Annotated in this window: 56 protein-coding genes and 1 rRNA gene (1 of these 57 running past the window's edge); 25 read left to right on the top strand and 32 right to left on the bottom strand. The window is 67.6% G+C overall.

What is annotated here, in order from left to right:
* Positions 1–786 carry the 5' portion of a sugar ABC transporter ATP-binding protein gene (locus RS85_RS07995; protein WP_046013053.1) on the bottom strand. It extends 714 nt beyond the left edge of the window, so only the first 786 of its 1,500 coding nucleotides appear in the window; it begins with the start codon at positions 784–786; its stop codon lies beyond the left edge, outside the window.
* On the bottom strand, positions 783–1,892 hold the full coding sequence (locus RS85_RS07990; RefSeq protein ID WP_046012912.1) for a Gfo/Idh/MocA family protein: 1,110 nt from the start codon (positions 1,890–1,892) through the stop codon (positions 783–785). The genes RS85_RS07995 and RS85_RS07990 overlap by 4 nt, the downstream gene beginning before the upstream one ends.
* A gap of 114 nt (positions 1,893–2,006) precedes the next feature.
* Between RS85_RS07990 and RS85_RS07985 the strand changes: the two genes are divergently transcribed.
* Positions 2,007–3,203, top strand: coding sequence for an ROK family protein (locus tag RS85_RS07985; protein WP_046012911.1), 1,197 nt, complete (start codon positions 2,007–2,009; stop codon positions 3,201–3,203).
* Between the two features lie 3 nt (positions 3,204–3,206).
* Here RS85_RS07985 and RS85_RS07980 read toward each other — a convergent pair whose 3' ends face one another.
* Both RS85_RS07980 and RS85_RS07975 read right to left on the bottom strand, forming a co-directional pair.
* Complete coding sequence (locus RS85_RS07980) at positions 3,207–4,331, bottom strand: Gfo/Idh/MocA family protein (protein WP_046012910.1); 1,125 nt, start codon at positions 4,329–4,331, stop codon at positions 3,207–3,209.
* Entirely contained in the window at positions 4,331–5,137 is an 807-nt protein-coding gene (locus RS85_RS07975) for a sugar phosphate isomerase/epimerase family protein (protein ID WP_046012909.1), read from the bottom strand. The genes RS85_RS07980 and RS85_RS07975 overlap by 1 nt, the downstream gene beginning before the upstream one ends.
* Before the next feature lie 59 nt (positions 5,138–5,196).
* Here RS85_RS07975 and RS85_RS07970 point away from each other — a divergent pair, with 59 nt between their 5' ends.
* The 3 genes from RS85_RS07970 to RS85_RS07960 are packed head-to-tail and all read left to right on the top strand — an operon-like array spanning position 5,197 to position 7,427.
* Complete coding sequence (locus RS85_RS07970; protein WP_046012908.1) at positions 5,197–5,802, top strand: TetR/AcrR family transcriptional regulator; 606 nt, start codon at positions 5,197–5,199, stop codon at positions 5,800–5,802.
* 9 nt (positions 5,803–5,811) lie between these two features.
* A complete protein-coding gene (locus RS85_RS07965; RefSeq protein ID WP_046012907.1) occupies positions 5,812–6,447 on the top strand; it encodes a DUF4166 domain-containing protein in 636 nt (211 codons plus the stop codon).
* Positions 6,444–7,427 carry an epimerase gene (locus RS85_RS07960; RefSeq protein ID WP_046012906.1) on the top strand — a complete coding sequence of 328 codons (984 nt, stop codon included), beginning with the start codon at positions 6,444–6,446 and terminating at the stop codon, positions 7,425–7,427. Before RS85_RS07965 ends, RS85_RS07960 begins: the two co-directional genes overlap by 4 nt.
* On the opposite strand, the gene RS85_RS07955 is transcribed toward RS85_RS07960, so the two are convergent.
* The 3 genes from RS85_RS07955 to RS85_RS07945 are packed head-to-tail and all read right to left on the bottom strand — an operon-like array spanning position 7,424 to position 9,020.
* Complete coding sequence (locus tag RS85_RS07955; protein ID WP_046012905.1) at positions 7,424–7,804, bottom strand: PLDc N-terminal domain-containing protein; 381 nt, start codon at positions 7,802–7,804, stop codon at positions 7,424–7,426. The genes RS85_RS07960 and RS85_RS07955 overlap by 4 nt on opposite strands.
* Before the next feature lie 35 nt (positions 7,805–7,839).
* Positions 7,840–8,769, bottom strand: a complete 930-nt coding sequence (locus tag RS85_RS07950) for an aldo/keto reductase (RefSeq protein ID WP_046013052.1) — start codon at positions 8,767–8,769, stop codon at positions 7,840–7,842.
* 20 nt (positions 8,770–8,789) lie between these two features.
* Positions 8,790–9,020: an XRE family transcriptional regulator gene (locus RS85_RS07945; RefSeq protein WP_152642365.1), complete on the bottom strand. Its 231-nt coding sequence runs from the start codon at positions 9,018–9,020 to the stop codon at positions 8,790–8,792.
* A gap of 94 nt (positions 9,021–9,114) precedes the next feature.
* On the opposite strand from RS85_RS07945, the gene RS85_RS07940 reads away from it, so the two are divergent.
* From RS85_RS07940 to RS85_RS07930, 3 genes are read left to right on the top strand one after another with little or no spacing between them, the layout of a single operon-like run.
* Positions 9,115–9,489 (top strand): helix-turn-helix domain-containing protein, encoded by a 375-nt coding sequence (locus tag RS85_RS07940; protein ID WP_235282379.1) that lies wholly within the window; start codon positions 9,115–9,117, stop codon positions 9,487–9,489.
* Positions 9,490–9,496: 7 nt separating this feature from the next.
* Positions 9,497–9,880 (top strand): ImmA/IrrE family metallo-endopeptidase, encoded by a 384-nt coding sequence (locus RS85_RS07935; RefSeq protein ID WP_046012902.1) that lies wholly within the window; start codon positions 9,497–9,499, stop codon positions 9,878–9,880.
* Between the two features lie 8 nt (positions 9,881–9,888).
* Positions 9,889–10,491, top strand: a complete 603-nt coding sequence (locus tag RS85_RS07930) for a GNAT family N-acetyltransferase (protein ID WP_046012901.1) — start codon at positions 9,889–9,891, stop codon at positions 10,489–10,491.
* A gap of 12 nt (positions 10,492–10,503) precedes the next feature.
* Here the strand turns inward: RS85_RS07930 and RS85_RS07925 are convergent, their stop codons facing one another.
* Positions 10,504–10,734, bottom strand: coding sequence for a hypothetical protein (locus RS85_RS07925; RefSeq protein WP_235282377.1), 231 nt, complete (start codon positions 10,732–10,734; stop codon positions 10,504–10,506).
* 90 nt (positions 10,735–10,824) lie between these two features.
* Between RS85_RS07925 and RS85_RS07920 the strand changes: the two genes are divergently transcribed.
* Complete coding sequence (locus tag RS85_RS07920; RefSeq protein ID WP_046012899.1) at positions 10,825–11,436, top strand: flavodoxin family protein; 612 nt, start codon at positions 10,825–10,827, stop codon at positions 11,434–11,436.
* 263 nt (positions 11,437–11,699) lie between these two features.
* Positions 11,700–13,550, top strand: a complete 1,851-nt coding sequence (locus RS85_RS07915) for a S8 family peptidase (protein ID WP_152642364.1) — start codon at positions 11,700–11,702, stop codon at positions 13,548–13,550.
* A gap of 102 nt (positions 13,551–13,652) precedes the next feature.
* On the opposite strand, the gene RS85_RS07910 is transcribed toward RS85_RS07915, so the two are convergent.
* The 5 genes from RS85_RS07910 to RS85_RS07890 are packed head-to-tail and all read right to left on the bottom strand — an operon-like array spanning position 13,653 to position 18,480.
* Entirely contained in the window at positions 13,653–14,390 is a 738-nt protein-coding gene (locus RS85_RS07910) for an SDR family NAD(P)-dependent oxidoreductase (RefSeq protein ID WP_046012898.1), read from the bottom strand.
* Positions 14,387–15,157 carry an SDR family NAD(P)-dependent oxidoreductase gene (locus tag RS85_RS07905; RefSeq protein ID WP_046012897.1) on the bottom strand — a complete coding sequence of 257 codons (771 nt, stop codon included), beginning with the start codon at positions 15,155–15,157 and terminating at the stop codon, positions 14,387–14,389. Before RS85_RS07905 ends, RS85_RS07910 begins: the two co-directional genes overlap by 4 nt.
* Positions 15,154–15,945, bottom strand: a complete 792-nt coding sequence (locus RS85_RS07900; protein WP_052703480.1) for a polysaccharide deacetylase family protein — start codon at positions 15,943–15,945, stop codon at positions 15,154–15,156. The genes RS85_RS07905 and RS85_RS07900 overlap by 4 nt, the downstream gene beginning before the upstream one ends.
* A gap of 48 nt (positions 15,946–15,993) precedes the next feature.
* Complete coding sequence (locus tag RS85_RS07895) at positions 15,994–17,355, bottom strand: MFS transporter (RefSeq protein WP_046012895.1); 1,362 nt, start codon at positions 17,353–17,355, stop codon at positions 15,994–15,996.
* A 9-nt stretch (positions 17,356–17,364) separates the two neighbouring features.
* The gene (locus tag RS85_RS07890) at positions 17,365–18,480 is read right to left on the bottom strand and encodes a C45 family autoproteolytic acyltransferase/hydolase (protein WP_046012894.1); all 1,116 of its coding nucleotides are present in this window, start codon (positions 18,478–18,480) and stop codon (positions 17,365–17,367) included.
* A gap of 138 nt (positions 18,481–18,618) precedes the next feature.
* Here RS85_RS07890 and RS85_RS07885 point away from each other — a divergent pair, with 138 nt between their 5' ends.
* Entirely contained in the window at positions 18,619–19,644 is a 1,026-nt protein-coding gene (locus RS85_RS07885; RefSeq protein ID WP_046012893.1) for a LacI family DNA-binding transcriptional regulator, read from the top strand.
* 4 nt (positions 19,645–19,648) lie between these two features.
* On the opposite strand, the gene tyrS is transcribed toward RS85_RS07885, so the two are convergent.
* Both tyrS and RS85_RS07875 read right to left on the bottom strand, forming a co-directional pair.
* Positions 19,649–20,854: a tyrosine--tRNA ligase gene (tyrS, locus tag RS85_RS07880; RefSeq protein ID WP_046012892.1), complete on the bottom strand. Its 1,206-nt coding sequence runs from the start codon at positions 20,852–20,854 to the stop codon at positions 19,649–19,651.
* A gap of 220 nt (positions 20,855–21,074) precedes the next feature.
* Positions 21,075–21,785, bottom strand: coding sequence for an acyltransferase domain-containing protein (locus RS85_RS07875; RefSeq protein WP_052703479.1), 711 nt, complete (start codon positions 21,783–21,785; stop codon positions 21,075–21,077).
* Positions 21,786–21,905: 120 nt separating this feature from the next.
* Between RS85_RS07875 and RS85_RS07870 the strand changes: the two genes are divergently transcribed.
* The gene (locus RS85_RS07870; RefSeq protein ID WP_046012891.1) at positions 21,906–23,102 is read left to right on the top strand and encodes a Gfo/Idh/MocA family protein; all 1,197 of its coding nucleotides are present in this window, start codon (positions 21,906–21,908) and stop codon (positions 23,100–23,102) included.
* Here RS85_RS07870 and RS85_RS07865 read toward each other — a convergent pair.
* The gene (locus tag RS85_RS07865) at positions 23,099–24,307 is read right to left on the bottom strand and encodes a DUF4832 domain-containing protein (protein ID WP_052703478.1); all 1,209 of its coding nucleotides are present in this window, start codon (positions 24,305–24,307) and stop codon (positions 23,099–23,101) included. The genes RS85_RS07870 and RS85_RS07865 overlap by 4 nt on opposite strands.
* 5 nt (positions 24,308–24,312) lie before the next feature.
* A complete protein-coding gene (locus tag RS85_RS19685) occupies positions 24,313–24,453 on the bottom strand; it encodes a hypothetical protein (protein WP_160298615.1) in 141 nt (46 codons plus the stop codon).
* 224 nt (positions 24,454–24,677) lie between these two features.
* Between RS85_RS19685 and RS85_RS07860 the strand changes: the two genes are divergently transcribed.
* The 4 genes from RS85_RS07860 (at position 24,678) to RS85_RS07845 (ending at position 29,556) form a co-directional block, all read left to right on the top strand.
* Positions 24,678–25,625 carry a carbohydrate ABC transporter permease gene (locus RS85_RS07860; RefSeq protein WP_200894806.1) on the top strand — a complete coding sequence of 316 codons (948 nt, stop codon included), beginning with the start codon at positions 24,678–24,680 and terminating at the stop codon, positions 25,623–25,625.
* A complete protein-coding gene (locus tag RS85_RS07855; protein WP_200894805.1) occupies positions 25,622–26,545 on the top strand; it encodes a carbohydrate ABC transporter permease in 924 nt (307 codons plus the stop codon). The genes RS85_RS07860 and RS85_RS07855 overlap by 4 nt, the downstream gene beginning before the upstream one ends.
* A 62-nt stretch (positions 26,546–26,607) precedes the next feature.
* Positions 26,608–27,954 carry an ABC transporter substrate-binding protein gene (locus RS85_RS07850; RefSeq protein WP_046012888.1) on the top strand — a complete coding sequence of 449 codons (1,347 nt, stop codon included), beginning with the start codon at positions 26,608–26,610 and terminating at the stop codon, positions 27,952–27,954.
* 93 nt (positions 27,955–28,047) lie between these two features.
* The gene (locus RS85_RS07845; protein WP_046012887.1) at positions 28,048–29,556 is read left to right on the top strand and encodes a glycoside hydrolase family 36 protein; all 1,509 of its coding nucleotides are present in this window, start codon (positions 28,048–28,050) and stop codon (positions 29,554–29,556) included.
* Positions 29,557–29,561: 5 nt separating this feature from the next.
* Here the strand turns inward: RS85_RS07845 and RS85_RS07840 are convergent, their stop codons facing one another.
* From RS85_RS07840 to nrdH, 5 genes are all read right to left on the bottom strand, one after another.
* The gene (locus RS85_RS07840) at positions 29,562–30,719 is read right to left on the bottom strand and encodes an ROK family transcriptional regulator (RefSeq protein ID WP_046012886.1); all 1,158 of its coding nucleotides are present in this window, start codon (positions 30,717–30,719) and stop codon (positions 29,562–29,564) included.
* Between the two features lie 122 nt (positions 30,720–30,841).
* Entirely contained in the window at positions 30,842–31,819 is a 978-nt protein-coding gene (gene nrdF / locus RS85_RS07835; protein WP_046012885.1) for a class 1b ribonucleoside-diphosphate reductase subunit beta, read from the bottom strand.
* A 48-nt stretch (positions 31,820–31,867) separates the two neighbouring features.
* A complete protein-coding gene (nrdE, locus tag RS85_RS07830) occupies positions 31,868–34,012 on the bottom strand; it encodes a class 1b ribonucleoside-diphosphate reductase subunit alpha (RefSeq protein ID WP_046012884.1) in 2,145 nt (714 codons plus the stop codon).
* Positions 34,009–34,461: a class Ib ribonucleoside-diphosphate reductase assembly flavoprotein NrdI gene (gene nrdI / locus RS85_RS07825; RefSeq protein ID WP_046012883.1), complete on the bottom strand. Its 453-nt coding sequence runs from the start codon at positions 34,459–34,461 to the stop codon at positions 34,009–34,011. The genes nrdE and nrdI overlap by 4 nt, the downstream gene beginning before the upstream one ends.
* Before the next feature lie 42 nt (positions 34,462–34,503).
* Positions 34,504–34,737, bottom strand: coding sequence for a glutaredoxin-like protein NrdH (nrdH, locus tag RS85_RS07820; protein ID WP_046012882.1), 234 nt, complete (start codon positions 34,735–34,737; stop codon positions 34,504–34,506).
* Between the two features lie 369 nt (positions 34,738–35,106).
* On the opposite strand from nrdH, the gene RS85_RS07815 reads away from it, so the two are divergent.
* The 7 genes from RS85_RS07815 (at position 35,107) to RS85_RS07785 (ending at position 41,791) form a co-directional block, all read left to right on the top strand.
* The gene (locus RS85_RS07815; RefSeq protein ID WP_162836766.1) at positions 35,107–36,315 is read left to right on the top strand and encodes an MFS transporter; all 1,209 of its coding nucleotides are present in this window, start codon (positions 35,107–35,109) and stop codon (positions 36,313–36,315) included.
* Complete coding sequence (locus RS85_RS07810) at positions 36,312–37,226, top strand: sugar kinase (RefSeq protein ID WP_046012880.1); 915 nt, start codon at positions 36,312–36,314, stop codon at positions 37,224–37,226. Before RS85_RS07815 ends, RS85_RS07810 begins: the two co-directional genes overlap by 4 nt.
* 42 nt (positions 37,227–37,268) lie before the next feature.
* Positions 37,269–38,060, top strand: a complete 792-nt coding sequence (locus tag RS85_RS07805) for an alpha/beta fold hydrolase (RefSeq protein WP_046012879.1) — start codon at positions 37,269–37,271, stop codon at positions 38,058–38,060.
* A complete protein-coding gene (locus RS85_RS07800; RefSeq protein ID WP_046012878.1) occupies positions 38,057–39,217 on the top strand; it encodes an acyl-CoA dehydrogenase family protein in 1,161 nt (386 codons plus the stop codon). Before RS85_RS07805 ends, RS85_RS07800 begins: the two co-directional genes overlap by 4 nt.
* A gap of 88 nt (positions 39,218–39,305) precedes the next feature.
* A complete protein-coding gene (locus RS85_RS07795; RefSeq protein WP_046012877.1) occupies positions 39,306–39,773 on the top strand; it encodes an Lrp/AsnC family transcriptional regulator in 468 nt (155 codons plus the stop codon).
* Positions 39,774–39,957: 184 nt separating this feature from the next.
* Positions 39,958–40,866: a helix-turn-helix domain-containing protein gene (locus tag RS85_RS07790; RefSeq protein ID WP_046012876.1), complete on the top strand. Its 909-nt coding sequence runs from the start codon at positions 39,958–39,960 to the stop codon at positions 40,864–40,866.
* Between the two features lie 28 nt (positions 40,867–40,894).
* Entirely contained in the window at positions 40,895–41,791 is an 897-nt protein-coding gene (locus RS85_RS07785; protein WP_046012875.1) for a hypothetical protein, read from the top strand.
* A gap of 24 nt (positions 41,792–41,815) precedes the next feature.
* Here the strand turns inward: RS85_RS07785 and RS85_RS07780 are convergent, their stop codons facing one another.
* The 5 genes from RS85_RS07780 to RS85_RS07760 are packed head-to-tail and all read right to left on the bottom strand — an operon-like array spanning position 41,816 to position 46,815.
* Positions 41,816–42,553 carry a FadR/GntR family transcriptional regulator gene (locus RS85_RS07780; protein ID WP_082087538.1) on the bottom strand — a complete coding sequence of 246 codons (738 nt, stop codon included), beginning with the start codon at positions 42,551–42,553 and terminating at the stop codon, positions 41,816–41,818.
* Positions 42,550–43,329, bottom strand: coding sequence for a 3-oxoacyl-ACP reductase (locus RS85_RS07775; RefSeq protein WP_046012874.1), 780 nt, complete (start codon positions 43,327–43,329; stop codon positions 42,550–42,552). Before RS85_RS07775 ends, RS85_RS07780 begins: the two co-directional genes overlap by 4 nt.
* Before the next feature lie 39 nt (positions 43,330–43,368).
* A complete protein-coding gene (locus RS85_RS07770) occupies positions 43,369–44,730 on the bottom strand; it encodes an aldehyde dehydrogenase family protein (RefSeq protein ID WP_046012873.1) in 1,362 nt (453 codons plus the stop codon).
* On the bottom strand, positions 44,727–45,479 hold the full coding sequence (locus RS85_RS07765; RefSeq protein WP_235282375.1) for a gamma-glutamyl-gamma-aminobutyrate hydrolase family protein: 753 nt from the start codon (positions 45,477–45,479) through the stop codon (positions 44,727–44,729). The genes RS85_RS07770 and RS85_RS07765 overlap by 4 nt, the downstream gene beginning before the upstream one ends.
* Entirely contained in the window at positions 45,460–46,815 is a 1,356-nt protein-coding gene (locus RS85_RS07760) for a glutamine synthetase family protein (protein ID WP_046012871.1), read from the bottom strand. Before RS85_RS07760 ends, RS85_RS07765 begins: the two co-directional genes overlap by 20 nt.
* 156 nt (positions 46,816–46,971) lie before the next feature.
* Here RS85_RS07760 and RS85_RS07755 point away from each other — a divergent pair, with 156 nt between their 5' ends.
* A complete protein-coding gene (locus RS85_RS07755; protein WP_046012870.1) occupies positions 46,972–48,519 on the top strand; it encodes an amino acid permease in 1,548 nt (515 codons plus the stop codon).
* Between the two features lie 64 nt (positions 48,520–48,583).
* Here RS85_RS07755 and RS85_RS07750 read toward each other — a convergent pair whose 3' ends face one another.
* Positions 48,584–48,856: a metal-sensitive transcriptional regulator gene (locus RS85_RS07750; RefSeq protein ID WP_046012869.1), complete on the bottom strand. Its 273-nt coding sequence runs from the start codon at positions 48,854–48,856 to the stop codon at positions 48,584–48,586.
* Positions 48,857–48,892: 36 nt separating this feature from the next.
* Between RS85_RS07750 and RS85_RS07745 the strand changes: the two genes are divergently transcribed.
* Entirely contained in the window at positions 48,893–50,170 is a 1,278-nt protein-coding gene (locus RS85_RS07745) for a DUF445 domain-containing protein (protein ID WP_046012868.1), read from the top strand.
* Positions 50,171–50,212: 42 nt separating this feature from the next.
* Here RS85_RS07745 and hutI read toward each other — a convergent pair whose 3' ends face one another.
* The 3 genes from hutI to hutH are packed head-to-tail and all read right to left on the bottom strand — an operon-like array spanning position 50,213 to position 54,779.
* Positions 50,213–51,484 carry an imidazolonepropionase gene (hutI, locus tag RS85_RS07740; protein WP_046012867.1) on the bottom strand — a complete coding sequence of 424 codons (1,272 nt, stop codon included), beginning with the start codon at positions 51,482–51,484 and terminating at the stop codon, positions 50,213–50,215.
* A 12-nt stretch (positions 51,485–51,496) separates the two neighbouring features.
* The gene (gene hutU / locus RS85_RS07735) at positions 51,497–53,185 is read right to left on the bottom strand and encodes a urocanate hydratase (protein ID WP_200894804.1); all 1,689 of its coding nucleotides are present in this window, start codon (positions 53,183–53,185) and stop codon (positions 51,497–51,499) included.
* Positions 53,178–54,779, bottom strand: a complete 1,602-nt coding sequence (gene hutH, locus RS85_RS07730) for a histidine ammonia-lyase (protein ID WP_046012866.1) — start codon at positions 54,777–54,779, stop codon at positions 53,178–53,180. Before hutH ends, hutU begins: the two co-directional genes overlap by 8 nt.
* A gap of 57 nt (positions 54,780–54,836) precedes the next feature.
* On the opposite strand from hutH, the gene RS85_RS07725 reads away from it, so the two are divergent.
* Positions 54,837–55,619 carry an IclR family transcriptional regulator gene (locus RS85_RS07725; protein WP_046013046.1) on the top strand — a complete coding sequence of 261 codons (783 nt, stop codon included), beginning with the start codon at positions 54,837–54,839 and terminating at the stop codon, positions 55,617–55,619.
* A 79-nt stretch (positions 55,620–55,698) separates the two neighbouring features.
* On the opposite strand, the gene rrf is transcribed toward RS85_RS07725, so the two are convergent.
* Positions 55,699–55,815 (bottom strand): 5S ribosomal RNA (gene rrf, locus RS85_RS07720).
* Positions 55,816–55,880 lie beyond the last annotated feature (65 nt).

Genomic DNA, 55,880 nt, shown 5'->3' with positions numbered 1-55,880 from the left:
CTCGCCGACCGTCGTGCCCTCCACCGCGTCGGGGAAGTACGACTGGATCGAGCGGCCGACCATGCGGCGGACGAGCTCGTCGGTCGTCAGGTCGGCGGTCTCGTCAGTGGAGACCAGCGCGCCGTCCTTGAGGATCGTGATGCGGTCGCAGAGGTCGAAGATCTCCTTCAACCGGTGCGAGACGTAGATGACGGCGACGCCGCGGGAGGTGAGCCGGCGGATGATCGCGTAGAGCAGCTCGACCTCGCGGTCGCTGAGCGCCGCGGTCGGCTCGTCCATCGAGATGACCTGCGCGTCGAACGACAGCGCCTTCACGATCTCGACGATCTGCTGCTCGGCCACGGTCAGCGAGCCCACGCGCGCCTGCGGATCGATGAACGAGACGCCGAGGTCGGAGAGCAGGTCGGCGGTCCGGCCGATCATCGCCTTCCGGTCGACGAAGCCGGCGCGGCGCGGTTCGCGACCGAGGTAGACGTTCTGCGCGACGGTCCGCTCGGGCAGCAGGGTGAACTCCTGGAACACCGTGACGATGCCGGCATCCATCGCCTGCCGCGGGTGAGCGTGTCGCACCTCTTCGCCGCGGTAGGCGACCGTGCCCTCGTCGGCCGGCTGCACGCCGGCGATGATCTTCATCAGCGTGGACTTGCCCGCGCCGTTCTCACCGACGAGGCCGTGCACTTCGCCGGGACGCACGTCGAAGTCGATGCCCTTCAGGACCTCGACGCCGAAGAACGACTTGCGGATGCCGCTCACGGCGAGCACCGGCTGCGTCGTGGTCGCGTTCATGCCGTCACCTCCACCCATCGTCCGTCTCCGGCCGCCGAGGCGAGGACCGCCTCGGTCAGCACGGCGGAGCGGTACCCATCCGCGAAGGTCGGAAGTCCCTCGGGCTGCGCGCCCGCCATCGCCGCGTAGACGTCGGCGACGAAACCGTTGAACGCGTCCTGATACCCCATCGCGTGACCGGCGGGGATACGCTGCAGCCGGGACGAATCCGGATCTGCCGCGGACGGGTCCCGCAGCAGCAGCCGGGACTCCTCGCGCATACCGATCCAGAGCTCTTCCGGCCGCTCCTGCTCGAAGCGGATGCTCTGCCGCGAGCCGTGCAGCTCGAGGGTGAGCGCGTTCTTGCGGCCTGCGGCCATCTGCGAGATGAGCAGGGTGCCGAGTGCGCCCGAGGTGGTCTCGACGAGCACCGCGACGATGTCCTCGGTGTCGACCTCGTGCCCGGCACGCTCGGGGAACACCCGGCGGGTGCGAGCGCTCAGCGCCCGGATCCGCTCGCCGATGACGAACTCGATGAGGTCGCACAGGTGCGAGCCGATGTCGGCGAACGCGCGCGAGGCGCCGCCGGAGGCGGACCGCACGCGCCAGTCGTCATCGCTCGGCAGCAGCATCCAGTCCTGCAGGTACGAACAGTCAAGGGTGAGGAGTTCGCCGATGTCTCCGCGGGCGACGCGGGCCCGTGCCTCGCGCACCATGGGGTGGTAGCGGTAGACGAACGGCACGGCTGCCACGCGACCGGATGCCGCGGCGGCGTCGGCGAGGGTCTTCGCATCGGCGGCGGACGTCGCCAGCGGCTTCTCGCAGACCACGTGCTTGCCGGCGTTCAGCGCCCGGAGGGCGAGAGCGGCGTGCGTGGTGTTCGGTGTGCAGATGTGCACCACATCGATGTCGGCCGCGTCGACGAGGGCATCGGCGTCGACCTCCGCGCGCTCGGCGCCGAGTGCCTCAGCGGCGTGACGGCTGCCCGCGGCGGACCTGGTGGCGACGGCTCGAAGCTCGCCGCCGGCGTCGCGCGCCGCTGTGCGATGCACGCGGGCCATGAATCCCCCGCCGAGGATGCCGGCTCGGATCGTTCCGAGACCGGTGTCTGTGACATCCGTTGTCATGTCGGCGATTCTGACACAGGGCATCCTACTTTTGCTAGCACTTCGTCAAAAGTTCTTCGTAACGAATCCGAAGTCGAATTCCGAGACTCCGAAGTGCTGTGGTTTACTGACGCAATGGTTGACGTTCTGCGGCCCGTCGTCGCGACGAATCCCGGCGCCGGCGAGATCTTCCAGATCCTCCGCGACGGCCACGCGCGCACCAAGGCAGAGCTCGCTGCCCTGACGGGCCTCGCCCGGTCGACCGTGGCGCTGCGCGTGGACGCGCTCCTCGCCGCCGACCTGCTGCGCCCGGCGGGCGAGGCAGCATCCACCGGGGGCAGACCGCCCGCGCGCGTCGCCTTCAACCCGCGGGCGGGACTCGTGCTGGCCGTAGATCTCGGCGCCACCCACGCCACGGTGGCCGTCGCCGAGCTCTCCGGCGTCATCCTCGACGCGCGCACGCGCACGATCGACATCGGCGAAGGACCGGAGACGCTGCTCGACACGATCCTCGCCGACGGGACGGAGCTGCTCGGGCAGCCGTCCGCGGCCGATCTCCCCCTGCTGGGCGTCGGCATCGGCGTGCCCGGTCCGGTCGAGCACTCCACCGGGCGTCCCACCAACCCGCCGATCATGCCGGGGTGGGACCGGTTCGATGTTCCCGGCTACGTTCAGCGCACGTTCGACGTTCCGGTGCTCGTCGACAACGACGTCAACATCCTCGCGCTCGGCGAGCAGGCGACGAGCTGGCCCGCCGTGGACGACCTGATCTTCGTCAAGGTGTCGACCGGTATCGGCGCCGGCATCATCGCCGGCGGTCAGCTGCAGCGCGGCGCGCAGGGATCCGCGGGCGACATGGGCCACGTCCAGGTGCCGACCGGCGCCGGCTCGGCGCGCGAACCGGGCGATGAGCGCGACCTGGAGGCTCTCGCCAGCGGATCCGCCCTCGCCATCGCGCTGCAGGGCGGTGGCCACGAGGTGCAGAGCGCGTCCGACGTGGTCGACCTCGTCCGCGCGGGGAACGCCGCAGCGATCGAGGCCACGCGTCAGGCCGGTCGCGACGTCGGCGAAGTCCTGGCCACCGTCGTGAACCTCCTGAACCCGTCCATCATCGTGCTGGGCGGCAGCATCGCCCGCGCCGGCGAGCACCTGCTCGCGGGCGTGCGCGAGGTCGTCTACCGGCGGTCGATCCCGCTCGCGACGCAGCACCTCGCGATCGTCCAGTCCCAGGCGGGCGACCGTGCCGCCGTGCTGGGCGCCGCGATCATGGTCGCCCGCGAGGTGCTGTCACCCGCGAACGTCGACGGCTACGTGGCGGCGAAGGCGCGCTGACGCTCAGAGCGTGGCGGCGAAGGGGTCGAAGTCAGCATCGAGCGATGCGACCTCGTCGAGCGTGCTCTCGACGGCGACGAAGCCGCGGGACTCCGCCGCCTCCTCGATCGACAGCAGCGTGTCGAGCACATGGTAGCCGAACTCCCCCGTCGCGACATGCGCCCGTCCGGCGGCGATCGACCGCGCCATGTCGAGCAGCCCGAGACCGCGGCCGGTCAGCACACCCTCCTGCGCGACCTCGACGACCTCCTGCGCGACCGGCTCCTGACCGAGCCGGAGCGGACGGGTGATGGTGATGTCGCCCCCGAACGTGTTCGGGTCGGGGATCACGAGCGTGCCCTCGGTGCCGGTGATCTCGACGATCCCCGATCGGATGACGGGCGAGTCGGTGCTGTAGATGCTCTGCGCCTGTGCGCCCTGCTCGAATTCCATCAGCACGCTGAGCGTCGACGGGATCTCGACGGGGAACTCCTGGCCGGCCAGCTCGCCGACCTGCACGCGGCGGGTCGGGGTGCCCTGAAGCCCGAGCGCGGCCACCGAGGCGACCGGACCGAACACGTGCACGAGCGTGGACACGTAGTACGGCCCCATGTCGAGCAGCGGGCCGCCACCCTTCGCGTACAAAAAGGCGGGGTTCGGGTGGAAGATCTCCGGGCCCTGCCACTGGAACGTCGTCTGCGCGAACAGCGGACGGCCGATGTCGCCGCGCGCGATCGCACGCTTGGCGGTCTGCACGCCGGGGCCGAGGACGGTGTCCGGCGCGACGCCGACACGAAGGCCCGCGGCATCCGCCTTCTCCAGCAGTCGGCGCGATTCCTCACGGCTCACGCCGATCGGCTTCTCGGTCCAGACGTGCTTGCCCGCCGCGATGATCGCCTCGGAGACCTCGACGTGCACCGCAGGGATCGTGAGGTTCACGACGATATCGATCTCGGGATCGTTCAGGACCAGATCGACCCCGCCTGCGCGCGGCACGCCGTACTTCTCCGCCTGCGCCTTCGCGCGCTCCTCGATCACGTCTGCGATGGCGAGGACCCGCACATCGGGGAAGGTGGTGAGGTTCGAGAGGTACTGGTCACTGATGTTCCCCGCGCCGATGATGCCGACGCCGACGGTGCCGGCCGCCATCAGCCCGCCACCTTCTCGTCGAGGTACACCCGACTGCGTTCGATCGCCTCGAAAAGGTCGCCCTCGTAGTGATCGAACTCGACGATCGCCAGCTCCAGAGCGGATGCCGCGGCGATCGCCTCGACCAGCGGCACGGACCCGTCACCGGCGGCCACCTGATCAGCCGGCGGGTACGTGTTCGCGTGAGCGGGATCGAGGGTGCCATCCTTGGCGTGCACGGCGATGACCCGGCTGCCGAGACGCTCGAGCAGCGCGACGGGGTCGACTCCTCCGCGCGCGACCCAGTAGAGGTCGATCTCCAGCACGACCCTCTCGTCGAGGAGTCCGGCCAGCACCTCGAGGCCGGTGACGCCGTCGAACACGGCTTCCAGCTCGTGGGCGTGGTTGTGGTATCCGACCCGCACGTCGACGGCGGCGCCGATCGCGGCCGCCTCGTTGAGCAGACGCGCGGTCTCCTCGATCTGCTCGACCGATTCCCAGCGCGCCGGCTCCGTGTACGGGTCGATGACCGTGGTCATGCCCAGCACCTTGGCGGCCGCGAACACCTCGGCGGGCGAGGGCACGGGCAGGGTGGTCCCGCTGCCGTCGGGATTGACGAACGACTCCGAGGCGAGGAACGCGTGGCCGGAGGGGGCGGAGAGGCCGGCGGCGGCGAGCGCCTCGGCGAGCGGTGCGGCGCGACGGACGAAGTCATACGGCTCGACGGCCGTGAACCCGCGCGCGGCGACGGCCGCGAGGGATCCTTCGAGGTCGGCGTCCAGCTGCTCCTTGATCGTGAACAGCTGCAGGGAGGTCGTGATTGTCATGCCAGCACGCTATCACCTAATACCTCCATGTGGAAGTTTTCGTTCGCTAGACTCCGGACATGTCCGACGACGATGAGCGACCACGCCAGCGCGGCGCCTACGCCAAGGGGATCGCGCGACGGCAGGAGATCCTCGACCGCGCGATCGAGGTCTTCGCAGAGCGCGGTGCGGATCGCACCAGCCTGCGGGCGATCGCCCGAGAGGTCGGGGTGACCCATGCCGCGCTGACGCACTACTTCGGGTCACTCGAAGAGCTCCTCGTCGCCGTGTACGAGGAGAGCAACCAGCCCGCGCACCGCCAGGAGGCCGTGCTCGACGACGCGACGCCGGTCGAGAAGATGATCGAGTCGGCGCGCACGAACCGGCAGGTTCCGGGTCTCGTCCAGCTCTACTCGACTCTCGTCGCGACCGCACTCGAGGACGGACACCCCGTGGCTCACGAGTTCGCTACGACCCGGTTCGCCCGCATACGGTCCTACATCGCCGACGGCGTGCGGGAGCAGCAGGCCCGGGGTCGCCTGCGCGAGGATGCCGACCCGGATGCGGTGGCAGCACTCGTCGTGGCGGCATCCGACGGTCTGCAGACGCAGTGGCTCCTCGACGAGTCCGCCCCGCAGCACGAGGCTCTGGCGCTCCTCGATCGGCTGCTGCGACCGCCCGGCTAGGCTCGGAGCGTGACGACCGAGCCGCAATCCCCCTACGAACGGGCACTGGGCGAGCGGCTCCTCGACCTGCATCCTCGCCTGCAGAACTATTTCCGGGCGATCCCCGACGGCTCTGTCGGCGTGGGCGACGGCGTCTTCGACCGCGTCGGCACTCCGCGGCGCTGGCTGTGGCCGATCCTCCGCGTGCTGGAGCGGCGGGGAGTGGTCCCCGCCTGCTGGGAGCACGGCGTGCCGTTCCGCGTCGAGAACCGCACGATCGCCTCGCGCGCGATCGGCGAGCGCACCTTCCAGCTGCGGCGCGGACCGTGGATCATGCGTGACGCCGTCGCCCTCACGCGCCACGGCCGCGTCGTCGACGAGCTCGGCGAGCCCGGACTGGTCGCCGCCTGCTTCGATGTCGAGACCCGCGACGGTGCGTTGGAGCTCACCAGCCGCTCGGTCGGCCTCCGACTCGGCCGTCTGCGACTGCGGATGCCGCGCGCACTGTCGCCGGTCGTTCGCCTCATCGAGCGCTTCGACGACGCCGTCGGCCGCCAGATCGTCGATCTGACGATCGACGCGCCGCTCGTCGGCCGCGTGTACGAGTACCGCGGGCACTTTTGCTACCGCATCGAGAGCATCGAGGAACAGGAGAGCGGCGCATGAGCGCAGGCAAGGTCGTCATCGGCGGTTCCACCGGATTCATGGGCACCTACCTCGTGCCGCGGATGCTCGCCGCGGGCCGTGAGGTCGTGCGCATCTCCCGGTCGGGCGCCGACATCCACTGGGGCGACCAGGAGGCGATCGATCGCGCGGTGGACGGCGCCTCCCTGGTGATCGGCCTCGCCGGGAAGAGCGTGAACTGCCGCTACACGCCCGAGAACCGCGCCGAGATCTTCCGATCCCGGCTCGAGACCACGGCATCCCTGAGCACCGCCGTCGCGCGGGCCGAGCGTCCCCCGGCTCTCTGGGTGAACTCGTCTACCGCGACGATCTACCGGCATGCCGAAGACCGGCCGATGACCGAATCCGACGGCGAGCTCGGCACCGGCTTCTCGGTCGAGGTCGCGAAGGCCTGGGAGCAGGCGCTGTTCGCCGACGATCTGCCGGCGACGCGACGCGTCGCGCTCCGCAGCACGATCGTGCTCGGCCACGGCGGTGTCCTCGAGCCGGTGCGGAACCTCGCCCGTCTCGGACTCGGCGGCGCCCAGTACGACGGCCGCTGGCCCGTCAGCAAGGCGAGGCGCGCGGCCGGCACGGCGCACCTCCCCGGGGCGCGTCGCGGACGCCAGCGGTTCAGCTGGGTGCACATCGAGGACGTCGCGCGCATCATCGACTTCCTCGAGCGCACGCGGGAACTCGAGGGCCCCGTCAACGCCGCCGCCCCGCATCCGGTCGACAACGCCGAGTTCATGGCGACCGTGCGGCGCGTGCTCGGCGCGCGGATCGGGACACCGATGCCGCGGTGGATGCTGGAACTCGGCGCGATCGGCATGCGCACCGAGACCGAACTCATTCTCAAGAGCCGATGGGTGCTGCCCGAGAAGCTCACCGCAGCCGGGTTCGAGTTCCGCTACCCGACGCTGGAACCGGCCGTGCGCGAGTCGTTCGATCGCGGATCGTCCGATTCGGCGATGGCCGCCTAGGAAGCAGACCCCGAGGCCGCGCCGCCCTCGTCGCGGCGGCGCTTCTCGAGCTCCTCGCGAAGCCGCCATTCCTCGATCTCCCGGTCGAGATCGGCCATCTGCTGCTCGGTCGTCCGCACATCCACCGGAGGCGCCGGCCGCACGTCGACCGGTCCCGAGGGGCGCGCCGCGCGTCGCATCCGCGGCATCGAGATCCCGGATCCGCCGTACTCACGGCCGAGCCCGAACCAGAGACCGCTGCCGATCAGCGGCAGCAGGATCACGATGATGATCCACACCATCTTCGGCAGGTGCTTCACCTGTGAATCGTCGCGCGTGATGATGTCGACGAGCGCGACGATCATCAGGACCACGATCAGGATCGAGAGGAACGGCATGAGATCAGGGTAGACGACGCCGGAATCGATCGGCGTTACGGAAGCATGTGGCCGGCGGCGCGGAACAGCTCGTACCATTCGGCGCGGGTGAGTTCGACGTCGGCGCCTGCTGCGGCGTCGCGCACTCGCTGCGGCGTGGTGGTGCCGAGCACGACCTGCATGTGAGCAGGATGCCGGGTGATCCATGCCGTCGCGATCGCGATCGGCGTGACGTCGTGAGCGGTGGCCAGCCGGTCGATCACGGCGTTGAGCTCGGCGTACTCAGGATTCCCGAGGAACACACCGGTGAAGAAGCCACCCTGGAAGGGAGACCATGCCTGGATCGTGATGCCGTTGATGCGGCAGTACTCGACGATGCCGCCGCCGTCGCGGACCACGCTCTGCTCGCTGCCGGCCATGTTCATGGCCACGGGCTGCGCGATGATCGGCGAGTGCGTGATCGACAGCTGCAGCTGATTGGCGATCAGTGGCTGGCGAACGGCCGTGCGCAGCAGGTCGATCTGTCGCGGCGTGTGGTTCGACACCCCGAACGCCCGCACCTTTCCTGCGGCCTCGAGCTCGTCGAAGGCACGGGCGACCTCCTCGGGCTCGACGAGAGCGTCAGGGCGATGCAGCAGCAGCACGTCGATGCGGTCGGTGCGCAGTGCCGCCAGAGATCCTTCGACCTGGGCCATGATGTGCTCGTACGAGAAGTCGAACATCCCCTGGGTCGGCACGATGCCGCACTTCGTCTGCAACACGATCTCGTCCCGCTCGGAGGTGCTGAGCTGCAGGGCGTCTGCGAAGCGCGACTCGCAGTGGTGCATGCTGCCGCCGTAGATGTCGGCGTGGTCGAAGAAGTCGATGCCCGAGTCGCGCGCCGCGGCATAGAGCTCGCGGATGTGCGCGTCGTCCTTGTCATCGATGCGCATCATTCCGGCGACGACGGCGGGGGCTGTGGCGGATCCGAACGGCACTGTCTTCATGCCGACCACGCTACCGCGCGTCAGGGAGCGGTGACCCGGTCATCCGGCATGAGAGACGACACCGGGACGTCGAGCGCGGGGGCGATGTTCGCGAGATCGGCGATCGTGAAGTCCTCGTCCTCACGGAGCTTCGCGGCGAGGAGCGGCACCTCGATTCCCGACTGCTCGGACAGCCATCCCACGGTCCGTCGCGAGCGCCGCAGTTCGGACGCCACCGCCGAAGCCACCAAATGACGCGCTTTCGACCTCATCCGTCGACAGTAGCCCCTTGTGCGCAGACGATCAAGTGTCGGATGAGCCAATATGACGGCATACTGGACCCATCCCGATGCTATGGTGAGCCAGATGGAGACACCTGCCGACCACTTCAACGCCGCCGTCGGCCGACAGCTTCGCGCCGAGATCGCCGCGTCGAGGAGCAGCATCGCCGCGATGGCACGCACCATCGGCATCGCCCGCAGTGCGCTCGACAACTACGTCACCGGCAAGCGGGCGATCCCGGTCCCGGTCGTGTACTCGGTGTGCGCGGCGCTCGATCTGCAGCCTCATGTGCTGCTCTCACGTGCGGAGGAGCGACTCCTCGCCGACGACAGCTCCCCCGGCGCCCGGATCAGCGTGCTCCGGCGCTCGCCCGATGTCGCCGGCCCCCGCCAGAATGTCCCCGAGGTCGCATTCGACTCGCACCTCCGGCACGACGCCGACACGGACGACCTGTACTGAGGGAATCATGCATATGCTCCTCCGCCTCGCTGAGGAGCATGGCGTGCGCATCGTCGAGCGTCCTGGCGCGACCCGAGGCGGCTTCGATCCGGCGTCTCGGACGATCCGACTCGATCCCGGCATGAGCGCCCGCACGACCCGTAGCGTTCTCGCGCACGAACTGGGACACGCTGTTCTCGGGCACACCCTGTCGGCCATTCCGTCCGTGCGCCGCCAGCAGGAGCGCCAGGCCGACGAATGGGCGGCCCGCCTGCTGATCACGGCAGACGCCTACGCGCAGGCAGAAGATGCGCGCGGTCCTCACCTGGCGAGTCTCGCCTTCGAGCTCGACGTCACGATCGAACTGGTGCTGGCCTACCAGCGCCGATTGCGCCACGCCTTGGCTGGTTGAATGGCGGAATGGCTTTCCTCGTCTCCCCCGCACCCCTCACGCTGACCGGCGAACTGGTCGAGCTCCGTCCTCTCGACCGCTCGCACGTCGACGGGCTCATTGAGGCAGTGCAGGAGGGTGACCTGTGGAAGACGGCGTGGTACACCTCGGTTCCCGCGCCGGACGGCGTGGCCGCCGAGGTCGATCGGCGACTCGCGCTCATCGAGAAGGGCGAGATGGTGCCGTTCACCGCCTTCGACACCGCCGGACGCATTCTAGGGCTGACCTCGTACTACGACATCGTCCCCGACGTCCCGCGACTGCACATCGGGTACACGTGGAACCGCCCGTCAGCGCACGGCACGGGAACGAATGCGGAGTCCAAGCTGCTGCTCCTGCGGCACGCCTTCGAGACTCTCGGCGTGTTCCGCGTCGGCCTGACGACCCAGTGGGTGAACTTCCAATCGCGGGCGGCGATCGAGCGGCTCGGAGCGAAGCAGGACGGCGTGATGCGGGCCATCAGCCGCTACCGCAACGGCGCGCTGCGCGACAGCGTCGAGTTCTCGATCATCGAGCCGGAATGGCCGGCGGTGAGAGCGAACCTGGAAACACGGCTCGCCCGGCGGCGCTGAGGCCGCCGACGGTCACTCGGTCGGGCTGCCCGTCCAGTTCTTGTGGCGACGAGTGGCAGAGCCGCTCTGGCGCATCACCCAGGCGAGGGCGAGCATCGTGAGCAGGAGTCCCGCCACGAAGACGATGGCCTGGAAGTCCTCGAGCGACTGGGCGAGCGCCATGACCCAGATGCCTCCGAGGAAGAGGACCAGGAAGAAGATGAAGCTGAGGATCACGAGAACTCCTGTCGTAGCGGCCGTCATCCAGCGTACCGTTCGCGGCTTCCGCTAGCGCACACGTCGCCGAGACGAAACCCCCTGGGCCGTGCTCGGAGGCAGTGATTGCATCTCTGTATGAACGCCCCACTGACAGCTGTCGCGATCTCCTGCACCCTGAAGCCCTCCCCCACGGAGTCGAGCTCCGATCTGCTCGCGTCGCAGCTGCTCGACGCGCTCGCGGATCACGGCGTCACCGGTGGGGTGATCCGCGCGGTCGACCACCTCCTGAGTCCCGGCGTCGAGAAGGACATGGGCGGTGACGACGCATGGCCGAGTGTGCGCCGACGGATCCTGGATGCCGACATCCTCGTCTTCGTCACGCCGACCTGGATGGGACAGCATTCGAGTGTGGCGCAACGCGTGCTGGAGCGTCTCGATGCGGAGCTCAGCGAGACCGACGCACGAGGACGCCTGACTCTGCTCGACAAGGTCGCCGTCGTCGGCATCCTCGGCAATGAAGACGGCGCGCACCACATCGCGGCGATCCTGTTCCAGGCGCTGAATGACGTCGGATACACGATCCCGTCGCAGTCCTCGGTGTACTGGAACGGCGAGGCGATGCAGACCGTCGACTACAAGGACCTCGAGCAGACACCGGAGAAGGTGGCCTCAGCGACGGCCACCGCCGCCCGCAACGCTGCGCACCTGGCCCGGGTGCTGCGCGAGCGCGAGTATCCCGCGAAGTGACGCTCCCGCGCATCTCAGGACGTTCGTCGGGCGAATGTTGACTTCCGTCTAAGTATCGGGAAAGCGGTTGACGCCCCTTCATCGCCATCAATAGGTTCGGTGGCGAACCGCTCCGGCGGATCGATCTCGACAGTGAGTGTTGTCTCCGCGCTCCCCACGCGGCTTCGCTCCTGCTCGAGTCCGCCCCAGCGCGGAGATCGCCGCCCGCACGGGCGGCATCGGGCGTCCCCACGGCGCCTTCCCACCCCAGGAAAGGACACTCCTTGTTCACTGACAACCCGAGGCGCAGAGTGGCGCCGCGAGGGCTCGCCGCCGCAGCGGCCGCCCTCACCTGCGCGTCGCTCATCATGCTGCCGTCGTTCGCGAGCGCGAACACCGACTCCACCGACAGCCCCGATGCGCCGACGATCATCGGCGCGGAATCGGAAGCCGCCGTCGACGGCGAATACCTCGTCGTCCTCAAACCCCAGTCCGACCTCGGCGCCGCGGACGACATCGCCTCAGCCCTCACCGAAGCGGTGGGAGGCGAGGTCGTCGAGGTCTTCAACACCGTCATCGACGGCTATTCCGCGAAGCTCTCCGAAGACGAGGCACTCGCGATCGCGTCCGACGACCGGGTCGATCACGTCGAGCAGGCGCAGATGGTCTACGCGCTGGGCGAGCAGACAGACCCGCCCAGCTGGGGTACGGATCGCGTCGACCAGCGCGGGCAGCCGCTGAACCAGCGTTTCGCGTATCCCGACTCCGCGGGCGCCGGAGTGAACGTCTACGTCGTCGACTCCGGCATCCGTCTGACCCATTCCGAGTTCGCGGGGCGCCTCCGACCGGGGTTCGACGCGATCACGCCGGGCGGCAACGCGAGCGACTGTAACGGTCATGGCACGCATGTCGCCGGCACCGCCGTCGGCTCGACCTACGGCATCGCGAAGAAGGCGACGGTCTATCCGGTGCGCGTGCTCGACTGCAAGGGCGAGTCGTTGAGCACGACGATCCTCACCGGTATCGAGTGGGTCGCCGAGAACGCCGTGCGGCCCGCCACGATCAACTACAGCGTGGGATGCCGCCAGGCATGCTCGATCCCGTCGATCGACGCCGCGGTGAAGAGCATCGTCGCCTCGGGTATCACCTGGGTGTCGGCGGCCGGCAACAGCAATGACGATGCCTGCCGGTACAGCCCGCAGCTCGTGCCGGAGACGATCACGGTCGGCAACTCGACCCGCACGGATTCGAAGGCGCCCTCGAGCAGCTGGGGCCGTTGCCTCGACGTGTGGGCGCCGGGCTCGGAGATCATCTCGTCGTGGTTCACCGGAGACACGGAGGCCCGGTCTGCGACCGGGACGTCGATGGCCGCTCCCCATGTGACCGGCGCGACCGCACTGTACCTCAGCGCCAACCCGTCGGCCACGCCGGCGCAGGTGCACGCCGCGGTCGTCGACAACGCCACCCCTGGCACGCTGACCGGGCTCGACACCGCGTCGCCGAACCGGCTGCTCTACACGGGCTTCCTCAACCGCACCACGAACCCCGCCCCGACCGCGGTCGATCTCGCGGCGATCGCGAACAAGACCGGCACCGTCGGCCAGCCTCTCAGCGTGTCAGTCAGCGCGACCGGAGGCACCGCGCCGTACTCGTTCTCGGCGACCGGGCTTCCGGCGGGTCTCGCGATCGATGCCAAGACGGGCACGATCTCGGGCACACCCACCGCGGCCGCCGTCTCGGCGATCACGGTGACCGTCCGCGACTCCGCGAGCCCCGCCTCGAGCGACACCGCCACGTTCACGTTGACCGTGACGGGGGGCGCCACGACGCCCGCCCCGAGCACCTGCACCGGCACCTCGGTCGGTGCGGGCACGCTGACCGCAGGCCGGCAGGCGGCCTCGCCGTCGTTCACGCGTGCCGCCGGGGCGATCGAGGTATGCCTCGATGGTCCGAGCGGTGCGGACTTCGATGTCTACCTGCAGCGGAACTACTCGTTCTTCGGGTGGATCACTGTGGCTCAGGGCACGTCGGTCAATCCTGATGAGAAGTTCGCGTACAGCGCGAGCGCCGGGACCTACCGAGTGGTCGTCAAGGCCGACTCGGGCTCTGGCGCGTACACCGCGACCGTGAGGTAAGCGCGAGACCAGGACAGCGGATGCCGCGGGGCTGTCAGCCCCGCGGCATCCGCTGTCCTGTCTGCGGCATCCCGATTCTCCGTGAGAGGCGATCGTCCGGTGCTATTGCGCCCGCTCGCCACCATCAACGGGGATGACCGCGCCGGACACATACCTGGCGGCATCGGAAGCGAGGAAGATACAGACTTCCGCAACCTCCTCGGGTTCGCCGATGCGACCAAGCGGTACGGCGGCACGAAAGAATTCGTCAGCTGCCTGTTCGTCTGCAGTGATCGTCGGCATACCCGTGTTGATCACACCCGGCGCGACGGCGTTCACTCGAACGCCCACCCGCCCCCACTCGACGGCCATCTGTCGTACGACCGCTTCTATAGCGCCCTTCGAGGCGGCGTACGCGGGACTCGGTTCGTCCAGGTACCCACGCTGCGCGGCGATGCTCGACAGCAACGTGATGCTCCGGTCGCCTCCTGTCCTGAGGTGCCGAGCGGCCTCTCGCGCCACGAGGGCACTTCCCCGAGCGTTCACCCACATGACGTGGTCCCACTCGTCTGGGACCAGATCAATGCTCCGGCCGACCCGGTAGATCCCCGCACAATGAATCAGTGCGTCAAAGCCATCGGGCCACATTTCCTGGACCGCAACGAAAGCCGACTCGATGGAAGACGGGTCCGCGACATCACAAGAAACGCTGAGCGCGATCGACGAGGTGAACGGGACCACGTCCATCCCGGCAACGGTCCACCCCCGGGTGCTGGCCATCTCAGCGACTGCCCGACCAATGCCGGATGCGGCACCGGTGACCACCAGCCTCTGGTCGTCGGACCTACGTGATGCACTCATGAAAGAATCGCCCCTCCATTGACATTGAGGGTCTGACCTGTGATGTAGTCGGCGTCACTGGACAACAGAAACGCGATTGCGGCAGCGACGTCTTCACCGCTCCCGTGGCGCCCCAGCGGGATTCGACCGCGAACCAGTTCGGCTTGTTCTTCCCAAGATGTCCCTGAGCGCTCGCTTCTGGCGACGAGCTCCTCCTTGTGCATCTCCGTCATCACATAGCCGGGAGAGACCGCGTTGACGGTGATCTCTGGCGCCAGTTCGAGCGCGAGCGTATGTGTCAGGCCGATCACCGCATCCTTCGAGATGATGTACGCCGCCGCACCCGGCACTGGCTGCTGGGCGAAAAGTGATCCGATCAACACCGCGCGCCCCGTCGTCTGTGATTGACGGATAAGGGGAACGAATGCGCGGATGACGGCGAGACTGCCGAACAGATTCACCTCCATCACCTGCCTGACAGCGTCTTCCGGGGTTTCCAGGATCTCGGTCGAGGGACCGCCGACCGCGACGTTGGCTACGACGGCATCTACTCGCCCGAATTTCTCCCTCGTCGCTGCAACGGCAGCGTCGATATCCGCCTGCGCGGTGACATCTGCCCGCACGCCGATGGCGCGCGATCCACTATCGTCCAGGCGGGCCGCCACTTCGTCGATGTTTGCGGCAACGTCGATGAGGACCACGTTCCAGCCGTCCCGCAGCAGACGGCTGGAAGTTGCTTCTCCGATACCTCGCGCCGCCCCCGTCACGACCACAACCTTCCGGTTCATTTTCCTGCTCCGTTGACGGTGCGCGCAGCTGCTTCGCGGGCGGTGAGAGTCGGGACTCCGCGGTCGTTCACGAGCTGCAGGAACTGCCGCAGCATGCGGACTCGCGACGGGCGTCCGATGATCTGCGGGTGGATGGTGAGAGTTACTGTCCCTCCGAGGTCCCAGATGGCTTCGGCTTCCTCCGCCCAGATGTTCAACACCTCCGACGTGCTGCGGATCGTCTTGTCCCACGAAGTCGAATCGAACCAGAAGTGGGGAGCGTCATCGAGGAGCCAGTGCACGGGGAGCTCGTTCAGCGCATGCGAGTCGTGGCGGAACGGGTGAACGGCACTCATCAGGTTGGACGAGTATTCGAACTGATGGGACTCGAGCAGGTCGAGCGTATGAGGGCTGAAGTCCCACGACGGCGAGCGGTAGCCGACGACATCGTCGCTGAAGCGCCGGAGGATGGAGAGCGCCTCCGTCAACTCCCGTTCTTCTTCGTCCCGGCTCAGAGTGTCCGGAGACCTGTGAGTGAGCCCGTGGTGGCCGATCTCGCTCCCGGAAGCCGAGATCGCTTCGACGGCTTCCGGGTGACGAAGCGCGTCACGGCCGCAGATGAAGAAAGTGGTCGGGATGCCCATGTCGGCGGTCAGTTCCAGGAGCGCCGGGACCCCGAACTGCACGCCATACGTGGCTTGCGAGAGAACGCCGGGACGAGCAGCGTTCGCGTCGGACTCGGCGAGCCAGAGCTCTTCCGCGTCGAAGTCGATCGTCAGGGCGAATGCAGGTTGGTGATGATCGTTCACAGGAGGCTCTTTCGAGGTCAGGGGGTAGAGGGGTGGCATGAGACCTTGTCACTGTGCAAGCTTGGTGAGCTCCTTGCCCGTGGTGCGGATTCCCCCGATGAGGATGACAAGCCCGGCGATGAGCACCGTTGCGGCGAGGACCCAAAGGCTGGCAGTCCCTCCGACGGTGGCCAGGAGAGCGACGATGACGAACGGCATGATGAGGCTTCCGATGTTTCCACCGCCCTCGACGATGGAGAACGCGGTGGCGCGCAGTCCCGTGGGAAAGATCTCAGCCATGTAGACGTATGCCGCGGAGTTCGCCGCGATCATTGCTGAGCTCAGGAAAGTCCCGAGGATGACGGTCGGTTGCGAGCCACCGATCGCGATCAAGCTCAGACCCACGGCGAAGACGACGCAGACTGTGAAGATGAGCAGCTTGCGCTGCGCTCGATCGATGAAAATGAACGCCAGTATGGCACCGATCGGAGTGCCCAGGTAACCGAGCGCAGTCACCAGCATGCTCGATCCCACGTCGCCGCCGGCCTCGGCGATGATGGTCGGGCCATAGCTCAGGTAAGCGTTGGTCGCAAGCAACCACGTGGTCCAGAACAGAAGAGTCACCAGCAACCGGCTGAGATACGGCTTCTTGAGCAGCCGGCGGGTGTCGCCCTCGCCGTGGACGTGTTCGCTGGGAACGGGCTGCGGGGCAGGAAGCTCACGACCATATTTGGCGCGCGCAATGGCTTCCATCTTCGCGACTTCCCGGTCGGCGAGATCAAAGCGCCCGTGCACCGCCAGCCATCGCCCTGATTCGGGCAGAAAGCGACCGCGCATGAAGATGAGCATGAGCGCGACGACCCCGCCGAGTCCCAGGAGAATCCTCCAGCCCATCTCCGAGTCGATCAGCGCAAGCGAGACGAAAGGAGCGATCGTGAGTCCTGCCGCACCCCAGAAGTACATCAGTTGCAGATACTTTCCGCGCTTGTGCGGTGGGGATGTCTCGGTGACGATCGTCGTCGCCAGCGCTATCTCCGCCCCGGTTCCGGCACCTGTGATGAAGCGAAAGATCAGCAGAGACGTGAAGTCCCACGATAGGGCGGAAAGGATGCTGCCGAGAGCGAGAACGACGACCGTCACGAGCATGGCGGTTCTGCGTCCGCGCCGGTCACCGAAGTTGGAGATGAAGTAATCCCCGACCATGTAGCCGGCGAGGTAGGTGGCGATAAGGACAGCTGCTTGCTCGCCGGTGAGTTGAAAGACCTCGCTGATCTTCGGAAGGGTGAAACCGACAACGCTCAGGTCGTAGTAGACGAAGAAGTATGCGAGCCCGATGACGACGAAGGCGGGTTTCGACAGTCCCGAGTACGGAAGTCGGTCTATGCGTGCATTGATGGTCGCGACAGTGTCGGTAACGGATTTGATGGTCACGATTGCTCCTTACAGCGTTGGAAGGGAGTTATTGGCTTGGCTGAGGGCTCTCAGTCGAGTTCTGCGGGCCGTGCGCGCGTCGATCGGGCTGCCCTCGAACACGTCGATAGTGCGCTCCGCGGCATCAACCGTGATCGTGGCGAGTGTTCTCCAGCGGTCGCCGAAAACGGCATCCGGCGCGGGCACGCAGCAGAGTGCGGGCTGACCCGGGTCTGAGTAGAGCAAAGGGAGGAGCTCTTCGGTGGTTGCCGGCGCTGGGCACCGGCTGAGGCGCGAGTGAACGAGGGCAAGGCGATCTTGCGAGTCCGGCTCGTACAACCATCGCTTCTCTCCTGTCGCCAGGACGTCATCCAGGAAATGATTGCTGTGCGCGATCCAGCCGCCGACCGGCGCGAAGAGTGCGATGCCTGCGGGACTCACCTCGGCCGTCACCGCTGAGAGGGCATCAACGACCGTGATAGCGCTGGACGCGCTCACGGGTGCCCTCCGGAGGATATCGAGCGCGTGTTCGACCGACTCCGCAGTCGAGAGAACTGCGAAGGTCAGGAGGTGGATCGGTAGACCGCCGACCCCGTCGTCCTCGTGGCCGAGAATGTTCAGCAGCACCGCCACGCCGGCATCGTTGACGCCGATCTTGCTGAGGATGCCATGTTCCGTCAGCCCCGCGAACGTACGTGAGGTTCCGGAAATCTGCTGCGTGTGCCACAGTGCGGACATTTCTTCATGCCAGTCCCAGGTCTGGATGGCAAGGCGCCGCGTTGCTGTCCGGACGATCGTGGTGCACTCACCAGGTCGCGCTCCGGGTGCGCTGGAGAGGATTTCTGTGCGAGCGTTGACGGCAGCGATGTGCCATACATCTGTGCCCGCTCCGTTGGCGACGCCCTCCAGCTCTGCAACGAGATCCGAATTCCACAGATCAGTGGCATCCACCGACCTCATCGCCTTCTCCGCAACTGCTGCGTCCGTCATCCCGTATTCGGCGAAAAGCCGAAGGTAAAGATCAACTCCTTGTACGATCTCGGTGCGAAGAGCCGCGCCGCGAGCCTCACCTCGGGTTCGAGGTGCCCTGTCAGACAAGTGCAGGGTGGGTCGATTGGGTGAGGCTGAGGGAAGCAACGAATCCATGAGCCATCCTTTCGTTCACGTTCGACGCTGGCGTGGTACGGCGCGACTACGACGTCGCTAAAATGAGACCGTACGGAACCAAAACGGTTTGGGCAACAGGAACACCGACCAGATCATGGCAGCGCAGGGAGGAAAGGGATGGAAGCCCGTCGCCGAACGAACATCCGCGATGTAGCCCGGGCGGCCGGGGTGTCCGTGACCACGGTCTCCCACGCTCTCAACGGCAAGGGGATCGTCGCCGCGCAGACACGTCAACGTGTCAGTGACGTCGCTCGAAATCTGGGGTATCAGCCGAACGCCGTCGCGCGAAGCCTGAGGAGCAACAGTCTGGGCATGCTTTCTCTCGTCATGCGACCGCTTGATTCACTCGGCTCTTTTCTTCCCGATGGCGTCGACTACTTCCTTCGCTTCGCCGGCGCCGCTTCGCTTCAGGCCTTGGATCACGGATTCGGCCTCATGCTCACAAGAGACCCCACCCTTCCCGGCGCGCCGCGCGTCGCTCTCGCAGGGGACGCATTCATCATCACCGATCCGGTTGCCCACGACCCGGTTATCGAGTTGCTCCTCCGTGAGGGGATTCCCTTCGTAACCGTCGGTCGCGATCCATCGCGGCAAGACTATGAGTCTTGGATCGATATCGACGCACCGAGGCTGACGACCGAGGCTCTCACGCACCTGGTTGCGCAGGGTGCCACCCGCGTGGCGATAGCAACCGGTACTGATGACAACGCGTGGAACCGCGAAAGCACCTCGACCTACCTGTCCTGGTGCCGCACAAGGGGACAGCCGCCACAGGTGTTCTCGCGCCCTGAGGCAAGCGGCGAACAGGGCGGCTCAGAGCTTGCCTCCGAGATGCTGTCCGAACATGATCGGCCTGACGCGTTGTACTGTCTGACCGGTCGACACGCGTACGGCGCCATGCAACAGTTTCTCGCTCGGGGTGTCGGAGTTCCGGAGGACATACTTATCCTTGCGGGTTCCGATTGCGAGCAAACTCGTGCGGCGACGCCGGACATCAGCGCCATCGAACTCGAACCGGAAGTCCTTGCTTCCCGTGCCGTCGAAGCACTCGCAGTGCGTCTTGGAGTGGCGCCGCCGCCTCGCACGATGCATCGGCGGATCGGTCATCTGATTCCCCGAGGGTCGACTCGTAGAGCCCTGTAGGGGATCACCCGTCGTGCAGATGCACACGGAACCAGCGCCGACGTCCCGCTTGAAGCACGTCCTGGCCGCTGACGCACGCTGGTTCATCCCCGTCCGTCCGCTTGACCTCGTTGATGCGAACACCGCCTTCGGCGATGAGTCTTCGCGCTGCCGAACGCGAGAGATCGGGACGCGCAGCGGCCACGAGTTGCAGAACAGTCGCATGCGACGGCACATCGAGTCGCGGCATCCCTGCGGGAAATCCGCCTTCTGAGAACACGTCGAGGAACGCCCGCCTCGCCTGCCGGGCTTCCGACAGGCCGTGGTGTCGCGCGACGATCGCCTCGGCCAGATCCAGCTTGGCGTTGCGGGAGTCCATGCCACCGAGGCTGGCTCGTCGCTCGAGGTCACCGACCGCGGCGATCGGCAGCTCTGTGTACACCTTCGCCCATACTCCGATGAGATCGTCGTTCAGCGTCATCAATCGTCCGAACTTGTCGTCCGCACGCAGCGCGAGTCCGACATAATTGCCCAGGGACTTCGACTGCTTCGGTCCCCCGTCGAGCCCCGGAGTGATGGTGCTCGTGATGACGGTCTGCGGCCGCTGACCGTGCTTCGCCTGCAGTTCTCGCCCCATGTTCTCGTTGAACAGCTGATCAGAGCCGACGATCGTGAGGTCCGACTGCAGGGCGACGCTGTCAAAGCCTTGAAGCACCGGGTAGAGCACCTCATGCATCGCGATGTCGCGATGCTCCTGCACCCGCTTCTGGAACATGTCTCGCGCCATCAAACGGCTGTGGGTCACGAGGCTCAACTCTCCGAGGAGATCGGTGATCGGCATGGCGTCGAACCACTCCGAGTTGCGACGGATCTCCAGCACCTCCGGCTCATTCCTCAGCACCAGGCTCACCTGTTCGAGGAACGCTTGCGCGTTCCGCTCGATCTGCGCAGCCGACAGCACCGGGCGTGTACTGCTCCGTCCGCTCGGGTCGCCGACTCGGGTCGTCGTGTCGCCGAGGAGGAAGACGACGACATGGCCGAGGTCCTGCAGGTACCGCATCATCCAGAGGTTGACGGCGTGACCGAGGTGAAGATCAGGCGCGGTGCAGTCGACACCGAACTTGATCCGCAGAGGTTTCCCCGACGCGAGCCGGTCGTAGAGGTCGTCGCGGCCGAAGATCTGCTCGGTCGTGCGGCTGAGGTGGTCGATCACCTGGTCAGGCGTGGTCATGGAGTTCTCCCTCGATGGCGAGCGAGAACTCCCCGCAGACCCCGCTCGCGATGAACGCAAGAAAGGTGAGGACGGATCGTCCTCACCTTGGGCTCTGGGGTGTGCCGAGTATCTGGATCAGCGATGCGCGCGCCGACGGCTCACTCCAGAGCCGTCGAGATACACCACACCGATCACCATGCGGACAACCATAGAGCACCGAGCCCGGACCCGCGAGAGTTCACCGTTTCTGTCGTTCGAGAACGCCAAATTCAAGAACGCCGAGCGGCTGCGTCCAGGGCGTGCCCGAGCGCAACCGCTCCATCACGTAGCGCTCCAGACTCGTGCGGGCTGCGACCGACCCGGAGATCACCTCGGCGGGCTTCCGTCGGAAGACGAACTTCGCCACGGCCTCGTCGCCACCCTCCTCCGCGTCCTCGTCCACGATGTCGAAGCGGCGCGCGAAGGAGGCGAGGTTGGAATCCGGCAGCGCAGCGGCGAGTTCGCGATCGAGCAGCCAGCTCTCGCAGGAGAAACGCGCGGAGCCGACGAGCTCGCGCGCCCGCAGCAGCGCGTCGTCGACAGCCGCGGGGGTCAGCGGTCCCGTCTCCGGGATATGCAGCCCGTGGCCGTGCGCCCCGCTCTGACGTTCGACCTGCAGTCGACCGACCTGCACCACATCGCCGCGCAGGATTCCGAGCAGCCAGGCCGTCACGGTGCCGGCGCCGTAGTGCTCGTGCTTCCGCTCGATATCGGCGAGCGTCGCCTCCGACATCGCTTCGCTGAGACCGAGCCGTCGATGCCGAGCGCGCGCATCCGGGATGAGAGCGATCAATGACTCGAAGATCGCCCCTCCCTCTCGGCCCTGGACGAGCCGAGCAACCGCGGTGTCATCGGGAGCGGAATCGTCATCGACGAGCTTCCGCAGCGCGTCGGTCAATTCGTCGTCCACTGCTTCCTCCAACGACCGCCGGCGCGATCTTTCTGTGATTGACCATGAATGTTTCGAGGTGCGTAACGCCACAAACGATCAGTTCTGGCAGGATGACGGTACACCAGATGCGGAGGACTCATGACGCTCTCGACCGAACGGTCTACGAACGAAAAACAAATCGCAGTCGTCGGAGTGGGGGCGAGAAGCGAGATCGCCCACCATGTTCCGATCGCCATGCCCGGTGCACGGGTCGTGGCCACGGTCGATCCCGCGACGGCCGGCCGACTTCGGTCGGAGGTGATGTTCCCCGGCATGCCGGCGTACGACGCCGTCACCACCCTGCTGGCGTCCGAGAGCATCGACGCCGCCATCGTGACCACACCCGATGACACCCATGCCGACATCGCCGTCGAGCTGCTTCGCGCCGGAGTGGCCGTCTACCTCGAGAAGCCTCTGGCGACGACCTTGGCGGACGCCGATCGGGTGCTGCAGGTGGCGGCCGAGACCGGAACCGCTCTCTACGTCGGCCACAACTTCCGGCACGCGGGAGTCGTGCGACGCATGAAGGAGATCATCGACCGCGGCGACATCGGCACGGTCAAGACCGTGTGGGTGCGCCACTTCGTCGGCAACGGCGGCGACTACTACTTCACCGACTGGCACGCCGACCGATCCCGCACGAACACCCTGCTCCTGCAGAAGGCCAGCCACGACCTCGACGTGATCCACTACCTCACCGGCGGATACACCCGCCGTGTCGTCGGCATGGGTGACCTCATGGTCTACGGCGGCGTGACCGACCGGCGGGAGCGGCCGGGCGAGACCATGCCCGACTGGTTCTCGTTCGACAACTGGCCCGCCACGGCATCCACCGGCCTCAATCCGGTCATCGATGTCGAAGACGTGTCGATGATGCTGATGACCCTCGACAACGGAGTGCTCGCCAGCTACGAGCAGTGCCACTTCACGCCGGACTACTGGCGGAACTACACCGTCATCGGCACCGAGGGACGACTCGAGAACATCGGCGACACCGCCGGCGGCACCGTCAAAGTGTGGAACCGGCGACGCGAGTGGGCGGTCGCCGGCGACACCGAGTATCCGATCGAGGGCGATCCGAGCGGACATGAGGATGCCGACCTCGCCACCATGCGCGAGTTCCTCGGCCACGTCTTCCACGGCGCACCCACCGTGGTGTCGCCTCTGGCCGCTCGTGCGGCGGTCGCTGCGGGGGCACTTGCCGCCGAGTCGATCCGGGAAGGCTCGCGGCCGATCGACGTCCCGAGCCTTCCGCCCGAGGTGCTCGATAGCTTCCTCGCGCGCAGCCGCAGCTAGGGTTCGTGTTCCGGTCGCAGTTTCGTTCGCCTTATCGCGAAACAGGCGGCGGCATCCTGGTCCTGCGTCACGTTGGCGAAGCGCAGCGGAGCTCCGCCGGGCATGACGTCAGGAACGTGGAACGCCACGGTGCCGTTGGTCGCCGCATCGACCGGAATCGCCGCCTGGACGGTCGCGGTCGCGCCCGGGAGGATGCCGGTGGGAGCGGCGTCGACCGACACCCGGGCCGTCACGGCGCCATCGGCCCCGAGGACCACGAACTCTCCCGGCCAGTCGTACGCGAAGGGCGCCACGCCGCGATTGGTGATCGTGAGCGAGACGGATGCCGCGCTGCCGTCGTTGCTGACCGTTGCGGCCGTGGCGGCGAGGTCGTAGCCGAGCGACGCGGCGCCGGCGACCGCGCGCTCGCGGTCCGCGCCGGTGTAGCCGGTCGCCCAGGCCTGATGGTTGATGATCCAGGACGCATGCGATGCGGCGACCGCTCCCGAGAAGTCGTAGTCACGCCCACCGGCGATCTCCGCGTCGGCGTTCGGGCAGTCGAGCGGCTCCGAGAAGATGCAGGTCGGCAGCGGCGGGTAGAGCTCGCCGCCGATCGGTGCCTGCTGCCACGCATCGGTCATGCCCGCCTGCGCCACCAGCGAGAGGAAGTGCCAGTCGGTCGTCGGCAGGGTGGAGTATGCGAAGGAGTCGTCGTGCAGTCCGAAGCCGTGCTGAGCGACGGAGGCTGAGGGATACCGGGCCTGCAGCCAGGTGGAGTCGAGTGCGTCGTCCCACGCGGTCCAGATGGTGTCCATGGTCGCGGCCGACGGCATCCAGTCGATGCCATCAGGATTCGTCGGCTCGACCGCTCCGTTCATCGGGTAGGTGTGATTTTCTCCCCAGAAACCGACCAGGCCGGCGGTGAGATAGGCGATGCGGCGGTCGCCGTCGTAGCGCTCGCCGAGCGCGCCGATGAAGTCCACGATCATCTCGAGCACTCTCGGATCGTCGTAGTCCGGGGAGAAGCTGATGCCGTTGTTGTCCCAGAAGTCATAGCGGCGGTCCTCGCTGATCCCGCCGTCGCCGAGCAGGTAGTCGGGCACGCCGCTCGGTCGTGTCGGGTAGTCGAGGTAGAAGCGGAGCACCGACTGATGCCCGCGTTCCGCGATGCTCGACAGATAGCTCTCCACGACCGACCAGTCGTACGTGTCCTCGGCCGTGACCACGGCGTCTACCCGTCGCCGGCGTCGACGTCGGCCTGTGCCACTCGTCCCTGGTCGGTTCCTGCCAGAATCAGAGTGACGAGAGCGGACGCCATCACGATGGCTCCCAGGCGTCGCGTCCCCCCACGTGCTTCACGAGCAGCTGACATGAGCTACTTCCTTCCGTGTCGTGGCGCCAGGAAGTGCCTACGCAGCTGCGATGCTGCGCCACCGCCACCGGCGCCGGTGTGGTTGCGGACAGTCGTCCGTCGCCCACGACGATGACACGCCCCCCGAGGTTATGCAAGCTATTTGACAAAACCTCGTAATCCTGTTTATATAACCTTGGCCCTCTCAGCGGCGGGCCGGCCTATGTCCTGCATGGAGGATCTCGATGACGAGTACGACCGACCTCGAACCGCGTACCCGGCGCGTGCCTGCGGAACCTCCGGAGGAAGCACCGCGGCGCTCGAGGATGCGGGGGTCGGAGAAGTGGGCGGCGCTCATCCTGCTGCTCCCGGCGCTGGTCGGATTCGCCGTCTTCTACGTCTTCCCGACCATCCGCGGCGCGTACTACTCGACCACCGACTTCAACCTGCTCACCGAGCCGAACTTCGTCGGCGCCGCCAACTTCGCGGAGCTGGTCGCCGACCCCCAGGTATGGGACTCGCTTCGCATCACGGCCGTGTTCGCCATCCTGAACATCGTCATCGTGATGTTCCTCGCGCTGATCCTCGCCGCCTTCATGCAACGGCTGCGGCTGCGCACCTGGGTCCGCTCCCTGCTCCTTCTCCCCTGGCTCGTGCCGAACGTCGCCATCGCACTGATCTGGGCGTGGCTGTTCGACGCCAACGTCGGATTCCTGACCAATCTGCTCGGCTCGATCGGCATCGAGGGATTCACGTTCTACAACGCCGACGCGGCCCTGTGGATCATCATCCTGATCTCCGTCTGGTCGGGTCTGGGCTACACGGCGCTGCTGCTCTATGCGGGAATGCTGCAGGTGCCGACCGAGCTCTATGAGGCGGGTGCCCTCGACGGGGCGAGCGAGGTGCGGATGTTCTTCCGCATCACGCTGCCGCTCATCCGGCCCGTGCTCGCGCTGGTGCTCGTGGTGTCCCTGATCGGGTCGTTCCAGGTTTTCGACCTCGTCCAGGTCGGCTACGGCAACAACCCGATCCCGGAGGTACGGGTCATCTACTACTACATCTACCAGCAGGCGTTCTCGTTCTATCAGATGGGCTACGCCTCGGCGATCGCCATCCTGCTCGTCGTCATCCTCGGCGCGCTGACCTTCGTGCAGATGAGACTCATGCGCGCGAACCGATCGGACCTCGCATGAGCGCCGGAACGATGCAGACGAAAGGCCCGCAGATGCGCAAGAGCGTGCGCGTGCGCCCGGGGCGAGCGGTGGCTTGGCTGCTCGTGGCGGCCACCATCATCGCGACCGTCTTCCCGTTCTACTGGATGATCCGGACCGCACTGACGCCCGCCGGCGGCCTGGTCGCTGACGCGTCGCTCCTCTGGCCCACCGACCCGACGCTGATCAACTTCCAGCGGGTGCTGGGCCTCACCAGCATCGAGGAAGCGGTCGCCGCCGGAGGGTCGGGCGCCAGCATCGACTTCGTCCGCTACACGATCAACTCCGTGATCTACGCGGGATCCGTCGCGATCATCCAGACGCTATCGTGCGCGGCGGCAGCCTACGCCTTCGCCCGCTTGAAGTTCCCCGGCCGCGACGTGCTCTTCGGCGTCATCCTGGCCGGGCTGATGATCCCCGGCATCTTCACCCTCCTGCCGAACTTCGCGCTGCTGCGTGAACTCGACCTGCTCAACACCATGTTCGGACTCGTCGCGCCGGCCCTGCTGATGAGCCCGTTCACCATCTTCTTCCTCCGGCAGTTCTTCCTCTCGCTCCCCCAGGATGTCGAGGAGGCCGCGATGATCGACGGCGTCGGAAGCCTCGGCCGCTTCTGGCGCATCGCGCTGCCGATGAGCCGTGGCCCCATCGCGACCATGATGCTCATCACCCTGGTGGGCATGTGGAAGGACTACCTCTGGCCGCTCGTCGCCGGCAACTCGGAGTTCACCCGGTTGCTCACGGTCGCACTCAGCGTCTTCCAGCAGCAGTCGCCGAACACCTCACCCGATTGGACGGGGCTGATGGCGGGCGCGACCCTCTCGGTGCTTCCTGTGCTGCTCATCCTCATCTTCCTCGGCAAGCAGCTCGTCCAGTCGCTCAACTTCTCCGGCGGCAAGTAGCCGTATCCGTGCCCCACCTGATACCCGTCAACAACACCGTGGTTGTACTCGAAAGGAATCACATGAACAAGGCAAAGTCTCTCGCAGCGATCGGAGTCGTGTCGCTGCTGGCGCTCACCGCCTGCTCGGCCGGGAACAGCGATGAGGGCAGCGGCGGCGAAGCCGTCACCCTCGACTACTGGCTCTGGGACGACACGCAACTCCCTCTCTACCAGGCGTGCGCCGACGAGTTCCAGGCGGCGAATCCTGACATCACCGTCAAGATCACTCAGACCGGCTGGGCGCAGTACTGGCAGAACCTGAGCACGCAGATCACGGCGGGCACCGCACCCGACGTCTTCACCAACCAGATCTCGTACTACCTGCAGTTCGTGAAGAACAACCAGCTGCTCGATCTCACCGAGTACGTCGAGAAGTCGGACATCGACTTCACCCAGTACAAGGAAGGTCTCGCCGACCGCTGGGTCACCGACGAGAAGCGCTTCGGCCTGCCGAAGGACTGGGACACCGTCGCCTTGCTGTACAACGTCGAGGCGGCGACCGAGGCGGGGTACACCGCCGAGGACCTCAGCACGCTCACCTGGAATCCGAAAGACGGCGGCACGTTCACCGAGTTCGTCAAGGCGACGACCGTCGACTCCGCCGGTCGGAACGGACTCGACCCGGCCTTCGACAAGAACGACGTGGTCCGGTACGGCTACTACCCGGAGTGGGCGGACGGCGCCGTCGGCCAGAACGGCTGGGGCAACTTCGCGCACTCGAACGGCTTCACCTTCAGCGACGAGGAGGGCGCAGGGGCGACCACGTTCAACTACGACTCCGGGGAGCTCGTCGAGACCGCGGCCTGGTTGCAGTCGCTGGTCGAAGACGGCTACGCACCCAAGTTCGAGGCGCAGTCCACCCTCGGCACGCAGGCCGTGATGGAGAACCAGAACGTCACCTCGACCATCACCGGATCCTGGATGGCGTCGACCTACCTCGCCGAAGACGCACCCGTGGAGTTCGCGTTCGCCATGGTGCCCGAGGGGCCTGAGGGCCGGACGGCGGCCACGAACGGCCTGGCCGACTCGGTCTGGGCCGGCACGAAGCACCCCGACGAGGCTGCGGCCTGGGTGGAGTACCTCGCATCCGCAAAATGCCAGGACAACGTCGGCTCCGCTGGTCTGATCTTCCCGGCGCTGAACTCGGGAACGGATGCTGCGCTCGAGGCACGCGACGCCGCCGGCTTCGACTCCTCGGCCTTCGTCAGCGTTGCTGACGCCGGCGAGACCTTCCTCATTCCGGCATTCGAGCGTTCGGCGGAGGTCAACACGACCATCCAGGACGCCATGCAGGCGATCGCTCAGGGCGCCGACCCCGAATCGACGCTGAGCGAGGCGAACGAGGCCGTCGAGGCCCTCTTCAAGTAACAGCCGCTGTTCTCCGTCGGCGCGTCGGCACTCGCCGGCGCGCCGACGGAGTGCGCGCGTCAATCGAATCATCAGCAGTCACCGAGGAGAACCATGTCACTCGACACCCATGCCGCCGTACCGATGCAGCTCACCGGATCCGTCACGGATCGGCCGACCTGGGCGCGCCCGACGGATGTGGTGGAAGAGACCTTCCTGAACGCGCCGCGCATCTCCCTGCTGCACGGATTCACGGCCGGGGACGTCTACCGCAACGGGCAGAACTCGTGGTCGCCGACCGGCTGGCGACGACTCGACGAACCTCCTCTCCGTGTCGAGAATCCGGTGCGGCGCCAGACCGCCGACGACACCGGCTGGGACGACCCTCAGCGGCACCACTCCTCCTGGATGATGGTCGTCACGGACAGCTCGCGGTCGCTCCTGCTCGGATGCCTCGAGGGAGACACTCCTCGCCTGCACGCCGATCGCGACCTGCTCGCGGCGTGGACCGAGACGAACCGCTCCGCCAGCTGGGTGCTGATCACCGGCCACCACGAGCACGAGGTCATGGGCCGGTACCGCGATCTGCTCGCCGATCGCTACGGCGTGCTTGCCCAGAACCCGGGCAAGGTGTGGTCCTCGTGGTACTCGTTCTACGAGGGGATCTCACGCGCTGACCTCGACCGGATCGTGCCCGAACTGCCGGCTTTCGGGATCGACACCGTGCAGCTCGACGACGGGTGGGAGAAGCTCGTCGGAGATTGGCAGCCGAACGACAAGTTCGCGGCCGGCATGCGCGACACGGCTTCGTCGATCATCGATCGAGGGATGCGACCGGGCCTGTGGATCGCTCCGTTCATCGCGCTCCCCTCCGCAGAGATCGTCGAGCGCAACCCGCAGATGGTGCTGCGCGGCGCGGACGGCTCCCCCGTGATCGCGGGTTCCAACTGGGGCTCCGGCTACTACACGTTCGACTTCACGCGCTCCGACGCGCAGGACTTCCTCGTCGAGACGATCGGCCGCGCCGTCCAGGATTGGGGATTCACGTACCTCAAGCTCGACTTCATCAACGCCGGTGCGGTGGAGGGTGTGCGCAGCGCGGACCTCGACCGCGAGACGGCATACCGCAGCGCGATGGAGCTGATCCGAGAGGCCGCGGGCCCCCATACGTACATCCTCGGCTCGGGCGCGCCGATCTTCCCCTCCCTGGGCGTCGTGAACGCCGTCCGCACGGGGCCCGACGTGGCGCCGATGTGGGACAACTACGCCAGCGACGACCCTTCGGACGCCATGGCCCGCAACGCCGTGTTCAACGGCGTGAACCGCCTCTGGATGCGGGACCTGATCGGCCTCGATCCGGATGTCGTCTACTTCCGGAGACAGCGGAACCTGCTGAACGCGGAGCAGATGCAATGGCTGCAGGACTGTGCGACGCTCTCGGATTTCCGCGCGGTCTCCGATCCGCCGGAGTGGCTGGATGAAGAGGAGCGTCGATCGATGCGCCAATTCTTCTCCGCAGAACCGGAGACGGAGCAGATCGACAGGTACCGTTTCCGGATCGGATCGCGTCTGGTGGACTTCGAGCCCGCGATCAACGGCGTGCCGGGACAGTACGCGATGTAGCGGCGTCACTCCCCGGCGGCGGGCCGTTTCGCAGGCAGGAGCCTGTCGCCGTGGAGTCGCCGCTCCACCTCGGTCATCGCCATCCGCACGGCGCCGCGCGCCACGTGGTCGCCACCCAGGGTCGAGACCCTGACCTCCGGCATTCGCACGACGCTCTTGTTCAGCATCGCGCTGAACTCCGGGAGCCACAGATTCGCCCATTTCGCGCTGCCACCACCGATCACCACGATCTCGGGATCGAGCGTGAGGGCGACAGCGGCTGCACCCGTTGCGACGTCCCGGGCGTACTTCCGGACGACCTTCTTCGCTACCGGGTCTGCACGCTGGGCCTGTTCGAATGTCCACGCGGCACGCTCGCTCTCGCGCAGTGATTCCGGCATACCGGGCACGTGCAGCAACCGCTCGCTCGCGCGGCGCCAGTGCACCGCTGGCAGAGCACCGATCTCGCCGGCAGCTCCGCCGTGCCCGCGCACCAGCTGGCCGTTCACCATCGACGCGGCACCGGTTCGTTGACCAGCGAGCACGTAGGCGACATCCTTGGCGCCTCGCACCGCCCCCCATGCGTGTTCGGCGAGAAGGGCGAGCTTGACGTCGTTCTCCACCCGGACCGGGCAGGACAGCCGGGACGCGAGGTGGCCGATCAGGTCGACCTCGCCCCAGCCGGGCATCGGGCTGAACATCGACGTGCGACCATGCGCGTCGACGGCACCCGTGACCGCTGCGCCGACCGACCAGACATCCTCGGGAGCCACGGCGGCCTCCGCGAGGGCCAGGTCGAGGGCTTCGTCGACTCGCACGAGGCGTTCATCCGGGAGCGCATCGGGGTCGACGTCGAGCTTCGCACCCGCGATCACCTCGCCGGCGAGATCGGTCACCACCACGCTCACGCGGTGCACGCCGATGTCGAGCCCGACCAGGCGTCCGATCCCGGCATTGAATCGATAGCGCTGAGGAGGGCGGCCGCCGAGGCCGTCCGGCGTCGGCGTCACGGTCTCGACCCAGCCGAGGTCCGTCAGCTGCAGGATGAGGGAGTTCACGCTCGGCCTCGACAGCCCTGTCGCACCGACCAGCTGGGAGATCGTCGTCTCGGACCCGGCGCGGATCTCGCGAAGCGTGCGCGCGAGATTCAGCTCTCGAACCTTCGGCTTCTCGCGGGGCGTCACGGTGCCATTATCCCGCACTGGTCAGGAAGATCCGCAGAGGCACGCGAGAGGCCCGAACCCGCGAGATCTCGCGGATCCGGGCCTCTCACCAGCCGTTTCGTCGGGGCCTCAAAGAGAAGCTCTCAGAAGTCCCAGTCGTCGTCCTCGGTCGCCTCGGCCTTGCCGATGACGTACGACGAACCCGACCCGCTGAAGAAGTCGTGGTTCTCGTCGGCGTTGGGCGAGAGGGCCGACAGGATCGCCGGGTTCACGTTCGTCACGGACGACGGGAACATCGCCTCGTAGCCGAGATTCATCAGCGCCTTGTTGGCGTTGTAGTGCAGGAACTTCTTGACGTCTTCGGTCAGACCGACGCCGTCGTAGAGATCCTGCGTGTACTGCACCTCGTTGTCGTACAGCTCGTACAGCAGCGAGAACGTGTAGTCCTTCAGCTCGTCCTTGCGCGCCTGGTCGAGCGTCTCGAGCCCGCGCTGGAACTTGTAGCCGATGTAATACCCGTGCACGGCCTCGTCACGGATGATGAGACGGATGAGGTCGGCGGTGTTCGTGAGCTTCGCCCGGCTCGACCAGTGCATCGGCAGGTAGAAGCCCGAGTAGAACAGGAAGCTCTCGAGCAGCGTCGAGGCGATCTTGCGCTTGAGGGGGTCGTCGCCGCGGTAGTACTCCGTGACGATCTGCGCCTTCTTCTGCAGGTTCGGGTTCTCGACCGACCAGCGGAACGCCTCGTCGATCTCCTTGGTCGACGCGAGCGTCGAGAAGATCGAGGAGTAGCTCTTGGCGTGCACCGACTCCATGAACGCGATGTTCGTGTAGACGGCCTCCTCGTGCGGGGTGATCGCGTCGGGGATCAGCGAGACCGCGCCGACCGTCGCCTGCACGGTGTCGAGCAGGGTGAGGCCGGTGAACACCCGCATCGTGAGCAGCTGCTCATCGGCGGTGAGTGTGTTCCACGACTGGATGTCGTTGGACAGCGGGATCTTCTCGGGCAGCCAGAAGTTGTTGACGAGGCGGTTCCAGACCTCGACGTCCTTCTCGTCCTGGATGCGGTTCCAGTTGATCGCCTGCACGTGGTCGACCAGCTTGAGCGGTGAGGGAGTCATGATTTTCCTAGAGTCGGTCGTTGAGCGAGCGAAGCGAGACGAAGCGTCTCAGAGCATGCACGAGACGCACTCGGCCATGTCGGTGCCCTCGAGCGCCATCTGACGCAGGCGGATGTAGTAGATCGTCTTGATGCCCTTGCGCCATGCGTAGATCTGCGCCTTGTTGATGTCACGCGTGGTGGCGGTGTCCTTGAAGAACAGCGTCAGCGACAGACCCTGGTCGACGTGCTGCGTGGCCGCGGCGTACGTGTCGATGACCTTCTCGTAGCCGATCTCGTACGCGTCCTGGTAGTACTCCAGGTTGTCGTTCGTCATGAACGCGGCCGGGTAGTAGACGCGGCCGAGCTTGCCTTCCTTGCGGATCTCGATCTTCGAGGCGATCGGGTGGATCGACGACGTCGAGTTGTTGATGTACGAGATCGAGCCGGTCGGCGGCACCGCCTGCAGGTTCTGGTTGTAGATGCCGTGCTTCTGGATCGAGGCCTTGAGCTCGGCCCAGTCGTCCTGGGTCGGGATGTGCTTGCCGGCGAAGAGCTCCTTGACCTTCTCGGTCTCCGGAACCCAGGCGCGCTCGATGTACTTGTCGAAGAACGTGCCGCTGGCGTACGTCGAGTCCTCGAAGCCGTCGAAGGTCGTGCCGCGCTCGATTGCGATGTTGTTCGAGGCGCGCAGCGCGTGGAACAGCACCGTGTAGAAGTAGATGTTCGTGAAGTCGATGCCCTCTTCGGAGCCGTAGAACACGTGCTCGCGAGCGAGGTAGCCGTGCAGGTTCATCTGGCCGAGGCCGATGGCGTGCGAGCGGTCGTTGCCGTCCTCGATCGAGCGCACCGAGCCGATGTGGCTCTGGTCGCTGACCGCGGTGAGAGCGCGGATCGCGGTCTCGACCGTCTGGCCGAGGTTGTCGGCATCCATCGACAGCGCGATGTTCATCGACCCGAGGTTGCAGGAGATGTCCTTGCCGATGTTGTCGTACGACAGATCGTCGTTGTACGTGGTCGGCGTGTTCACCTGCAGGATCTCGCTGCAGAGGTTCGACATGTTGATCCGCCCCTTGATGGGGTTGGCCTTGTTCACCGTGTCTTCGAACATGACGTACGGGTAGCCGGACTCGAACTGGATCTCGGCGACGGTCTGGAAGAACTCGCGCGCGTTGATCTTCGTCTTCTTGATGCGCGGGTTGTCGACCATCTCGCGGTACTTCTCGGTGACCGAGATGTCGCCGAACGGAACGCCGTAGACCTTCTCGACGTCGTACGGCGAGAAGAGGTACATGTCCTCGTCGTTCTTCGCGAGCTCGAAGGTGATGTCGGGCACGACGACGCCGAGCGACAGCGTCTTGATGCGGATCTTCTCGTCGGCGTTCTCGCGCTTGGTGTCGAGGAACCGCATGATGTCGGGGTGGTGCGCGTTCAGGTACACGGCTCCCGCGCCCTGGCGGGCACCCAACTGGTTGGCATAGCTGAAGCTGTCTTCGAGAAGCTTCATCACGGGGATGATGCCCGAGGACTGGTTCTCGATCTGCTTGATCGGAGCTCCGGCCTCGCGGATGTTCGACAGCAGCAGTGCCACGCCGCCGCCGCGCTTGGAGAGCTGGAGCGCGGAGTTGATGCCGCGGGCGATCGACTCCATGTTGTCTTCGATGCGCAGCAGGAAGCAGCTGACGAGCTCGCCGCGCTGCGCCTTGCCTGCGTTGAGGAACGTCGGGGTGGCCGGCTGGAACCGGCCGGAGATGATCTCCTCGACCAGGGCGACCGCGAGCTTCTCGTCGCCGTCGGCCAGTCCGAGGGCGGTCATCACGACACGGTCTTCGAAGCGCTCGAGGTAGCGCTTGCCGTCGAACGTCTTCAGCGTGTAGCTGGTGTAGTACTTGAACGCACCGAGGAAGGTCTCGAAGCGGAACTTCTTCGAGTACGCCAGGTCGTTGAGCTTCTGGATGAAGTCGAACGGGTACTTCTCGATGACGGCGCCCTCGTAGTACTCCTTCTCGACGAGGTAGTCGAGACGCTCCTTGAGGGAGTGGAAGAACACCGTGTTCTGGTTCACGTGCTGCAGGAAGTACTCCCGCGCGGCACGCTTGTCGGCGTCGAACTGGATCTTGCCGTTCGCGTCGTAGAGATTGAGCATCGCGTTGAGCGCGTGATAGTCGAGCCCCTCGTAGGAGGGGTTCACCTTGAAGGCCACGGTCTCGGTCACTGTCTGCTCTGCAACTGTGCTGTCCACTGTCGTTCCAATCCGTCGCTCACGCGATCGACATCGTCTGGTGTGCCGAAGATCTCGAGCCGATACAAGTGAGGCACCTGACACTTGCGGCTGATGATGTCACCGGCGAGACAGAACGACTCGCCGAAATTCGTGTTTCCCGCGGAGATCACTCCGCGGAGGTGACGCCGGTTGCCCTCGTCGTTGAGGAACCGGATCACCTGCTTGGGCACTGCCCCGCGTTCGACGCCGCGCCCCTCGCCCCCGCCGTAGGTGGGGGTGACCAGCACGAAGGGCTCGTCGATGACGAGAGATTCTTCCTGCGGGTGGAGCGGGATGCGTCGGGCGGGGAGCCCGAGCTTCTCGATGAAGCGTGCCGTGTTGCCGGACACGCTGGAGAAGAAGACCAGGAGCGGCGCGGTGGTCGCGACGGCGGCGCTCATAGTTCCCCCTCGGGTGTGGTGGAGGTCAGGCCGAAACGGTATTCAAGCCAGACGTGTGGCGAGTTCGGCGATCTTGTCGGGACGGAAACCCGACCAGTGGTCCTCGTCGGTGACGACGACCGGCGCCTGCATGTAGCCGAGCGCCTTGACCTGCTCGAGCGCCGTCGGATCCTCCGAAAGGTCGTGGATCTCGTACTCGATGCCCTTGGCATCCAGAGCGCGGTACGTCGCGTTGCACTGAACGCAGGAAGGCTTCGTGTAGACCGTGATCGACATCTTCTGTTCCCCTCAAATCTCTCTTTTCCGGCAGGACCGCCGCCGGGAGTTCAATACTACATATGGGTGCCGACATTGGGGGCGACCACAAGGGGTAGTAGTTACATCCGTGTAGTTTTCCACCGCTCTCCCCATATACAACACAGGTTGTCCACCGTTTCTTCCACAGGCACGGCTGCCGGGGAGGCCACCTCGAAGCCCGAGAAATCGCGGCTGGGAGGGACCTGTGAGAGATCCATCCACAGGTCGCACGCTACGCGGGGCCTCCGACATCCGAACCCCTGTGGAAACAGCACTTCGGCGTGTCGTCGGCGTGTCGCGCGCGTCGTCGCTTCGACGACGATCGTCCGCGCCCGGTACCGTGGTCTGGTGGCGGGATATCGGGATCTTCTTCGCACGCCGGGTGTGGCGCGCATGATCGCGGCACAGCTGACCGCTCGCTTCCCCAACGGCATGTCGTCGCTCGCGATCCTGCTGCACGTCGAACAGCAGACCGGCTCGTACGGGTCCGCAGGCCTCGTGCTCGCGGCCACCAGCGTGGGCCAGGCGATCGCCGGCCCCGTCACCAGCCGCTGGATGGGCGCGTGGGGCATGCGCCGGGTGCTCACACTGACGCTCAGCGTGTGCGTGGTCGCCTTTCTCGGACTCGCCCTCCTTCCGCTCAGCGTGCCGGGCTACATGGTCCTCGGCATGATCGCCGGGCTCTCGACGCCGCCGATCCAGGCCGCGGTGCGCACGATCTACCCCAAGCTCGTCAACTCCTCGCAGCTGACGCCCCTGTTCTCCCTCGACGCGTCGCTGCAGGAGATCATCTGGGTCCTGGCGCCCGTGGTCATCACGCTCGTCTCCACCCAGATCGGCACGGTGGAGGGGCTGCTGCTCGTCGCCGTCGTCCTGGTCGGCGGAGGCGCGTGGTTCATCCTCTCCCCCGAGGTCGGACGCGTGCGCATCCCCCGCAGCCGCAACGCGCTGGGCACGGTGGTCCTCAAGCCGCCGGTGATGCTCGCGACCGTCATCGGATTCCTGCTCATCGGTGCCTGCGCGGCCGTCGAGGTCGGCGTCGTCGCCACCTTCGAGCACGGGAGCCTGACGGCGGGGCTCGTGCTCGCCGTGTTCTCGGCCGGCAGCCTCGTCGGGGGCCTCGCCTTCGGGCACATCCCGATCGGCCCGTGGGCCATGGCGCGACGGCTTCTCATCGTGACCGTCGGCCTCGCCCTGACCATGGTGATGCTCAACGTCTTCTGGCTCGGCGGCACCCTGGCCCTCGCCGGGATCGGCATCGCTCCCGCACTCGCCGTCCTGTTCGCCATCACCTCGGCGAGTGTGAAGTTCTCCGAGACGGCCGAGGCGTTCGGCTGGGCCGGCACCGGCCAGCTCATCGGCGCCGCCGCGGGCTCCGCCGTGGCAGGATTCCTGGTCGACAGCGGCGACTGGCGCGGCGCCTACTTCGCCGCGGCTCTGTTCGCCGCCGTCGGCCTCATCGTCGCGGTGGTCTTCGTCCGCGCATTCCCCGATCTGCGTCACCGTGACGCGAGTCCCCATCCCGATACAGAACCAGTGGCGGTCACCCCCTCATGAGCAGCTCCTCTCCCTCCCCTTCCTCCGCACCGGAGATCGTCTGCGTCGGCGAGACCATGGCCCTGATCACGCCGGTCGGCGGCGCACTCGTCGCGGCGGAGACCGCCACCGTCGGGCTCGCCGGCGCGGAGTCCAACGTGACCGCGGGCATCACCGCGGCCGGTCATCGCGCAGCCTGGGCCTCCCGGCTGGGAGATGACCCGCTCGGCGACCGCATCCTGTCGGAGCTGAGCAGGCGCGGAGTCGAGCTGTGGGTGGAGCGCGACGCCGACGCTCCGACGGGCGTCATGTTCAAGGACCCCGGCGCGGAGGGTTCCACGGTGTACTACTACCGTCGCGGCTCCGCAGCCGCCACGATGGCGCCGGGCTTCCTCTCCCCCGGAAGGCTCGCGGGCGTGCGGATCGTGCACACCACCGGCATCACCCCGGCCCTGTCGGACTCCTGCCTGCGGATGGTGGACCAACTGTTCGTCGACGCGCGCGCGGCCGGGGCCGCCGTGTCGTTCGACGTCAACGACCGGCGCCCGCTCTGGTCCCGCGAGCACGCCGCCGCAACCCTCGCCCGCCTCGCCGACGCCGCCGACATCACCTTCGTCGGACGCGACGAGGCCGAGCGCATCTGGGGCACGGCGACACCCGCCGACATCCGCGCGTTCCTGCCGAACTGCGCCCTGCTCGTGGTCAAGGACGGCGACGTCGGAGCGACCGCGTTCGCCCACGGCGCGGAGCCCGTCTTCGTGCCGGCGCCGGTGGTCGACGTCGTCGAGCCGGTCGGCGCGGGCGATGCCTTCGCCTCCGGCTTCCTCGCCGCGACTCTCGAGGAGAGACCTCTCGCGGAGCGCCTCGCAGCCGGGCACGCCGCCGCCGCCCGGGTGCTCGTGACCCACGCCGATATGCCCCCGATCGTCTGACTCCGACGCGACCCCACGCGAGCGCGGTCATAGGCTGGAGACATGCCTGCACCGCTCACCCTCCCCCGCATCGCCTGGGGCGACCCGTCGGCTTCGCATCGCGCACTCCTGGTGCACGGCCTCGGCTCCTCCGGCGCACTCATGTGGCGCCTCGGCGACGCGCTCGCTGAGGCCGGGTGGCACGCCACCGCTGTCGACCTCCGCGGTCACGGCGACGCGCCGCGCTCCCTCGATTACACCGTGGCGGCGTTCGGCGCCGACCTCGTATCGACCGCACCGGATGCCGGCGGCGCCTGGGATGCTGTCATCGGGCACTCCTTGGGCGGTGCGGCCAGCACCGTGGCCGCGGCATCCGATCCGGAGTGGACCCGCCGCCTCGTGCTGATCGACCCGGCCATCCACGTGGACGGACGCGACGCCTCGATCGTCCGCCGAAGCCAGGAGCGCGCCTTCGCCGACTCCCGCATCGAGGTCGTGCAGCAGGAGCATCCGCACTGGCATCCGCAGGATCACGAGCTGAAGATCGATGCCGTGCGGCGGGCGAGCGCGTGGGCCGTGGAGCAGACCAGCGCCCAGAACCAGCCGTGGGACGTCCGCGCGCACGCGGCGCGACTGACCGTCCCCACGCACGTGATCGCCGCCGACCCCGCGGTATACAGCATCTTCACCGGCGACCTCGCCGCCGAGGTGCTCGCCGCCAACCCGCGGATCACGATGTCGGTCGTCGAGGGGGCCGGCCACTCGCTGCACCGCGACAAGCCGGAGGAAGCCATCCGCCAGCTGCAGGAGGCACTCGCGTGCGGTGCGCTGAGCGACCGGAGGGAGCCGAAGTGAGCGACTTCGACCCGACCGCCTACCTTCCCGACGACCTGCTCGAGCGGATCCGGGAGCGTGCGCCGATCCACGACCGCGAAAACACGTTCCCGCAGCCGGATCTCGACGACCTGAAGGCAGCCGGATACCTCGCGATCCTCGTGCCGTCCCAGCGGGGCGGAGCAGGTCTCACTCTCGCCCAGGCCGCGATCCTGCAGCAGCGGCTCGCCGGCGCGGCTCCCGCCACGGCGCTCGCCATCAACATGCACCTGGTCTGGACCGGTGTCGCGAAGGTCTTCTCGGACCGCGGAGTGCCAGGTCTCGAGTTCGTGCAGGACGGTGCGGTCGCCGGCGAGGTCTTCGCCTTCGGCATCAGCGAGGCCGGCAACGATCTGGTGCTGTTCGGCAGCGACACGGCGGCCGTACCCGACGGCGACGGGGGCTACGCCTTCACCGGCACGAAGATCTTCACCTCGCTCGCACCGGTCTGGACCCGACTCGGCCTGCACGGCCTCGACACGACGAGCGCGGACGCCCCGAAGCTCGTGTTCGCGTTCGTGGAGCGGACGGATGCCGTCACGACAGGCGACGACTGGGACACGCTCGGCATGCGAGGGACGCAGAGCCGGACCACCCGCCTGGACGGCGCGGTCGCCGACGCGGCGCACGTGGTCCGGCGCATCGACCCCGGGCCCACTCCCGACCCGATCGTGTTCGGCATCTTCTCGGTCTTCGAGATCCTGCTGGCGTCCGTGTACACGGGCATCGCGCGTCGCGCACTCGAGCTCGCCGTGCTGTCGGCCGGGAAGCGCCGCTCCAAGAAGACGGGAGCCGCCTACAGCCAGGACCCCGACATCCGCTGGCGGATCGCCGACATGGCCCTCGCCTACGACGCCCTGCCGCCGCAGATCGCGGCACTCGCCCGCGACGTCGACGAGCGCGCCGACAACGGCGCGCGCTGGTTCTCCCTCCTCTCCGGGGTGAAGCACCGGGCGATCACGATGGCGAAGCGCGTGGTCGACGAGGCCATGCTCGTCGGGGGCGGCGGCTCCTACTTCTCCGCCAACGAGCTGTCCCGCCTGTACCGTGACGTGCTCGCCGGGGCCTTCCACCCCTCTGACCCGGAATCCGCACACGCCACGGCGGCGAGCTTCTGGCTGGGGCCTGTCGCGGATTGATCGCGCATCCTGCGCATATCGAGCGTGCGGGGCGATAGCGGCCGCGGAATCGGTTGCCGCGCACGGCATCGAGTGCGAAGATCGCACCATGAGTTCGGTGAAGAAGCACTCTTCGCTCGATGCGGTCTCCAAGACGATCATCGAGCTGCTGCAGGAGGACGGCCGCCGCTCGTACTCCGACATCGGCCGCGTGGTCGGCCTGAGCGAGGCCGCCGTACGCCAGCGGGTGCAGCGGCTCACCGAGTCGGGCGTCATGCAGATCGTCGCGGTCACCGATCCCATGCAGCTGGGCTTCCACCGCCAGGCGATGATCGGCATCCGCGTCTCCGGCGACACGCGCATCGTGGCCGAGGCGATCGCGCGGGTCGAGGCGATCGACTACGTCGTGATCACGGTCGGAACGTTCGACGTCCTCGCGGAGGTCGTGTGCGAGGACGACGAGCAGCTGCTCGCGCTGATCAACGACGTCATCCGCCCTATCGACGGCGTGCTGTCCACGGAGACCTTCATCTACGCCAAGCTGCAGAAGCAGCTCTACAACTGGGGTACCCGGTGAGCGCGGGCCCGACGATCCGCTCGAGATCGAGCAGATCCTGAGGGACGTCCTGACGCGCGCAGAGACGGTTCTCTGACCACTCTCTGATCGCTCTGAGACCTGTCCGCAGGGGGCGAGCCAGCATATCGGGTCGCGCTCCGCTGTCGTCGGTCGCCGGGGATATGGTGACGCCCGGGGAGACATCATGCTCGACACGGGAGACGAACGTCCGACGGCATTCGCGGAGGCCTTTTCGGCGGCCATCTCCGCGAGACGGGTAACGCTGTCCTGGCTGCAACGGCGCTTGAAGGACCGCGCCAACCCGATCTCGGTCGCGACGCTCAGCTATTGGCGATCCGGGGAGCGGCATCCCGAGGGTTTCCGGTCGTTGACCGTGCTGGAAGACATCGAACGACTGCTGGGACTCGATGCCGGAGCGCTCGTGGGGCTGGTCGACACGCGAACCCGCCTCGGGAGCCTCAGTGCCGCGCAGAATCCGTTCACGGAGTGCGAGGTCACTCAGGCCGCGGAGGAGACTCTGAGGATCCTCGACGCCCCGCCGATCGAGTTCACCCGGTCGCTCTCGGCGCACGTCGTCTCCACTGTGGGCGAGAACGGACTGCTGGAGAGCCGCACTTCGCAGGTGCTCGTGCAGGCGGTCGCTCCGGTGGTCGAGGAGATGACCTACGCTCTGATGTCGGCCGATGCGCCGGTCAGGCGTCCGGCGTGCACTCTCCGCGGTGCGACTCTCGTCCGGGAGCACCTGCACGAGAGCGAGCACGTCTACGCCTGCGTGCTCCGCCTGGACAGACCGCTCGCGATGGGCGACACCACGATGCTCGAGATCAGCATGGCGGTGCCGCCGCCCGAGGAGGGGCAGTTCCCACGCGAGAACGAGACCGCGGGCTTCGTGATGCGCCCGATTCGGAACCTGGTGCTGTGGACCCGCTTCCACCCCGCAGCCGTGCCGGACTGGCTCTACGAGTTCGAGCGGACGCCTGCGGCCCCTCGACCGACGACGACGCGAACGCTGACCCCGGCCGAGTCGATCCACCAGTCACGACGGGATTTCGGCCCGGGGATCCTCGGGATCCGATGGGGATCCGACCGCTGAGGGTCGATCGGGCGAGGCGAGGGGTGTCATGACCGACGAACACGTGGATCGCAGCGCCTTCAGCCGCGCCTTCGCTGCAGTGCTGACCGCACGAGGAGCCTCGCTGTCGTGGCTCCACCGCAGACTGGTGGAACGGGCGAACCCTGTCTCCGTCGCCACGCTGAGTTACTGGCGGTCCGGGAAGCGAGCCCCGGAGGGCGTCTCCTCCCTTGCGGCCGTGGAGGAGATCGAAAGACTCCTCGACCTGGAGACCGGCGATCTCGCGAGTCTGGTGACCGAGAGGGTCCGGCTGGGAAGGATCCATGAACCGCGCAACCCGTTCACCGAGTCCCAGATCCGGCGGGCCCTCGCGGAGACGCGGGAGATCCTCGACGCCCCGCCGCTGGACATCACGCGCGAGCTCTCGACGCACGTGGTCGCCGACGTCGCGGCCGACGGCCGCCTTCATCGCCGCATGGCGCGCACGCTCATCCAGTCCGTCGCGCCCGACACGGTGAGTTTCGTCACGTACACGATGATCTCGGCGGAGAACACGATCGCCCGTCCGGAGATGGTGGTGCATGGCGCACGGATGATCCGCGACCACCTGCATGCGAGCGGGCACGTATACGCCTACGTCCTGCGGCTGGATCAGCCGCTCACCCTGGGCGCGACGACGATGATCGAGGTCACCATGGATGGTCACGACGACCGCGCCTGGCAGCCGGAGACAGGCGCCTTCGTGCTGCGACCCATCCGCGACCTCGTGCTGTGGACCCGATTCCACCCCGAGGCGATCCCGGACCGGCTCGACGAACTCGAACGGACCGACGAGACGGAAGGGACGATCTACCGGCCCCTCGAGCCGCACCCCTCGATCCATCAGAGCCGCCGCGATTTCGGACCGGGTGCGCTCGGCGTGCGCTGGGGCTACGACAACCGCTGAGTCGGCGCGGGTGCACGGACGTGCTCAGATCAGGAAGCCGCGCAGCAACGCCTCGGAGCCCGCGAGGTGCTCGCGCATGGCCGCCTCGGCGGCATCCGGTCGTCCGGCGAGGATCGCGGACACGATGCTCTCGTGCTGCTCGCCCGAGTGCTGGATGTTCCGCGGCAGCAGGGGGAACGTATCGAGCCACGCGTTGACATCGGCACGATTCTCGGCGACGAGTGCGACGAGCGAGGGAATGCCCGCGGCCTCGGCGATCGCCAGATGCAGAAGGGTGTCGAGGCGTCGGTACTCGTCCGGGCCCGCCGGCAGCGCCGCCTCGTGGCGTGCCCACAGATCCGCACGGGTCGAGGCGTCCAGGGATCGGCCCGCCGCCGCGCGTGCGGCACCGGTCTCGAGCACGCGACGCAAGCCCAGGACGTCGTCGATCTGCTCGGTGGTCACCGTGCCGGGCCCGGAAGGATGCGGGAGCGGATCCGCCACGAACGTGCCCCCGTACCGCCCTCGCTTGGGCAGCAGATAGCCGGTGTCGGCGAGCTCGCGGATGGCTTCACGCACGGTGTCGCGGCTCACGCCGAACGATGCCGCCAGCTCGCGCTCCGGCGGCAAGGACTCCCCCGGAGCGACCACGCCGAGACGGATGGTCTGCACGAGACGGGCGACAGCATCCTCGAGCGGATTGCCGCGACGCAGCGGCCGGTAGACCGCCTTCCGCACCTCGACGAGGTCGCCGTCGTTCGGAGCCGGTCGGGAATCGCTCACAGCGGGGTGACGTAGGCGTTCGTGATCCCACCGTCGACGACGAACGCGCTCGCAGTGATGAACGAGGAGTCGTCGGACGCGAGGAAGGCCACGGCCGCCGCCAGCTCCGCAGGCTCCGCGAAACGCCCCATCGGCACGTGCACGAGTCGACGCTGCGCACGCTCCGGGTCCTTCGCGAAGAGCTCCTGCAGCAGCGGCGTGTTCACCGGCCCGGGGCAGAGTGCATTCACCCGCACCCCCTGTCGCGCGAACTGCACGCCGAGTTCGCGCGACATCGCCAGCACGCCGCCCTTCGAGGCGGTGTAGCTGATCTGCGAGGTGGCCGAGCCGAGCAGCGCGACGAACGACGCGGTGTTGATGATGGAGCCGCGCCCAGCCGGCACCATGTGGCGCAACGCGGCACGACTGCAGAGGTACACGCTCTTCAGGTTCACGTCCTGCACCCGATCCCACGCGGGAAGCTCGGTCGTCTCGATCGAGTCGTCGTCGGCCGGCGAGATGCCCGCATTGTTGAACGCGATGTCGATGCGGCCGAACTCCTCGGCGACACCGTCGAAGAGCGCGTTCACCTTCGCCTCGTCAGCGACATCCACCAGGCGGAACGCCCCACCGACCTCGGCCGCGGCCGCTTCGCCCGTGGCCGTATCGACGTCGGCGATGACGACGAAGGCGCCCTCCGCGGCGAAGCGCTTCGCGGTGGCGAACCCGATGCCGCTCGCACCGCCGGTGATGATGGCGACGCGGTCCTTCAGTCGCTGTGTGAGATCGATGCTCATGTGGGTTCTCCGTTCCGGATGGGGTGGGCCGCGAGGCGATCAGAGTTCATCGGTCGCGAAGAAGACGTTCTTGGTCTCGGTGAAGTGCTCGGCAGCATCGGGGCCGAGCTCGCGCCCCAGCCCCGAAGCCTTCATGCCGCCGAAGGGCGTGGCGTAGCGGACCGAGGAGTGCGAGTTCACCGACAGCACGCCGCTCTGCACGCCACGCGCCACGCGCACTCCGCGCCCGAGGCTCTCGGTCCAGACCGAGCCGGCGAGCCCGTACACGGTGTCGTTCGCCAGGCGGATCGCGTCGGCCTCGTCGTCGAACGGCATCACCGCCACGACCGGACCGAACACCTCTTGCTGGGCGATGCGGTCCCCCGGGTCGGCGAGCACGACGGCCGGGGCCATCCAGAAGCCATCGCCTTCCGGCGCCGTACCGCGGAACGCGATGTCCGTCCCGTCCAGGAAGGACGCGACGGTCTCGCGGTGTCCCGCCGAGATGAGGGGTCCCATGTCGGTGTCGGCGCTGCGGGGGTCGCCGACGCGCCAGGCGGCCACCGCGGGTTCGAGCAACTCGAGGAAGCGGTCGTACACGGAACGCTGCACGAGGAGCCTGCTGCGTGCGCAGCAGTCCTGTCCGGCGTTGTCGAACACCGAGCCGGGCACGGCGGCCGCTGCCCTCTCGAGGTCGGCGTCGGCGAAGACGATGTTCGCGCTCTTCCCGCCCAGTTCGAGGGTGACCGGCTTGAGCGCGCGAGCGCAGCCGGCCGCCACCTCGATGCCCACCTCCGTCGAGCCGGTGAAGACGACCTTGCGCACGTCCGGGTGTTCGACCAGGCGCTGACCGACCACCGATCCCGAGCCGGTGACGACTTCGAACAGCCCCTCCGGAAGCCCGGCCTCGAGCGCGAGCTCACCGAGGCGGATGGCGGTGAGGGGCGTGAGCTCGGCCGGCTTCAGCACGACGGCGTTGCCCGCGGCGAGCGCCGGCGCGAACGCCCACGATGCGATCGTCATCGGGAAGTTCCACGGCACGATGACGCCGACCACGCCATAGGGGTCGTGGAAGGTCACGTCGAGGCCGCCGGCCACCGGGATCTGCCGACCGGACAGACGCTCCGGGTCGGCGGAGTAGTAGTTGAGCACCTGAGCGACGTGTCCGGCCTCCCAGCGCGCGGAGGCGATCGGATGCCCGGAGTTGAGCACCTCCAGCTGCGCCAGCTCCTCGATGGCTCCTTCGACCGCGCGGGCGAACGCCCGGAGCGCGTCGGCCCGAGCGACCGGTGCGAGTGCGGCCCACCGGCGCTGCGCGGCGACCGCGCGCGCGATCGCGGCATCCGTCTCGCCGACGTCGGCACGGGCGATGTCGCGGATCGCGGCCCCGGTCGACGGGTTGATGACTGTGAACGCGCTCATCGGGCGTCCTCCTTCCGTCGCGCGGCGAACGCACGAGCCTCTGAGACGAGATCGCGGAAGAGGCGCCGGTCCTCGGCGTTCTCCTCCGGATGCCATTGGATGCCGACGACGTGTCCGTCCGAGGTGTCGATGACGGCCTGCACCAGGCCGTCATCGGAGCGTGCGGCTGCGACCAGTCCCTCGCCGAGCTGGTCGATGCCCTGATGGTGGTAGCTGTGCACCCGGGTCCCCCCCGCGCCGAGGACGTCGGCGAGGGCCGTGTCCTCCGAGACCTCGATGTGGTTCTCGGCGAAGACTCCCCCGCCGACCCGGTAGCGCTCGGTGCCGAGGGTCTCGGGCAGATGCTGCTGCAGAGTGCCGCCGCGGGCCACGTTGACGAGTTGCAGTCCCCGGCAGATCGCGAGCACCGGGATGCGGCGCCGCTCCGCCGCGCGGAAGAGCGCGAGCTCCCACGCGTCGCGATCGGTGCGGGCGGGGTCGGTGAGCGGATGCCGATCCGCACCGTACAGCTCGGGGGCGACGTCCGCTCCGCCGGAGAGGATCAGCCCGTCCATGCCGGCGATGGCCGCATCGGCGGCCTCGGGGTCCTGCGGAGGAAGCAGCAGCGCGATCCCCCCGGATGCGGTCACTCCGGTCAGGTACTGCTCGGGAAGGAACGCGGCCCGCACATCCCATACTCCCTGCTGCGCCCGCTCCAGGTACGTCGTGACACCGATCAGCGGTGCCGCGTCAGAGCCGCTCGAAACCACGGATCCGCTCCCAGTCGGTGACGACGGCGTCATAGGCCTCGAGCTCGATGCGCGCCTGGTTCAGGTAGTGGTCGACGACGTCGTCACCGAACGCGGCTCGTGCGATGGCCGATTCGCGGAAGAGCTGTGCGGCCTCGCGGAGGGTGGTCGGCAGGTGCTCCACCGCGTCCACGTAGGCGTTGCCGGTGAAGCGCTCGGGCAGCGGCAGCTCGTTCTCGATGCCGTACAGGCCGCCGGCGATGATCGCCGAGATGCCGAGGTACGGGTTCACGTCGCCGCCGGGCACCCGGTTCTCGACGCGGAGTCCGGAGCCCTTCCCGATCACGCGCAGTGCGCACGTACGGTTGTCGATGCCCCACGCGACCCCGGTCGGGGCGAAGCTGCCCTTCGCGAAACGCTTGTACGAGTTGATGTTGGGTGCGTAGAGCAGGGTGAATTCGCGCAGCGTGGCGAGGATGCCGGCGATCCAGTGCTCCATGACCGGGCTGAACCCGTGCTCTCCCTCACCGGCCATCACCGGCGTGCCGTCGTCGGCGCGCAGCGAGAGGTGGATGTGGCAGCTGTTCCCCTCGCGTTCGTTGAACTTGGCCATGAAGGTGAGCGCCTGACCGTGCTGCGCCGCGATCTCCTTCGCGCCGTTCTTGTAGAGCGCGTGCTGGTCGGCGGTCTCGCGCACCTCGGCGTACCGGAAGGCGATCTCCTGCTGGCCGAGGTTGCACTCGCCCTTCACGCCCTCGCAGTACAGGCCGGCGCCATCCATGCCGTTGCGGATGTCGCGCAGCAGCGGCTCCATCCGCGTCGAGGCGAGCAGGTTGTAGTCGACGTTGTAGTCCGTCGCCGGCGTGAGTCCTTCGTACTTGCGGGCCCACGCGTCGCGGTAGGTGTTCTCGAAGACGATGAACTCGAGCTCGGTGCCCGCGAACGCGGTCAATCCGCGCTCGGCGAGGCGATCGCGCTGCCGGTCGAGGATCGCGCGGGGAGAGGGTCCGACGGGCTCGCCGTTCGCCCAGATCAGGTCGGCGATCACCAGAGCGGTGCCGTCGAGCCAGGGGATGCGCCGGAGGGTTTCGACGTCGGGCCGCAGCACCATGTCTCCGTAGCCGCGATCCCAGCCCGACATCGCGTAGCCGTCGACGGTGTTCATGTCGACGTCGACGGACAGCAGGTAGTCGCAGGCTTCGGCGCCGTGGTGCAGGATGTCCTCCTGGAACAGCCGCGCCGAGACGCGTTTGCCGACCAGTCGTCCCTGCGCATCGGCGAAGGCCACGATCACCGTGTCGATCTCGCCGGCGGCGATGCCGGCATCCAGCTGATCGATGCTCAGGTTTCCCGACATCTTCTCGCTCCCGTCGTCATGGTGAAGCGATCGACCGACCGGCTTCGCCCTCAGAGTAGATCACTCCGACTTCTAAAGGTAGACGAAACCACCATTGACTGTCACAATCATGCCCAAGGTGCACCGGGCGCCGATATGCGAGCGAGCGGAGAGCGGATGTCTGAGCAGAGCAATGAGTCCCGCAAGGTCGCTGGGGCGACCTATACACGTGCCGGGAGCGAGTACTTCGAGAAACGCACCCTGAAGAGATCGGCCGGTGTCTGGGGCCTGTGGGGTCTCGCCGTGGCCGCGGTCATCTCGGGCGACTTCTCCGGCTGGAACTTCGGCATCGAGTTCGCGGGCTTCGGCGGGATGCTGATCGCCTTCGTGATCCTCGTCCTGATGTACTACGGGATGATCTTCGCGATCGGCGAGATGGCCGCGATGATGCCCCACACCGGGGGCGCCTATTCGTTCGCGCGCTCCGCCATGGGCCCCTGGGGCGGACTCGTCACCGGCGCCGCGGAGACCATCGAGTACGTCGCGACCACGGCGGTGATCGTCTACTTCTCGGCGTCGTATGCGAATGGCATCACCAGCGAGCTGCTGGGACTCGAACTGCCGGGGTGGCTGTGGTACCTGATCCTCTACATCGTCTTCATCGCCCTGAACTCCGCGGGCGCCGCGATCTCCTTCCGCTTCGCGATCGTCGTCTCGATCATCTCGATCGGCATCATCCTGGTGTTCTCCCTGATGGCGCTCTTCTCCGGTGCCTTCAGCTGGGATGCGCTCTGGGACATCGCCCCCGACGAAGGCCAGACGACCTTCCTCCCGCACGGCGTCCTGCCGATCCTCTTCGCCCTCCCTTTCGCGATGTGGTTCTTCCTCGGCATCGAGGAGCTGCCGCTCGCCGCCGAGGAGTCACACAACCCGACTCGCGACATCCCGAAGGCCGGATTCTGGGCCCGTGGCACGCTCATCGTCACCGGCCTGCTGGTGCTGTTCCTCAACACCGGCGTGATCGGCGCCGACGCCACGGGAGAGGCGGGCGAGCCGCTGCTCGACGGCTTCCGTGCGATCGTCGGCGACCAGCTCGCGGCGGTGCTCGCGCTGTTCGCCCTGATCGGGCTGCTCGCCTCGCTGCAGGGCATCATGTTCGCCTACGGCCGCAACATGTACTCGCTCTCCCGCGCCGGGTACTACCCGCGCTTCCTCTCCCTCACCGGCAAGCGGCAGACGCCCTGGGTGGCATTGGTCGTCGGAGCAGCGGTCGGCTTCGTCGCCCTCATCATCCTCGATGTGCTCGCGGCGGTCGATGCCGAGGGCGCCGGTTCGGTGGCGGGCGCGATCGTGCTGAACATCGCCGTCTGGGGCGCGGTGCTCGCGTACGGGCTCCAGCTCGTCTCGTTCATGATCCTGCGCAAGAAGTATCCGGACGCGGCCCGTCCGTACCGCAGCCCGTGGGGCATCCCCGGAGCAGCGCTCGCGCTCGTCATCGCCGCGCTCATCTTCGTCGGCTTCCTGCTGAACCCGACGTTCGGTCCGGCGATCATCGCGATCGCCATCGTGTACGTCGTGATCCTGCTCGGCTTCGGTTTGTTCTTCCGTCACCGCCTCGTGCTGTCGCCGGAGGAGGAGTACGCGCTCTCCGGGGGCACGCACGGTGACCCGCAGGCCGAGGGGTACGACGCCATGGAGGACGAGGTCTTCGACGGCGGGAGGTGACCTGCCCACAGCGCCTCGAAGATGCGCAGCGCCTCGGCGATCTCGCCGGGGCGCTGCGTCGTGTCTACCTGCGGTCGAAGTCGAACGCCTTGAGGAGCTCGCCGACGGCCTTGTCGCGCTCGTCGCCGCCCTCGTCGAACATGTGCGTCACGTGCGTGCGCAGGTGGTTCTCCAGCAGCAGCCGGTTGAGGGACTCGAGGGAGCGCTGGATCGCCCGGGACTGCGTGATGATGTCCATGCAGTACTCCTCGTTCTCGATCATTCGCGCGACACCGCGCATCTGCCCCTCGAGGATGCTGGTGCGGTGCAGGGCACGCTTCTTGATGTCTTCGATCACGTCTCGAGGGTACTCCGCGCGTGGAAGGATGGCCGCATGGCTCGAACACCGATGGCGCAGCTCTCGCCCGCCGACCAGGAGCGGCTGCGCGCTCTCCGCCGCATGAAGGCCGTCGCGCTCGGCGCCCTGGTCTTCATGGCAGTCGTCTTCGTGCTCGCGTTCGCCTTCCAGGAGCGGATGGGCTGGCTCGCCTACGTGCGCGCCGCCGCCGAGGGCGGAATGGTCGGAGCACTCGCCGACTGGTTCGCCGTCACGGCGTTGTTCCGCAGGCCCCTGGGGCTGCCGATCCCGCATACGGCGATCATCCCGAGCCGCAAGGACGAGATCGGCCGCACGCTGGGCGAGTTCGTCGAGACAAACTTCCTGGCGGCCGACGTCGTGCGCACCAAGCTCGCGAGCACCGCGATCGCGCGGCGAGCGGGCGAGTGGCTGCGCGAGAGGCCGCACGCCGAACGCATCGGCGCCGAAGGCGCCACCATTGCGACTGCCGTCCTCAACGCGCTCAGCGACGACGACGTGCGCGACCTGATCGCCGATCTCGCCCGCGAGCACCTCGTCGCACCCGAGTGGGGGCCACCCGCCGGCACCTGGCTCGAGAAGATCATCGAGGCGGAGGCTCACCACGGCGCGGTCGACCTGGCCGTGGAGAGCATCGGCCGGTGGCTCGAGGCGAACGCCGAGTCGTTCACGGGTCTCGTCTCGCGACGCCTGCCCGGGTGGGTGCCCAAGCTCGCGCACCGCTTCGTCGACGACACCGTCTACAACGAGGCCATCAAGTTCATCCACGCCGTGCAGGCCGACCCGCGGCATCCGGCTCGCATCGCCATCGACGGCTATCTCTCGCGGCTGGCCGACAACCTGCAGCACGATCCGGCCACGCGCGAGAAGCTGGAGAACGCCAAGGCCTCCCTGTTCGACAGCCCCCGGGTCGGAGCGCTGGCCGCGGAGGCATGGAACACCGCGAAGAACGGCCTGCTCACGGCTCTCGCCGACCCCGAGAGCGCGCTGCGCCGGCGCGCGGCGAGCGCCCTGCAGGAGGTCGGCGAGCGCCTGACGACGGATGCCGCGCTGCAGCACCGCGTCGACACCTGGGTCTCGGACGCCGCGGTCTTCCTCGTCGACCGGTACCGCCACGACATCGCCTCGATCATCACCGACACGGTGGAGCGGTGGGACCCGGCGGAGACGACCGAGAAGATCGAGCTCATGGTCGGCCGCGACCTGCAGTACATCCGCCTGAACGGCACCTTCGTCGGGGCTCTCGCCGGGCTCGCGATCTTCACCATCGCTCACGCCCTGATCCCCGGAGTCTGAGGACGGGTCCGCTCGCGGCGGCTGCCAGCCCGCGGCCAGCGGTCATCGTGTGAGAGAGCCGTGTTCTTCCGTAGCCCGATCCGATTCGGATCCGGCGAGGGCCGCGACGCCGTCTTTCCACACCTGATCGACGAGCGGCACCCCCGGCCGGTAGGCCAGGTGGATGCGCGTGGGCGCCTTCAGCAGCACGAGGTCGGCCCGCGCGCCGGGAGTGACCACGCCGACGTCGTCTCGACGGAGCGCGCGTGCTCCCCCGGCGGTCGCCGCCCACACTGCCTCGGCGGGAGTCATCCCCATGTCGCGCACCGCGATCGCGATGCAGAACGGCATCGACGACGTGAAGCTCGACCCCGGATTCGTGTCGCAGGCCAGCGCCACGGTGACACCCGCGTCGATGAGCCGGCGTGCGTCCGGGTAGGGCTGACGGGTCGAGAACTCCACGCCAGGCAGCAGGGTGAGCACGGTGTCGGATGCGGCGAGCGCGGTGACGTCGCCCTCCGTCAGGTAGGTGCCGTGATCTACGGATGCCGCCCCGAGCTCGACAGCGAGCCGCACGCCCTCGCCGGGTCCGAGCTGACTCGCGTGCACGCGCGGGGCGAGGCCGCGGGCGATCCCCGCCTCGAGCACGCGCCGCGACTGCGGCACCGTGAAGGCGCCGGTCTCGCAGAACACATCGATCCAGCGCGAATGCGGCGCGCACGCGTCCAGCATCGGTCCGGTGACCAGGTCGACGTAGGCGTCGGGGCGATCGGCGTACTCGACCGGCACGACGTGCGCGCCGAGGAACGTGACCTCCGAGGTGACCTCGGCAGCCAGGCGCACGAGCCGCTCCTCGTCCACGACGCTCAGGCCGTAGCCGCTCTTGATCTCGACGGTCGTGGTGCCCTGGGCGAGCATCTCGTCGAGGAACCCGCGCAGCCGAGCACGCAGCTCGTCGTCGCTTGCGGCTCGTGTCGCCGCGACGGTCGAGCGGATGCCGCCTGCGGCATACTTCTGTCCCGCCATCCGCGCCTCGAACTCCGCGGCGCGGTCCCCGCCGAACATGAGATGGCTGTGGCTGTCGACGAAGCCGGGGATGACTGCGCGTCCCCCTGCGTCGATGACGTCCTGGGTCCCTGAGCCCGTCGGGATCCCCGAGCCCGACTGGGTCCCTGAGCCCGTCGAAGGGCCCGGCGCGTCCGCGGCCGCGCCGACCCAGGCGATGCGTCCGTCCTCGATCAGCACCGCCGCGTCATGCAGGGTTCCCACACGGTCGCCCTCGGCCGTCGACACGTTCGTCGTCAACTCGCCGATGTTCGTGATGAGCGTCGTCATGGTGACAGCCTCTCAGAGCATCGGGATCTTCAGGCCGCGGTCGCGGGCGACATCGCGGGCGTGCTCGTAGCCGGCATCCACGTGCCGCATCACGCCGGTGCCCGGATCGTTCGTGAGCACCCGTTCCAGCTTCTGCGCCGCGAGCTCACTGCCGTCGGCGACCGACACCTGCCCGGCATGGATGGAGCGGCCGATGCCCACGCCGCCGCCGTGGTGGAGCGAGACCCAAGAGGCACCGGACGACGTGTTCAGCAGAGCGTTCAGCAGCGGCCAATCGGCGATCGCGTCGGACCCGTCCTTCATCGCCTCGGTCTCGCGGTACGGCGAGGCGACGGAACCCGAATCCAGGTGATCGCGGCCGATCACGATGGGCGCCGACAGTTCACCGGATGCCACCATCTCATTGAACTTGAGGCCGGCGAGGTGCCGCTCCTTGTAGCCGAGCCAGCAGATGCGGGCCGGCAGGCCCTCGAAGTGCACTTTGTCGGCAGCCTTCTCGAGCCAGCGGTGCAGCGCGGCATCCTCGGGGAAGAGCTCGGCGATGGCCCGGTCCGTCTTGTAGATGTCCTCCGGATCGCCCGAGAGCGCCGCCCAGCGGAAGGGTCCGCGACCCTCCTCGAACTGGGGACGGATGTACGCCGGCACGAAGCCCGGGAAGGCGAATGCCCGGTCGAACCCGCCGAGTTCGGCTTCGCGGCGGATCGAGTTGCCGTAGTCGAAGACCGCTGCCCCGGCATCCTGGAACGCCACCATCGCCGCGACGTGCGCCGCCATCGACTCACGCGATCGGCGGGTGAACTCCTCCGGATCGCGCTCGGCTTCGGCCTTCCAGTCGGCGACCGAGACACCGAGCGGCAGATAGGCGAGCGGATCGTGCGCACTCGTCTGGTCGGTGACGATGTCGATGGCCACTCCCCGGCGCCGCAGTTCGGGGAAGACCTCGGCCGCATTGCCGACGACGCCGACGGAGAGCGGCTCCCCGGCATCCTTCGCCGTGAGCACGCGCGCCACCGCAGCGTCGAGGTCGGTCGTGTACTCGTCGAGGTAGCCGTGGTCCACGCGGCGAGCCAGCCGCGACTCGTCGACGTCGACGATCAGCACGACGCCGTCGTTCATGGTCACCGCGAGCGGCTGCGCGCCGCCCATGCCGCCGGCACCGCCGGTCAGGGTGAGAGTCCCCCGCAGCGAGTCACGGCCGAGAGAGCGGGCCACGGCGGCGAAGGTCTCGTACGTCCCCTGCAGGATGCCCTGCGTACCGATGTAGATCCACGAGCCGGCCGTCATCTGGCCGTACATGATGAGTCCGAGTTCCTCGAGCTTGCGGAACTCGGGCCAGGTCGCCCAATCTCCGACGAGGTTCGAGTTGGCGATGAGCACGCGGGGCGCCCATTCGTGCGTGCGGAACACACCGACCGGCTTGCCCGACTGCACGAGCAGCGTCTCGTCCGGCTCGAGCTCGTCGAGGGTGCGGACGATCGCGTCGTACGCCGCCCAGCTGCGAGCCGCCTTTCCCGTGCCGCCGTACACCACGAGGTCCTCAGGGTGCTCGGCGACCTCCGGATCGAGGTTGTTCATCAGCATCCGCTTGGCGGCCTCGGCGCCCCAGCTCTTCGCGGTGCGCTGATTGCCCCGCGCCGCGCGGACGACGCGGGGTCCGGTTGCGGTGTCGTCCGTCAGGTTCTCAGCAGCGTTCTCAGACATGGATGTGCTCCTTCGCGATGCGGGCGACATCGCCCGATTGCACCAGTGCGGTGACGGCTTCCATCTCGGGCGAGAGGAACCGATCGGGACCCGGGCCCGCGGCCACGGTGCGGACGAGGTCGCGCACCGCACCCGTCGCGGGGCCGGCCTGCAACGGGGCGCGCAGGTCGAGCGCTCGCGTGCCGGTGAGGACCTCGATCGCGAGCACGCGGCCGAGGCCGTCGATCGCGCGGCGGAGCTTGCGGGCGGCCGCCCACCCCATCGAGACGTGATCCTCCTGCATGGCGGAGGACGGGATCGAGTCGACGGATGCCGGCACGGCGAGGCGCTTGAGCTCGGACACGATGCCCGCCGCGGCATACTGCGCGATCATGAGGCCCGAGTCGACGCCGACCTCGTCAGCGAGGAACGGGGGCAGACCGTGGCTGCGGGCAGGGTCGAGGGCACGGTCGGTACGACGTTCCGAGACCGAGGCGACGTCGGCGACCGAGATGGCGAGGAAGTCGAGGACGGCCGCCACGGGTGCCCCGTGGAAGTTGCCGTTCGACTCGATGCGGCCGTCGAGGGTGATCACGGGGTTGTCGATCACGCTCGCGAGTTCCCGATCGGCGATGGTGCGCGCGTGCGACATGGTGTCGCGGGCTGCCCCGTGCACCTGCGGCGAGCAACGCAGCGAGTAGGCGTCCTGCACCCGGCCGTCGTCCGGTCCCTTATGGCTGGCGACCATCGGAGAGTCCGCGAGGATCGCGCGCAGGTTCGCCGCGGACTCGGCCTGCCCGGTCTGCGGACGCAGTGCCATCAGGTCAGCGGCGAAGACGGCATCCGTGCCGAGCTGCGACTCGATCGAGAGGGCGGCGGCGACGTCGGCCGTGAGAAGCAGCGTCTCCAGGTCGTGGAGTGCCAGCACCAGCATTCCGAGCATGCCGTCGGTGCCGTTGATCAGCGCGAGGCCCTCCTTCTCCACGAGCGTGAGCGGCACGATGCCCGCCTCTGCGAGCGCCTCGGCCGCGGGGACGACCTCCGAAGTCGGGTGTAGAACCGCCCCGATGGGTTGCTGAGCCGCCCCGCTGGATTGCTGAGCCTGTCGAAGCACGCGCACCTGCCCCTCCCCCATCGCGGCCAGGGCGATATGGGCGAGCGGCGCCAGGTCGCCGGAGCATCCGAGCGACCCGTACTCGCGCACCACCGGCGTGATGCCGGCGTTGAGCATCGCGGCGTACGTCTCCGCGACGATCGGCCGCACGCCGGTGCGCCCGGAGGCGAGCGTCTGCAGACGCAGCAGCTGCAGACCCCGGGTGACCTCGACCTCCGCCTCGGCTCCGGTGCCCGCCGCATGTGAACGGATCAGGCTCGCCTGCAGCTGGAGACGGCGGTCGGGAGCGATGAAGGTCGTCGCCAGGGCACCGAAACCAGTCGAGACGCCGTAGTGAGGATCGGGGTCCGCAGCGAGCCCGTCGATCACCCGGCGCGTGTCGGCGATGCGCTCGAGGGCGCGGCTGTCGAGAACGACGGGGGCACCGTGTCGGGCGACAGCCACGACATCGGCGGGAGTCAGCGGCTGTGCGCCGACGAGGACGGGCTCGAGATCACTCATGATCCGATTCCACACCCTCGTGTCGCGCGGAGCCGTGGATCGTGGCATCCTGTGTCTGTGATCTCAGACAGTTCGGGTGCCGCGCGCGCCCTCGACCACCGCGTGCCTGCGGCCGAGAACACTCTGCGGATCCTGAGCCATCTCGCCGGACGCCCTGCGCCGGTTGCGGCGTCTGCGATCGCTCGCGAGCTGTCGCTCCCGCGGTCCACCGTGTACCACCTGCTCACGACGCTTTCGGCGCATGGCTTCGTTCTGCACTTCCGCGAGGAGCAACGCTGGGGCCTCGGGACGTCGGCGTTCGAACTCGCCGGCGGGTACGCGCGCCAACAGCCCCTCGCACGGTTGGGGCGACCGCTGGTCGCGAGTCTCTCCGATCGGCTCGGCGAGAGCGCGCATCTGGCGGTCATGAGCGGTGGCGACGTGCTGTACATCGTCGAGGAGCGCGCTCCCCGACGTCAGGCACTGGTCACCGATGTCGGCGTCCGATTGCCGGCGCATCTGACCGCCAGCGGACGGGCGATGCTCGCCGCGCTCCCGCGCGAACAGGTGCGGGCTCTGTACCCGAGCGCGTCAGCATTCCCCGACAGGACGGGCCGGGGACCCCGACGCCCGCCAGAACTGCGGGAGCTTCTGCGCGAGGTTCGCGCACGCGGGTACGCCACGGAGGACAGCGAGGTCGCCGAAGGCCTGCGATCGGTCGGCGCCGCCGTCCGCGATCAGGCGGGGTGGCCGGTCGCCGCCGTCGCGGTCACCTGGGCGGACGCGACGCTCGACGAGCGCAAGCTGGCGGATGCCGTGATCGACACGGCTGCCGTGCTCGAGTCCCGGCTCAGACGATGATCGCGCGTGGCCGACGCGCGATCATCGCGTCAACGCAAGAAAGCCACCCAGCATTGGGTGGCTTTCTTGTTTAAGTTAAGTCCGGCGGTGTCCTACTCTCCCACAGGGTCCCCCCTGCAGTACCATCGGCGCTATGAGGCTTAGCTTCCGGGTTCGGAATGTAACCGGGCGTTTCCCTCACGCTATGGCCGCCGAAACACTATTGATGTTTCAATCAAACACATAACAAAGTCATTGTTGTCATGCGGTTCTCGACCGTAC

The organism is Microbacterium sp. SA39 (genome assembly GCF_000967865.1).
GTDB lineage: Bacteria > Actinomycetota > Actinomycetes > Actinomycetales > Microbacteriaceae > Microbacterium.
The sequence above is the reverse complement of the archived record's forward strand: the minus strand, read 5'-3'. Positions and strand labels throughout refer to the sequence as shown.

Excerpts from the sequence above, each read along its gene's own strand:
- RS85_RS07885 (WP_046012893.1), top strand. The coding sequence starts at position 18,619 with ATGGAAGCCCGTCGCCGAACGAACATCCGCGATGTAGCCCGGGCGGCC.
- RS85_RS07870 (WP_046012891.1), top strand. The coding sequence starts at position 21,906 with ATGACGCTCTCGACCGAACGGTCTACGAACGAAAAACAAATCGCAGTC.
- RS85_RS07945 (WP_152642365.1), bottom strand. The coding sequence starts at position 9,020 with ATGAGGTCGAAAGCGCGTCATTTGGTGGCTTCGGCGGTGGCGTCCGAA.
- RS85_RS07890 (WP_046012894.1), bottom strand. The coding sequence starts at position 18,480 with ATGGATTCGTTGCTTCCCTCAGCCTCACCCAATCGACCCACCCTGCAC.
- RS85_RS07855 (WP_200894805.1), top strand. The coding sequence starts at position 25,622 with ATGAGCGCCGGAACGATGCAGACGAAAGGCCCGCAGATGCGCAAGAGC.
- RS85_RS07950 (WP_046013052.1), bottom strand. The coding sequence starts at position 8,769 with ATGAAGACAGTGCCGTTCGGATCCGCCACAGCCCCCGCCGTCGTCGCC.
- RS85_RS07805 (WP_046012879.1), top strand. The coding sequence starts at position 37,269 with ATGCCTGCACCGCTCACCCTCCCCCGCATCGCCTGGGGCGACCCGTCG.
- RS85_RS07975 (WP_046012909.1), bottom strand. The coding sequence starts at position 5,137 with ATGACAATCACGACCTCCCTGCAGCTGTTCACGATCAAGGAGCAGCTG.
- nrdI (WP_046012883.1), bottom strand. The coding sequence starts at position 34,461 with ATGAGCGCCGCCGTCGCGACCACCGCGCCGCTCCTGGTCTTCTTCTCC.
- RS85_RS07760 (WP_046012871.1), bottom strand. The coding sequence starts at position 46,815 with ATGTCGGGAAACCTGAGCATCGATCAGCTGGATGCCGGCATCGCCGCC.
- hutU (WP_200894804.1), bottom strand. The coding sequence starts at position 53,185 with ATGTCTGAGAACGCTGCTGAGAACCTGACGGACGACACCGCAACCGGA.
- RS85_RS07850 (WP_046012888.1), top strand. The coding sequence starts at position 26,608 with ATGAACAAGGCAAAGTCTCTCGCAGCGATCGGAGTCGTGTCGCTGCTG.
- RS85_RS07755 (WP_046012870.1), top strand. The coding sequence starts at position 46,972 with ATGTCTGAGCAGAGCAATGAGTCCCGCAAGGTCGCTGGGGCGACCTAT.
- nrdH (WP_046012882.1), bottom strand. The coding sequence starts at position 34,737 with ATGTCGATCACGGTCTACACGAAGCCTTCCTGCGTTCAGTGCAACGCG.
- hutH (WP_046012866.1), bottom strand. The coding sequence starts at position 54,779 with ATGAGTGATCTCGAGCCCGTCCTCGTCGGCGCACAGCCGCTGACTCCC.
- RS85_RS07930 (WP_046012901.1), top strand. The coding sequence starts at position 9,889 with ATGGCTTTCCTCGTCTCCCCCGCACCCCTCACGCTGACCGGCGAACTG.
- nrdF (WP_046012885.1), bottom strand. The coding sequence starts at position 31,819 with ATGACTCCCTCACCGCTCAAGCTGGTCGACCACGTGCAGGCGATCAAC.
- RS85_RS07960 (WP_046012906.1), top strand. The coding sequence starts at position 6,444 with ATGAGCGCAGGCAAGGTCGTCATCGGCGGTTCCACCGGATTCATGGGC.
- RS85_RS07785 (WP_046012875.1), top strand. The coding sequence starts at position 40,895 with ATGACCGACGAACACGTGGATCGCAGCGCCTTCAGCCGCGCCTTCGCT.
- RS85_RS07970 (WP_046012908.1), top strand. The coding sequence starts at position 5,197 with ATGTCCGACGACGATGAGCGACCACGCCAGCGCGGCGCCTACGCCAAG.
- RS85_RS07935 (WP_046012902.1), top strand. The coding sequence starts at position 9,497 with ATGCATATGCTCCTCCGCCTCGCTGAGGAGCATGGCGTGCGCATCGTC.
- RS85_RS07910 (WP_046012898.1), bottom strand. The coding sequence starts at position 14,390 with ATGAGTGCATCACGTAGGTCCGACGACCAGAGGCTGGTGGTCACCGGT.
- RS85_RS07795 (WP_046012877.1), top strand. The coding sequence starts at position 39,306 with ATGAGTTCGGTGAAGAAGCACTCTTCGCTCGATGCGGTCTCCAAGACG.
- RS85_RS07905 (WP_046012897.1), bottom strand. The coding sequence starts at position 15,157 with ATGAACCGGAAGGTTGTGGTCGTGACGGGGGCGGCGCGAGGTATCGGA.
- RS85_RS07920 (WP_046012899.1), top strand. The coding sequence starts at position 10,825 with ATGAACGCCCCACTGACAGCTGTCGCGATCTCCTGCACCCTGAAGCCC.
- hutI (WP_046012867.1), bottom strand. The coding sequence starts at position 51,484 with ATGACGACGCTCATCACGAACATCGGCGAGTTGACGACGAACGTGTCG.
- RS85_RS07955 (WP_046012905.1), bottom strand. The coding sequence starts at position 7,804 with ATGCCGTTCCTCTCGATCCTGATCGTGGTCCTGATGATCGTCGCGCTC.
- RS85_RS07925 (WP_235282377.1), bottom strand. The coding sequence starts at position 10,734 with ATGACGGCCGCTACGACAGGAGTTCTCGTGATCCTCAGCTTCATCTTC.
- RS85_RS07940 (WP_235282379.1), top strand. The coding sequence starts at position 9,115 with ATGGAGACACCTGCCGACCACTTCAACGCCGCCGTCGGCCGACAGCTT.
- RS85_RS07745 (WP_046012868.1), top strand. The coding sequence starts at position 48,893 with ATGGCTCGAACACCGATGGCGCAGCTCTCGCCCGCCGACCAGGAGCGG.
- RS85_RS07770 (WP_046012873.1), bottom strand. The coding sequence starts at position 44,730 with ATGAGCGCGTTCACAGTCATCAACCCGTCGACCGGGGCCGCGATCCGC.
- tyrS (WP_046012892.1), bottom strand. The coding sequence starts at position 20,854 with ATGACCACGCCTGACCAGGTGATCGACCACCTCAGCCGCACGACCGAG.
- RS85_RS07845 (WP_046012887.1), top strand. The coding sequence starts at position 28,048 with ATGTCACTCGACACCCATGCCGCCGTACCGATGCAGCTCACCGGATCC.
- RS85_RS19685 (WP_160298615.1), bottom strand. The coding sequence starts at position 24,453 with ATGTCAGCTGCTCGTGAAGCACGTGGGGGGACGCGACGCCTGGGAGCC.
- RS85_RS07985 (WP_046012911.1), top strand. The coding sequence starts at position 2,007 with ATGGTTGACGTTCTGCGGCCCGTCGTCGCGACGAATCCCGGCGCCGGC.
- RS85_RS07860 (WP_200894806.1), top strand. The coding sequence starts at position 24,678 with ATGACGAGTACGACCGACCTCGAACCGCGTACCCGGCGCGTGCCTGCG.
- RS85_RS07980 (WP_046012910.1), bottom strand. The coding sequence starts at position 4,331 with ATGGCGGCCGGCACCGTCGGCGTCGGCATCATCGGCGCGGGGAACATC.
- RS85_RS07790 (WP_046012876.1), top strand. The coding sequence starts at position 39,958 with ATGCTCGACACGGGAGACGAACGTCCGACGGCATTCGCGGAGGCCTTT.
- RS85_RS07775 (WP_046012874.1), bottom strand. The coding sequence starts at position 43,329 with ATGAGCATCGATCTCACACAGCGACTGAAGGACCGCGTCGCCATCATC.
- RS85_RS07810 (WP_046012880.1), top strand. The coding sequence starts at position 36,312 with ATGAGCAGCTCCTCTCCCTCCCCTTCCTCCGCACCGGAGATCGTCTGC.
- RS85_RS07990 (WP_046012912.1), bottom strand. The coding sequence starts at position 1,892 with ATGACAACGGATGTCACAGACACCGGTCTCGGAACGATCCGAGCCGGC.